This is a genomic window from Rhizobium sp. CCGE 510 (genome assembly GCF_000292525.1).
In the GTDB taxonomy this organism is placed as follows: Bacteria; Pseudomonadota; Alphaproteobacteria; order Rhizobiales; family Rhizobiaceae; genus Rhizobium.
In genome coordinates this window covers 1-54,277 of sequence record NZ_AEYF01000043.1, presented here as the reverse complement: position 1 = coordinate 54,277, position 54,277 = coordinate 1, and the positions used below count along the sequence as shown (strand labels likewise).

Here is a 54,277-nt window from a genome sequence, read left to right as displayed (position 1 = left end):
AATGCCGGGACTAAACACCTAGAGCATGATGCCGAGACATCATGCTCTAACTCTCTAATTTAGAACAGGATTCAGATTCCAGGCAGCCGACCGACCCGGAAATCATCCTTTTCTAAGCAACGGCACAGCAAAAAGCGATGGCACCCCTAGGAGCACCATCGCCTACGCTATACGACCCGCGCGGGTACTTGGACCAAGTGTCCTCGGCCCGAGTCTGTTTGGCCCTGGCTTACTTGGCGGTCGTCGAGCCAGTGGCCGTGGTATCGGTGCCGGTCGCCGCCGGGGCCTTTTCAGCTGACTGCATGGCCAGCGTCTTGAACTCAGGGGCGGCCTTCAGCGATTCGGCGGTTTCATCAGTCGTCAGCTTGACGCTGCCGTCCTGAGTGTTCTGAGCGACGGTGATCTTCTCCATCGGCACGGCGACGTTCTTTTCGCCGATGCCGAGGAAGCCGCCGACGCCGACGATCGCAGCAACGAAACCGCCGTCCTTCTTGAGGATCAGGTCGTTGACGCTGCCGATGCTTTCATTGTTGCCGTTATAGACCGACTGGCCGATATAGGTGTTGGCGCTGACCTGGTCCGGAGACTGCTCCGTGATATAGCCGGCCTGAGCCGTGTCTGCCGTCGGTGCTGCGGCCGGAGCCTGTGCGGCATCGCCTGACGGCTTGGTAACGTCAGGGGTGATCGGCGGCTTCGGGGCCGCCGGATCGGCAGGCGCTGCCTGCGTCGAAGCGGCTGGATCCGCCGGCTGCGGGGCCGCCTGCGAGAATGCCGCCGGTGCGAAAGCCGTGGCAAACAGTGCGCCAGCGGCAACGGTCGTCAAGAGTTTGCGTGTCATTTCGAACCTACCTTCATTTTCCTGGAGTAGTCGCTGACCCGGCAATATCTGTGTCATTGCCGCGCCGGTTCGAAGGGAAAATGACTGGTGCGCCGATTGGTTCCGGTTGAAAATACGGAAAATTTCTCGATTTTCACGGAACATTTTTCAAGAGGCGATGGCCGAAATGCGAAAAGGCGCCCCGGTCGGGAGCGCCTCTGGCAAGTAAATTCAGGTGATCCGATGTTCAGATGACATAGACCGGATCGAACACGCCTTTGACCTCGATGCCGAGTTCCAGCAACGCGCCGGCGCTGGGCTGCGCAGAGCGGGCATCCTCGTCCAACCCTTCCCAGGCGGTCGTCACCGCCAGCCGATCGGCGTTGACGCCGATGAAGGCAGGGCAGGAGGGCTGGACGGCGGGAACCTTGTAGCGCGAGATGCGCAGGCCATCGGGATTGTAACGGTCGACGACGCCGGCGCCCCAGCGCGAATTCCAGATATAACCGTCGGCATCGACCACCGAGCCGTCGATGTCGCCGGGCTCGTTGGCGCTGTCGACCAGCACAATCGGCTCGCCGGAGGGCAGACCGGTCTGCGGATCGACCATGACGCGCATCAGCCGGTTGAGGCGGGAATCCGTATAATAGCCGATCGTGCCGTCAGGCGAGAAGCAGATCGAATTCGGGATGCTGATGCCGTTGAAGATCTTCGTCACCTTGCCGCTGGCGACATGATAGATAGCCCCGGCCTGGTTTTCCGCCCGCTTGCTCATTGTGCCGATCCAGAGCGCGCCGGAAGGATGGGTGCGGCCGTCGTTCGAACGATTTTCCGGCCTGTCGTTTTCGAGCGCGGCGTAAAAAGTGAGGTTGCCGGTGGCCACATCGCGGACGAAAAGCCCTTCTTCCGTCGCGATCAGTTGTCGTCCGGCATCGATACGGGCAAGAACGCTGGCCATGGCGGGCAACGGGTGTACCTTTTTCGCGCTCGTCGAAAGATTGAGCTCGTGCAGTTCCTTGCCGAGGATGTTGAACCACCAGACGGTATTGCTGTCCGGATCATAGGTCGGGCCTTCGCCGAGAACGGAATTGGTGTTGCAAAGGGTCTTGCCCTCGAACTCGTAGATATCGGTCATACGCTCACGCTCCCAATGGCTGCATCATAGGCGTAGATGGTCGCCTTGGCGCGCTCGGCAACCTCTGCCGCGGTCATTCCCGGCTTGTAGAGGCTGGTGCCGAGGCCGAAGGAGAAGATGCCGGCCTTGGTATAATCGCCGAAATTCTTGTCTGATACGCCGCCGACGGCAGCAATCACCAGCTCCGGCGGCAGGATGGCCCGGATCGCCGTAATGCCGGAAGGGCCGAGCACGCTGGCCGGAAAGAATTTGAGACCAGTGGTGCCGGCGCGGGCGGCGGCCAGCGCTTCGGTCGGCGTAAAGACGCCCGGCATCGTCACCATGCCGTATTCGCGGGCCCGGATGATCACCTCGGGCTCGACATTCGGCGTGACCAGCAGCTTGCCGCCGGCTGCATGCAGGCTGTCGACCGCCTCGACCGTCAGCACAGTGCCGGCGCCGATCAGCACCTCGGCTGGTGCCATCTTCGCGGCGATCTCGATGGATTTGAATGGTTCGGGCGAGTTCAGCGGAATCTCGATCGCCGTCAGGCCATTGTCGATCAAGGCGCCGACGATGCTCTCGGTCTCGTCAGGACGGATGCCGCGAAGGATGGCGATCAGCGGGCGTTTCATCTCGGGGAAGGGGATACGGTTCATCGTGTCAGCTTTCTCAATTCGGCCAGATGGTTTCGGCAGCGGCCGAAAGCCCGCGGCGCACGGCGGCGTCCGCATCGATGGCGGTGAAGGCGAGGGAGAGTGTTCTGAACGCCTGTTCGTAGAGCGCCTGCAGGCGTCCCGAAGCGACGAGGGTGATGTCTGGGTTGGCCGCATCCTGCAGCGCGCCGGCGATTTCGAGGCCGATCAGCGTGCCGGAAAGCCGGGCTTGCGCGGCCGCGGCGGACATGCCGTGCAGGAGCTGGCCCGATCGGGCGGTAAACAGCAGGTTGGAGGCAAGTGCTGGACGCTGGAAAGCGGCCGATACTGCCGCCTCGAAGGCCGCCGTGTCCGCCGGCTGCTCTTCCGCACCGGCAACGGCATGCGAAAGGATCGTGTGTTTGCTGATGACATCGAACAGTTCGCCGGTCATGAAGGTCGAAAAGCCGGTGACCTTGCTATCCCTGACATGCACCCATTTCGAATGGGTGCCGGGCATGCAGACCGCCTGGGCGCCCGAGCTTGCGGTGCCGAGCGCGCCGAGAAGCTGGGTTTCCTCGCCGCGCATGACGTCGGGCGTGGCGATGTCCCGCTGGGCAAGGCCCGGCAGGATGCGGATGTCGCGGCTTTCGCCAGGCACGCGGACCGCGGCAGTCAGGATCGAGGTGAGCGGGGCCGGCACGTCGATATAACCGGCCTCGACCCAGCCCTGCCGAGCGCCGGCCATGCCGCAGACGATCACCGGCAGGTTTTCCGGCGCCTCGACGGCAGTGAGATGGCCTGATAGCACTTGGGAAAAGCCGGTCTTTGCTGCGCTCGTCATGCCTTCGCCGCTGCGGCGCTCGGCCAGGATACTGCCGTCCCCGGCGATCAGCCAGAGCCGGAAACTGCTGGTGCCCCAGTCCACCGCGACATAAGCGGGATTTGCCATTACAGAACGCCTCCATCGACAATCAGTGACTGGGCGGTCATTCCAGCCGCGCAGTCGGATGCAAGAAACAGGCAGGGACCGACGATCGCGTCGGCCTGGAGCGGAATTTTCAGGCACTGCTGCTCGACCGAGTGCGCAATGCTCTCCTCCGTCAGCCAGAACTGCATCTGCCGTTCGGTGACGACCATGCCGGGCAGGATGCAATTGACCCGGATGTTCTCCGGCCCGAGCCTGCCAGCCATGCTCTTCGTCAACCCGACGACCGCAGCCTTCGCCGCCGCATAGGAGGGAAAACCGCCCATGTTCAGTTTGAAGGCGATCGACGACATGTTGATGATCGCCCCGCCGCCGGCCGCCCGCATCGACGGCGCCACCGCCTGCGAGGCGAAGAATACATGCCGCAAATTGACCGCCTGGTTGTTGTCCCAATAGGCCTCGGTCACCGCGTCGAAATCATGACGGTCGTCCCACGCGGCATTGTTGACCAATACGCGGATCGGCCCCGAGCTGGCAACGACGGTCTCGACCGTGCGCCGGATCGCCTCGATGTCGCGCAGGTCGGCATGGTGAAAGGAGACCGGATGCGCAGTCGCTTGCGATAGCCGTTCGGCGAGCTCGCCGCCCGCCGCCTCGGCGATATCGATGAATGAGACCTTGGCGCCTTGGCGCGCGAAACCTTCGACGATCGCAGCACCTATGCCCGATCCGCCGCCGGTCACCAGCACGGCTCGGTCTTTAAACTCGGGAAATTGTGCTGCAGGCATCATGGTCACTGTCTCCTCCCAAGTTTGCTGTTATTCCATTATTTGGAACTCAATTTGACTATATGGAATTATCGAATTATGCTGGCCTTTCTGTCAAGGGTGGATGAGGCGATGAATTCGAGCGGCGAGGGCGCAACGCAGGCACGCGAGACCGGCACGCTCGGCAAACTGATGGTTCTGCTCGATCTCGTCACTCATGCGGATGCGCCGCTGCGTTTTACCGATATCCTGGCCCTTGCCGGCCAGCCGCGCGGCACATTGCATCGCCAGCTGAGCCATTTGCTGGAGGAGGGTCTGCTCGAGCTCGATGGCGACGGCCGTTATGCGCCGGGCCTGCGCCTGCTCGATTTCGCCGCGCGCAGCTGGGCGCGCAACGAATTCCGGCTGATTGCCGAACCGCACCTTTCCGATCTGCAGCAGGCGACCGGCGAGACGGTGCATCTCGGTGTTCTCAGGGGTCAGTCGATCATCTATCTCGATAAGGTCGACGGTCGTCAGCCGGTGCGCATGTATTCGCAGATCGGCAATGCCTCGCCCTGTTACTGCACCGGGGTCGGTAAGGCCGCGCTCTCGCTGCTTCCGGCCGAAGGCCTCGTCGATCTTCTCGCCGGCTTGAGCTTCACCAGCTTCACCGCCTCGACCCATGTCTCAGCCGAAACGCTGCTGGCGGAAATCCGCGAGATTGCCGTTGAGGGTTATGCTTTCGACCGTGAGGAACATGAAGCCGGTATCCGTTGTGTCGCCGCACCCGTCTGGTCGCAGGATCGCAGCTTTATCGGTGGCATTTCGATCACCGGCCCTGCCTACCGCTTGTCGATGGAACTTCTGCGACAATGGGCCGTTCCGGTTCAGCTGGCGGCTGGGAGGATCATGGAAGACATGCGCATCCGCCTCGGCCCACGCCGCTAGAACATATGCTGCAAAACTGCGCTGCGGTTTTCGAACGACATCCTGTTGTTACGAAAAAATTGCTCTCCGCCCCTTGCCGAATGCGATCTGAGAGCATGCTTATGATGAGGGCGATATTGAGATTTGCCGGCGAATCACGACAACTGCAAATAGTCCGCGAAATCGATTAATCACTTGCCGGCCGAACGCTGCATGCCGAGGCCGATTCCGTTTGATCCAGCCAGCGATCGTCATTCCCCGATGCAATCGAACCGGCCGCTGTGCCGAAGATGAAGAAATGTGATGGCACCCTTGTCGCAAACATCCCCGGAAGACGACGACTACATCAAGGAAATAGCGGGCCTGAAGACTCAATTCGATATTTTCCGGTTCCTGAAACGCGTGACCGAAGCCTATCGCAGCCGAGCCTTCATGGTTCTCAACCTGCCGCCGATCACCTCTCTGGATATCCAGGGCAGCACCGTCATCACCAGCTGGCCGGCCGAGCTTCTGGCGCTCTACGACCAGGAGGGCCTGCTGGTGAACAGCCCGGTTCTGAGACGCCTCAGAACATCGGCGCGGCCCTTCTCCTATGACATGTCGCGCCAGAACTGGTCGCGGGACGACGGCAAGTCCGTCCTCGTCACCGCGCTGTTCGAACGGTTCAGGATGATGCGCGGCGCCTATTTCCCGACGCATGAGCCATCCGGCCTGCGCGGCGCCATCTCCTTCACCGGCGACCGCGAGCCTTTCAGCCCGGCGGAGATGCGTGACCTCTGCTACATCTCTATCCATGTCTACGACAGGCTCGCCGAGATCCGCAACCTCGATACGCGCCTGACGGACACGCTGACCGACCGGGAAATCGATTGCCTCAACTGGACGGCGGCCGGCAAGACCAGTGCGGAAATCGCCGAGATCCTCACCCTCTCCGAGCACACGGTCAATCACTACCTCAACCGCGCCACCAAGAAGCTCGACACGGTCAACCGCACCCAGGCGGTCGCCAAGGCGCTGCGCATCGGCCTGATCAAATAAGTTGCAAAAAGCACGGCATGGTTTCGCCGCCGCCCAGCACTTGGGCATTTCCTTGCCGTTATCGCCATCCTCAGACCGCTTTTGTGCCATTTCCGCCCGATTTCCGTCTGGCACGCTTTCTGCATCTCTTTTGCCAAAAGGCCCAGAGGGGACTTGGACCAGCGCCAGGAAATGGCGCGGCCGACACACCACCGCCCGACGCCGATGCCGCTTTTCCAAACCCTTCGGTGTCGGCGGCGGTTGTTGCGTTTTGGCACCGCTCGCGTCGCAGCTGTTGGTGATCTGGCCTTTCCCCTTCGTTTTTCGCTGGCCTTTTTGTCGGCTTGCTCTAGTTCGCCCCGGATTGCGCCGGTTCTCGGGGAGACCGTTGCGGCCATCAGGGCGAAAGCCCGGCGGACTTGATGGCCGCAACGGACTGCCGATTTCCCCCGCGCTTTTTTCCTGGCCGGAAAATCGATTTTCCCTGCGATGATTTTGTTTGGCGAAGGCGTCCACCTCCACTATCTCTACTGCATGATTTTAGTCTTGATCGGAATCGATGAAGGCTGAAATCATGCAGCAATTCAGAATACTACAGCGCTCCTTGCGCGTCTTGAAAGACGCGCGGCGCTCTAGTCTGCGAGAAGAAGCAATGAGGGTGGAATGACCGACGTCACCAAGGAACAGGTTCTCGAGACGCTGAAGACCGTGCGTGGACCGGATCTCGAGCGCGATATCGTCGAGCTCGGCATGGTTTCCGACGTCTTCATTTCCGACGGCAAGGTTTATTTCTCCATCACCGTTCCGGCTGATCGCGCCAAGGAGCTGGAGCCGATGCGGCTCGCCGCCGAGCGCGTCATCAAGGCAATGCCTGGTGTCAAGGGCGCGCTCGTCACACTGACCGCAGATAAGAAGGCGGCCGCCGCCGCTCCGGCCGCCCGCCCAGTGCCGAACCCGCCGCACGGCCATGCCGGCCACGATCACCAACATGATCACCAACATGATCACAAGGGCCACGCCCATGCCCCGCAACAGCCCCCGCGAGCCGGCAAGATCGGCGTTCCCGGCATCGGCGCCATTATCGCCGTCGCCTCGGGCAAGGGTGGAGTCGGCAAGTCGACCACTGCCGTCAACCTGGCGCTCGGGCTGCTTGCCAATGGCCTTCGCGTCGGCATTCTCGATGCCGATATCTACGGTCCCTCGATGCCGCGGCTCTTAAAAATATCCGGCCGTCCGACGCAGATCGACGGCCGCATCATCAATCCGATGGAGAATTACGGCCTCAAGGTCATGTCGATGGGTTTCCTCGTCGACGAGGAGACGGCGATGATCTGGCGCGGCCCGATGGTCCAGTCGGCACTGCTGCAGATGCTGCGCGAAGTCGCCTGGGGTGAACTCGACGTGCTCGTCGTCGACATGCCGCCCGGCACCGGCGACGCGCAGCTGACCATGGCCCAGCAGGTACCGCTTGCCGGTGCCGTCATCGTCTCCACGCCGCAGGATCTGGCGCTGATCGATGCCCGCAAGGGCCTCAACATGTTCCGCAAGGTCGAGGTGCCGGTGCTCGGCATCGTCGAAAATATGAGCTATTTCATCGCCCCCGATACCGGCACGCGCTACGATATCTTCGGCCATGGCGGCGCCCGCAAGGAGGCCGAGCGCATCGGCGTGCCCTTTCTCGGCGAAGTGCCGCTGACGATGAACATCCGTGAAACCTCCGATGCCGGCACGCCGCTCGTCGCCTCCGAGCCGAACGGTGTCGTCGCCGGCATCTATCGCGGCATCGCCGCTAAGGTCTGGGAACAGGTCAGTGGCCAGCCGCTGCGTCCTGCTCCGGCGATCGTCTTCGAATAAGCCCTGTCGTCAAAAAGTGTGCAGCAGCTCCAGGCACGCGCAGAACCGAGACTTTCCAACCTCGAATCACCGCGGCGGATATCCGGAATTGTGAGGGAAACGTGGTGAAAAGCCGCGGATCACGGAAGGAGCCTTGATTATTTCATGGCTTTGCTTCATATGCCGCGGCGCCATGATGGCGTTTGCTGCAGATGCTCAATGACGGCCATCTTCGTTTTCGAAGGGTCGCCTCGCCTGCAAGTTCGGAGTTGTCTTGTCGATCGAAGGATTGGTAGCTGCGATGCGGTGGAGCACAATGCGCATGCCGGCCGTTGAGGTTGCATGCAGCCGGAGTTGTATGAACTTTCTTGATCCGCTTTCGCTTCGAGCTACGTACACGAGCGACCATCGCGTTGCCGCGCTGTCGGTCGCATGGAAAGGCTTTCGATGAAAAGCGCAATGGCCGCGAAGCGTCGTGAGCATCGGAGAGGCTGCCGGTGATCACCGCTTACTGTTCCAATTGCACGTCGGTGGAGATCCGCGATCTGTCGCATGCCGCATCCTTTCCTGGGGATGTCGTATGGATCGACATGATTGAGCCGACCCGCGACGAGGAGCTCTATGTCGAGAAGGTTCTTGGCATCGAGGTTCCGACCCGTGACGACCTCAAGGATATCGAGCCTTCCGCCCGTCTCTATGTGGAAAACGACGCCGTCTTCATGACCGGCTCGCTCCTCTGGAAGGCTGATACCGAGGCGCCGACGCTGACCGATGTCGCCTTCATCCTGGCCGGAAACCGGCTGGTCACCATCCGCTACGCCCATCCCAAATCCTTTGCGCTGTTCATCGCCGCCCTTCACCGGCTGCCGGAAAACTGGCGCAGCGGTGCTGCCCTTCTCGCCAAGCTGCTGGAGACGATCGTCGACCGCACCGCCGAAATCCTCGAGGTTTCGATCTCGCGCCTCGACATCTTGTCGATGCACGTCTTCGGCGACCGGGCGAAGAAGACGCGCAAGCCCTCGAATTACCTCGAGGAGAAGTTGCGGGATATCGCCGGCCATCACCGAATGATCAGCAAGGTGCGCGACAGCCTCGGTTCGCTTTCCCGGCTGCTGACCTTCTTTCACACCATCCCGGCGATCCAGCAGGACCGCGAGGCGAAGGAGCTCTGCCGCACCGTCTCGCGCGATATCCAGTCGCTGTCGGAGCATGCCTCCTTCGTCGCAGGCAACATCACCTTCCTGCTCGACGCGTCGCTCGGTCTGATCAACATCGAGCAGAATTCGATCATCAAGATTTTCTCGATCGCCTCGGTGGTGTTCTTGCCGCCGACATTGGTCGCCTCCGTCTATGGTATGAATTTTCAGGTCATGCCGGAGCTGGCCTGGGCTGCGGGTTATCCCTATTCGCTGGCCCTGATGGTGGTCTCCGCCGTCATCCCCTTTTTCTTTTTCCGCTGGAAAGGCTGGCTCTGAGGAGCCTGTTGCAACTTCATGTCCGAAGAGAGCCATCCGAACGAATCCCAGATGACGCCGAAAAAGCTGTTCTATCTGACGCTGGGGTCCGTCGGCGTCGTCTACGGCGATATCGGCACCAGCCCGCTCTACGCGTTTCGCGAAGCGCTGAAGCCCGTCGCTCATGACGGCGTCACCCGCTTCGAGGTCATCAGCCTGATTTCACTGATGATCTGGGCGCTGACGATCATCGTCACCATCAAATATGTGCTTTTCCTGCTGCGCGCCGACAACGAGGGGGAGGGCGGCACGCTGTCGCTGCTTGCTCTTCTGATGAAGACCGCCAATGGCCATACCGCCATACTGATGCTGCTCGGCCTGATGGGTGCTGCCCTCTTCCTCGGCGATGCGATGATCACGCCGGCCCTTTCGGTGCTCTCGGCCGTCGAAGGCCTGAAGCTCGTCACGCCGAGGCTCTCGGAATATATCGTGCCGATCTCGGTGGTAATCCTGGCGCTGCTCTTCGTCGTGCAATCGCGCGGCACCGGCGCCGTCGCCAAGTTCTTCGGCCCGATCACCGCCGTCTGGTTCATCGTCATCGCCGCCGCCGGCATATCGCATATCTCGGACGACTACGGCATCCTTGCCGCCTTTAACCCGTATTATGCCGTCAGCTTCCTGCTGCATGAGGGCTTTTATGGCGTCGTCGTGCTTGGTGCCGTCTTCCTGACGGTGACGGGCGCCGAGGCGCTTTATGCCGATCTCGGCCATTTCGGCCGCCGGCCGATTCAATGGGCCTGGTTTGCGCTGGTGTTTCCGTCGCTGACGCTGAACTATCTCGGGCAGGGCGCTCTCGTGCTCGGCAAGCCGGAGACGATGTCCGATCCCTTCTATCTGATGTTTCCGCAATGGGCGCTGCTGCCGGTCGTCATCCTGGCGACCGCCGCGACGATCATCGCCAGCCAGGCCGTCATCACCGGCGCCTTCTCGCTGGTGCGTCAGGGCATCAACCTCGGCTTCCTGCCGCGGATGGAAATCCTCTTCACCTCGGAAACCAATACCGGCCAGATCTTCGTGCCTTCGGTCAATGCCGTGCTGTTCATCGGCGTCATCTTCCTGGTCCTGAGTTTCAAGACGTCGGACGCGCTGGCGACCGCCTATGGCATCTCCGTCACCGGTGCCATGGTCGTCACCTCGATCATGGCCTTCGAATTCGTTCGCGCCCGCTGGAACTGGTCGCTTCCGGTTGCGGTAATCGCGCTCGCGCCGCTGGTCGTGCTCGAATTGATCTTCCTCGGCGCCAACCTTTTGAAGATCCACGATGGCGGCTATATCCCGATCCTGATCGCCACGGCCTTTACCGTCGTCATGTGGACCTGGCGCCGCGGCACCGCGATCCTGATGGAAAAGACCCGCCACACTGATATTCCGCTCGCCTCCTTTGTCAGTTCGATCGAGCGCAAGAGCGAACATTCGCCGGCCCAGGTTCCGGGCACCGCGATATTCCTGACCAGCGATCCGGAATCGGCCCCCGCCGCCTTGCTGCACAATCTCAAGCACAACCATGTGCTTCACGACCGCAACGTCATCCTGACGATCCGCACCGTCAACAAGCCGCGCGTCCCCAGCCAGGACCGCTACAAGGTCGAGCCGATTTCCGAGCGCTTCTCCCGCGTCGAACTGCTCTTCGGATTCATGGAATCGCAGAACGTCTCGCAGGCCTTGGCGACGCTGCGCAAGACCGGTCTGAAGTTCGACATCATGTCGACCTCCTTCTATCTCGGCCGCCGCAAGCTTGTGCCGGACGCCAAGTCGGGCATGCCTTACTGGCAGGATCGGCTTTACATCGCGCTCGCCAACGCCGCCGCCAACCCCTCGGACTACTTCCGCCTGCCGGCCAACCGCGTGGTGGAACTGGGGTCGCACGTGATTATTTGATGCATGGGGCAAAGACCCCGCCCCAAACCCCTCCCCACAAGGGGGAGGGGCTTAACCTGTTGCTCCGACGCTTCCCACATCATCGGTTCATCCTCAGAAAGGCCAATGTTTGCTGCGGGCGAGCGCCGCAAATTAGTCCCTCCCTCTTGTGGGGAGGGGTTGGGGAGGGGCCTTTCGCTGGCTTCGACACATCTCATCCCAAGCAATTATCAGCCACATTAGAACATCAAAATGTTCTCATGGTCACATTCCGGCACGCCCCGTTAACCGGACGTCAAGGTTAATGCGAGATTTTCGATCCAATGGTCCCGCGTCCCAGGCCCGGAGTTGGTGTTGCGTCGAAAGAGCTCTTCCCGTAGCAAGCTGCGTGTTCTTCCCGAGAACTGGGTATCCCCTGCGATCTTCGGTCTCGCCGGCTGGCTGATATTCCCGAGCGTCGCATCCCATGCCGATCTCGCCGCCATGCTGGCCGGCCTCGATCATGAGGGTGGGAACTGGCGCATGGTGCTGACCAATTCGCCGGCTGGCTCCATCCATCAGGCCGAACTTGCCTTCGCCGACCCGACGGTGACGGGCACGATTTCGTCAGGCGCCGGCATGGTGCTTCCCGATGGCCGCAAGGTTGCTTTCTCCGCCACGGACAAGGGCTCTGCCAATGACAAGGGCACCGCCAAGGACAAGGGCCACGAGGACACACCGGACGAGGATCGTGTCAACCGCGCCACCAAGAAGGGCCGCGTCGTCGCCGTCGAGAAGATGCAGCCGCCGAAGGATTTTTCCGCCGGCTCTATCCTCGAGCGCACCAAGATGCTGTTCACCCCGAGCTTCGATCTCAAGGACAGGTCGGCCTTCGCCAAGCCGAAGATCCAGGGCAAGGAAATCGAGATCGCCACATCTTTCTATAAGAAACAGCCGGTGGTGACCGATGACGGCGTGCCGGCAATGCTTGCAAGCCTCGTCACCAGCGACAAGGCCGATGTGCTTGCCACTGCCTATGGGCCGGCCGCACCCGACTATTCCCGCCAGTCGCCGTTCGATTCCATTCTGACCGAGCAGGGCAGCGGCCGCTTCGTTCCGGAGATCGGCCCGCGCGACCATGCCTGGGCCGCCAGCATATTGGCGCCGAGCGTCTTTTCCGCCCGCGAACAGCAGTGCCTTGCCTCCGGCATCTATTTCGAGGCGCGTGGAGAATCGGTGAAGGGCCAGGCGGCGGTCGCCCAGGTCATCCTCAATCGTGTCCGCAACCCTTCCTATCCGAAAACCATCTGCGGCGTCGTCTACCAGAACGAGGATTGGCGCAACCGCTGCCAGTTTTCCTTCGCCTGCGACAGCATCAAGGACCGGGTGAACTCGGAATACCACTGGCGGATGGCCCGCGATGTAGCGATGGCGGTGACATCAGGCAGGATCTGGCTGCCCCAGGTAGGCTCTGCGACGCATTACCATGCCGTCTATGTCAGGCCGAAATGGGCAAAGACCATGGAAAAGGTCGGCCGTATCGGTCTTCACGTCTTCTATCGCACCTATGGCGGCGGCTGGAGCTGAGATAAATCGCCTGCCCAAGCCGATTTACCGGGCCTAAAAGCGGATTCTTTCCATCGAATTTAAGCGATCGACCAAAAATTGGTTTATCTCTTTGATTCGATGAAATTATTTTCTCGCTGGACAGACGCTGTCTACGCCTTGACTATACTAATCCCTAAAACTATGTTGCGCGCGACTTCAGAACGGGCCGGAAGGGTCTCAACCTTCGCGTCCGGGGTCCGAATGACCGGGGGTAACGGGAGTGCGGGCGACGGGCAGGCGAGGAGAGATCCATGGCGGACGACCGCGAAGAAAGTCTTGAGAAGCGCCGTGCGCAACTGGAAGCGAAACTCGCGACCAAGCGCGTCGAGGTGGGGAAGGACGAGGCTAGGGAAGCCCGTGCCGAGGTAAGCCGCAAAGGTTATGCCCAGGCGATGAAGCTTTCCAGCGAGTTCATTTCCGCCATCGTCGTCGGTGCTGTCCTTGGCTATGTCTTCGACCGTTTTGTTGGCACGGCGCCTTGGGGGATGATTGTTCTTCTGCTTCTCGGATTCTGTGCCGGCGTTCTGAACGTGCTGCGTTCTGCGGGGGTGGTTGCCCATCCCTTGGACGACAAGGACGACAAGAAATAAGGACCGGTTCCGGTCTAGTGCAATGACCCCGCGTCCTGCGGGCCAAAGTAGAGAGAACAAGCGGTGTCTAACGATCCGACTCATCAGTTCCTGATCCATAAGATTGTGCCGATCGAAATCGGCGGAATTGATTTTTCGTTCACCAACGCATCGCTTTTCATGGCCGCCTCGGCTGCCGTTGCCGTCGGCTTCCTTTATTTCGCCACCTCGAACCGCGCCATCGTGCCGGGCCGTTCGCAGTCGGTCGCGGAAATGTCCTATGAATTCATCGCCAACATGCTGAAGGAAGGCGCCGGCAAGCAGGGAATGAAATTCTTCCCGCTGGTGTTCTCGCTGTTCATGTTCGTGCTGACGGCGAACCTGCTCGGTATGTTCCCGTATTTCTTCACGGTGACGAGCCAGATCATCGTGACCTTCGCCCTTGCCCTGCTGGTCATCGGCACTGTCGTCGTCTACGGTTTCTATAAGCACGGTTTCCGCTTCCTCAATCTCTTCGTGCCGCACGGCGTGCCGGGCGCGCTGCTGCCGCTGGTGGTGACGATCGAAATTATCTCCTTCCTGTCGCGTCCGATTTCACTCTCGGTTCGTCTTTTCGCCAACATGCTCGCCGGTCACATCACGCTCAAAGTGTTCGCAGGCTTCGTCGCCTCGCTTGGAACCCTGGGTGCTCTCGGTGTCGGCGGCGCCGTCCTTCCCCTCATCATGACCGTCGCCCTGACCGGTCTCGAGTTCCTCGTCGCCTTCCTTCAGGCTTACGTCTTCGCGGTGCTGACTTGCATGTACCTCAACGACGCAATCCATCCGGGCGGGCACTAAGGATAACGACATCGACGTCTCGAGGGCGTCAGTCATTCGCCGCAACAACCATTTCAAAGGAGTTCAACATGGAAGCGGAAGCAGCAAAGTACATCGGTGCAGGCCTGGCTTGCTTTGGTATGGCCGGTACGGCTCTCGGCCTCGGCAATATTTTCGGCAGCTACCTCTCCGGCGCACTGCGCAATCCGTCTGCCGCTGACAGCCAGTTCGGCCGTCTGGTATTCGGTTTCGCCGTTACGGAAGCTCTGGGCATCTTCTCGCTGCTCATCGCTCTCCTCCTCCTCTTCGCCGTCTGATATCGGCGAATAGATGGATCACGGCCTGCGAACGCAAGCCGTGATCCTTTGCATTTGCAGTCCACCTGGAGGTGAGAATGTTTTTTGTGACCCCGGCTTACGCTGAAGAAGCACCGGCGGCAGCGACGGGTACGGATGCGCATGCCGCTCCGGCCGCAGGCGAGGTCCATACCGAGACAGGTGTTGCCGAAGGCGGACACGCCCGAGGCCCTTTCCCGCCTTTCGATTCGACGACCTTCGCGTCTCAGCTGCTCTGGCTGGTGATTACGTTCGGCGCCTTCTATTTGCTCATGCAAAAGGTCATCGCGCCGCGCATCGGGGCGATCCTCGATCAGCGTCACACGCGCATTTCCCAGGATCTGGAAGAAGCAGGCCGCCTGAAGGCTGAAGCCGACGCTGCCGTCCGGACCTATGAAGGTGAACTGGCCGCTGCCCGCGCCAAATCCAACGCGATCGGTGCAGCCGCACGCGACGCCGCCAAGGCCAAGGCCGAAGAGGATCGCCGCGCTGTCGAGGCGAGCCTGTCGGAAAAGATCAAGGCTGCCGAGCTCCGCATCGGCGAGATCAAGGCCAAGGCCTTTGCCGACGTCGGCACCATCGCCGAAGAAACTGCGGCAGCCGTGGTCGATCAGCTGATCGGCGGCACCGTTGCCAAGGCCGATGTCACTGCCGCCGTCGCGGCAGTCAAGAAGGAGGCTTGATCGATGGAATTTGCTTTTGACGCGACTTTCTTCGCCTTTGTCGGCCTCGTCCTCTTCCTGGCGCTGGTCGTCTACCTGAAGGTTCCGGGCATGATGGCACGGTCGCTCGACGACCGCGCCGACCAGATCCGCAACGAATTGGCCGAAGCCAAGCGTCTGCGCGAGGAGGCCCAGCACCTGCTCGCCGAATACCAGCGCAAGCGCAAGGAAGCGGAAGCCGAAGCGGCCCACATCGTTGCCGCCGCCGAGCGCGAAGCAGAAATGCTGACCACTGAGGCAAAGAAGAAGACGGAAGAATTCGTCGCCAACCGCACGGCGCTTTCCGAGCAGAAGATCAAGCAGGCCGAGGCCGAGGCGATGAAGGCGGTCCGTTCCGCTGCCGTCGATCTCGCAATCGCGGCCGCCGAAACGGTGCTTGCCAAGCGGGCTGATGCCAAGGTCCAGTCCGAACTCTTCGGCAATGCCGTCGGCCAGGTCAAGACACGGCTCAACTGAGCTGTATCGAATGGAATGAGAGCGAAGGCCGGGCATGTCCCGGCCTTTTCTTGTTGATAGACGTTTTACTCATTCCAGACTTATGCTGCTGTCGACCCGTTCGCGCCGACGGCTGCCCCTCACCCTAACCCTCTCCCCGTAAACGGGGCGAGGGGACGCGCCCTGCGAGACGTTGGCGAGGGACGGAGAGGTCGCGGCATATCCCCTTCGCCCCGTTTACGGGGAGAAGGTGCCGGCAGGCGGATGAGGGGCAGGCTCTCGGCAGTCTGGAGCCCAAGATTCTTCTTGCAGCAGACCTATTCCGAAATCAGCTCGTCCATCTCGGGACCGTCGTCGACCTTGCGCAGCGGCCGAAAACTCATCCGGTGCAGGGAGCAGGGGCCGTGTTTCTCGATGCCCGCGCGGTGCTGTGCCGTGCCGTAGCCCACATGTGCGGCAAAGCCGTAGTCAGGATACACTCGATGGACCCGGGCCATCATCCGGTCGCGCGTCACCTTGGCGACGATCGAGGCGGCGGCGATCGAAACCGAACGGGCATCACCTTTGACCACAGCCTGTCCCGGGCAATCGAGACCGGGCGGCACGTCGAGCCCGTCGGTCAGCACGTAGCTTGCCGGGATGGCGAGGCTGCAGATGGCGCGGCGCATGGCATCGAGGCTCGCCTTGCGGATATCGGTCTCGTCGATGCGCGTCGAGCTGGAGGAGGCGATCGCGACGGTGGCGGTCGCCAGGATCTGCACGAACAGCTCCTCACGCCGTTGCGCCGAAAGCTGCTTGGAATCGTTCAGCCCCTCGGGGATGCGCTTCGGATCGAGGATGACGGCGGCTGCGACGACCGGTCCGGCCAGCGGCCCACGGCCCGCCTCGTCGGCGCCGGCGACCGGCCAGTGGCCGGCCTTGCGGGCTTTGAGCTCCAGCCGGAAATCCGGCACCAGCGGAACCGCTTGGAAAAGCAGCGGAGAATCGGGTGGCGTGCGAGGTTTCATGCGGCTGAACCTCGCACGCCAACCCGATTGCCCGCAAGTCCCCGATCAGGGCGGCGGTCGGGGACCGGGTCCGGCGGATGGTGGCGGTCAGGCCCATCCGCGGGAATTGCGCTCGGAACTCGAAAACAGGGCGGTTTTTCGATGGGCCGATACGCAAGCTTCAAGCAATTCCAGGAAAACTGCTTTGCGGTTCCCCGTCCGGAATTGCGTAAAAGATCAAATCAATTCCAGGCAGAGCGCCAAGCGCTTTTGCCAAGAACTGCGTAAAACAAACGGTTACAGCAGCGACAGCTGCACGCCGCTGCCATCCGGCGGCACGAACAGATCGTCGCGCAACGGCATGCCGCGTCGCGTCAAGCCGAAACGTCTTGCCGCCATTTCAAAGCGCCGGGCGATCTGCCAGGCATAGGGACCGGCGCCCTTCATGCGCTTGCCGAATTCGGCATCGTAATCCTTGCCGCCGCGCATCGAGCGCACCAGCGACATCACATGCCGGTAACGATCGGGGTAATGTTGCAGCAGCCAGTCGCGAAACAGTGGGCTAACCTCGAGCGGCAGTCTCAGGATGACATAACTCGCCTCGGCGGCGCCGGCAGCCTTTGCCGATTCGAGGATGCGTTCCAGCTCGTGATCGTTCAACGCCGGGATCAGCGGGGCGGCCATCACAGCCGTCTGGATACCCGCTTCCGACAGCGCATGGATGGTCTCCAGCCGGCGCGGCGGCGTGGCGGCGCGCGGCTCCATCGTCCGGGCAAGCTTGCGGTCGAGCGTGGTCACGGAGATGCCGACGCGTACCAGGTTCTTTGCCGCCATATCCTGCAGAATATCGAGATCCCTCACGATCATCGCCGACTTGGTGACGATCGATACCGGATGGTTCGCCTTGTTCAAGACCTCGAGGATGCCGCGCATGACGCGCCACTCCTTCTCGATCGGCTGATAGGGATCGGTATTGGTACCGATCGCGATCGCCCGCACCTTGTAGCCCGGCTTGGCCAGTTCCCGCTCCAGCAGTTTTGCCGCGTCCGGTTTGGCAAACAGCTTCGTCTCGAAATCGAGCCCCGCCGAAAGCCCCATATAGGCGTGTGTCGGCCGGGCGAAACAATAGATGCAGCCATGCTCGCAGCCGCGATAGGGATTGATCGATCGGTCGAAGGGAATATCCGGCGATTCGTTGCGGGTGATAGCGGTGCGCGGCTTCTCGACCTGCACGTCCGTCTTGAACGGCGGAAGCTCTTCTAGCGTCTGCCAGCCGTCGTCGAAGGTCTCCCGCTGTTGCGCCTCGAACCGTCCGGTCGGGTTCAGTCCTGCCCCACGCCCGCGCCGCCGATCGACCTCGATCCGCAGGCCGGAAGACACGATCATCGCATCGGCAATATCTGCCGTATTGGCAGGCGCGAATGCGGCCTGCCCTGCCAGGGACTGCTCTCTCATCGGATTCTCCCGTGACGGAACGCCAGCGCTCCCGTCCGTTTTGATGATTAAATTCCTATCCGCAATACAAGAACAATGCAAGAACAAAATGCGAAAAACGCCGCTGGCAAAAATTTGTGCGGCGCATTATGAATAGGCGATGTTGACGGTTGTTCTCGAATGTCAGGATCAGGAATCTGAACTGGCGCAAACCCTATCGGTATTGGTGGCAGGCGCGGTGGAGGGGCTCGTCAGCGATGTGATCGTGCTCGATCACGGCTCGCGCGACGGCACCTCGCGGGTCGCCGACGCCGCCGGCTGCCGCTTCCATTCGCAGTGGGATATCAAGGACATCGTCCGCTCCGCCCGCGGCGAATGGCTGCTTTTCGTCGAGCCGGGCGCCAGACCCCAGGCCGGCTGGATCGATGAGATCGCCGAATATGTCGCGCTGAACAAGCTGCCGGCGCGCTTCACCGCTTCGCGCGGCTACCGGCGCCCGTTCCTCCGGCGCCTCGGCCGCGCCGTGCCGCCGCTGGAGCTTGGTTTGCTGATGCCGAAGAGACAGGCGCTCGCCGCTGCCCAAAGCGGCATGCGCCTTGCTGAATTCACCAAGGGCCAGAAGCCGCGCAAGCTTGCCAGCGAACTGATTCCCGCCTGGGTCGCCAGAGCCGCGCGGTAGTATTCGCGGTCCCCACCATCGCGCAAGGATGGCGCCCAATGGGATTTTGCGCTATAATTCGTCCATGGCGCCGCCGAAGCGCCTCGCTTCGCAACGGATGGCCATGGAATGCCGGTGGACGGCAGAACAGGTCAGCGAAAATCTCCTCTTCTGCCGGGGTCCCGGCGAAAGGAGGTGCGTCATGGCACACGGTATGGTCTACGGCCTGCTGGCCGTCATATTGCCGACATTGATGATCGCGCATCCGCATTCGACAGCATCACAGACGATGCTCAGTTGCGCAGGCCGATCCGACGTCGTCAATTTCCTCGACAGAAACTTCGCGGAAAAGCTGAGGGCAGTCGGCCTAGTCAACGAGAACGCCGTTCTCGAGGTCTATGCCGCCGAAAGCGGAACCTGGACACTCGTCGTCACGGATGTTCATGGCATCAGCTGCATCCTTCTATCGGGTGACAGCTGGGAAACGATGCCCGCTTTGCCGGGCCTTGCCACATAGCGAATTCTAAAGTGCGACGCGCTTTAGAGCATGTCTTTCGCCGCGCCGCGTTTCAAATGCTCGTCCAGACGTGGCATGATTTCGACGAAATTGCACGGCGCGCTGCGGTAGTCGAGCTGCCCTTTCAAAATGCCGTCCCAGGCATCCCGGCAGGCGCCGGGCGAACCCGGCAGCGCGAAGATGAAGGTGGCGTTAGCAACGCCTGCCGTGGCGCGCGACTGGATCGTTGCCGTGCCGATCTTCTCATAGGAGATGCGATGGAAGATGGCGGAAAAGCCGTCCATGCGCTTTTCGAACAAGGGTTCCAGCGCCTCAGGCGTCACATCGCGGCCGGTAAAGCCGGTGCCGCCGGTGGTGATGACGACGTCGATCTCGTCGCGTTCGGTCCAGGCCTTCACCCGGGCTGCGATTTTCTCCCGATCGTCAGGCACGATCGCCCGGTCGACCAGCCTGTGGCCCGCCTCGGTGATTCGCTCCGCCAGCGTGTCGCCTGACTTGTCCGTCTCCGGCGTGCGCGTATCCGAAACTGTGAGAATCGCAATGCCGACGGCGATGAAAGGCCGCTTTTCGTTCAGACCCGCCATCACATGCCTCCCGAAATCGTTTCCGTTACCTGGAAATACCAGTCGGGCCGCTCGGCGTGAAGAGCTGCCGCTGCATCTTGCGCGGCCGCCATGGTTGAAAAGATCCCGAAACAGGTGGCGCCGGAACCGGACATGCGAGCCAAAAGCGCGCCGCGCGCCTGCAGCATCGACGAGATCGCCGCGATCTCGGGCACGAGATCGCGCGCCGGCGGCTCCAGATCGTTACGGGCAGCACCGATCGCCGCAAGCCAGTCGGCACGCCCCCCAAGATCCGCAGCCAGGTTCAGAGCCGGATTGTTCTTAGTCGTCAGCCGGCGGAAAACCTCTGGCGTCGAGACACCCTTCAGCGGGTTGGCGAGCAGCATGGCAAAGGCGGGCAGATTCGGCACGGCTTCAATCTGTTCACCGATGCCGCGGGCAATCAGTGGCCGGCTCTCAAGGCACATCGGTACGTCGGCGCCGAGCTGCAGCGCCAGGGCCGCGAGGGTCTCCACGGGCAAGGCCGTGTCCCAGAGCCGCATCAGCCCACGCAGCGTCGCGGCCGCATCGGCCGAGCCACCGCCAATGCCGGAGGCGATCGGCAGGTTCTTTTCCAAGTGGATGTGAACGGGAAAGGCGAGAGGGCCGACTGCCGCGCGCAACAGGTCACGGGCTCGTAGCACCAGATTGGTGTCGCCGTCGCCGGCAAGCGTCTCGCCGAACCGGCCCGACAGGAAGAAGGCGTCGGCCGGCGCTCGTATGAAGCTCAGCCGGTCGCCGCAATCTGCGAAAGTAACCAGCATATCGAGCAGATGATAACCATCTGCCCGTTGGCCCGTCACATGCAGGGCGAAGTTGATCTTCGCGCGAGCTACTTCGGTGACGCTGAAAGCGCCTGATAAGCCCTCGTCAGGCATGCTTCGCCCGTTAGGATTTCTTGTCGACCGGCGGCGGGGTGACCGGTGCCGGATCCGGCTGCTTCTTGTCGGCCGCTTTGGCGTCGTCGTTGGCGGCCGGCAGGCCGTTGGCGACCTTGTCCTTGATCTTCGGGATCTCGGCGGCCTCGGGCTCGGAGGCGAGCGCCCGGTTCCACTGATAGACCGCTTCGAGCTTGCGGCCGACGCGCCAATAGGCATCGCCGAGATGGTCGTTGATCGTCGCGTCGCCAGCCTTGATCTGGGCCGCCCGTTCCAGTTCGTCGACGGCGTCGTCGAAGCGGTTGAGGCGGAAATAGGCCCAGCCGAGCGAATCGATGATGTAGCCATCGTCAGGACGAAGATCGACGGCCTTCTTGATCATGCCGAGACCTTCGTCGAGGTTCCGGTTCATGTCGATCCAGGAGTAGCCGAGATAGTTCAGCACCTGCGGCTGATCGGGATTGAGTTCAAGCGCCTTGCGGAAGTTCGGCTCCGCCTGGTCCCACCTTTTCAGCCGCTCATAGGCGATGCCGCGCTGGAAGAAGACGCTCCAGTTGGAGCGGCTGGGAAGGGGGCCAATCGCGTCGACGGCCTTGTCGTAATTGGCAGCCATCGCCTCGTAATCCTTGGCGTCGGAGAGCACGCTGCCATAGGCGAGGTAGCTGCGGATATCCTTCGGGTCGGAGGTGATCAGCGCCTGCAGGTGCTTGCGCGCCTCGTCCACCTTGCCGCCCTGGGCAAGGGCAAGGCCGAGTTGCAGCTCGGAGATGCGCCGCATCGGCGAATTCTCCGGCACCTTCTTGTAGAGCGCGATGGCGCGGTCCATCTGGTTCTGCTTCTCGGCGATGCCGCCGAGCAGCACCAGCGTATCGGCGCTGTTCGGATCGAGCGCATTGGCCGTCTGCAGGTAAAGCGAGACGATGTCCTCGGCGCCGTCGCGGTTCAGCGCGCCGCCCACCGAAAACAGCACGCCGGCTGCACCCTCTTCGGCCGTCTTGACCTGCTGTTCCTGCTTCTCATCCTTTTCGATACTATCGCGCAGCGCGTTCAGCGGCGCATAGTTCGGCAGCAGATTGTCGCCGACCGAGACGGCGTCGAGCGCCTTCTGCTTATTGCCTTGTGTTGCTTCAAGACGGGCAAGCGCCGTCACTGCGCGCATGAAGGTGTCGGGCGCCGTCGCACCTCCCTCCTTGTCGAGCACGGCATCGTTCAGATGCTTTCGGGCGGATTTCACGTCGCCGGTGGCGATGGCGATCGCGCCTGCATTATAATTCTGGAAGATGCGGACCCAGTCCGGCCCCTTCATTTTCTCGACCATGGCGAGCGCTTCCTTGCCGCGGCCGGCGCCGACGCGGGCCCAAGCGAGCAGCAGGTCATTCATCATCCGGTCGAGATCGTTCGGCCCGTTGTATTTGAGGATGGTCTCGGCGGTCTTGTAGTCATCACGGCGCACGGCATCCATACCGCGCACGATCGTGGTAATGCGCTCGACGGACGGATCGCCCTTCAGGTCGTTGGCATATTTGACGCCGTCCTTGATGTCGCCATTGAGCAGCAGCGAGATCATCAACCGCTGGCGGATCTCGGGATTGCCGGGCTCGATCTGCAACGCCTTTTTGTAGAGTTCGATCGCCGTTTCATAGTCATGGTCGACATCGGCCGTGCGCGCCGCGAGGAAGGCGCCGGAGAAAGTGGTAACGCTATCGGCATCGAAGCTGTCGGTTGTTGCGGCTTCACTCGCCTTGGCCGCATCCTCGGCGTTGACGCCGCCGACACCGCCCAGCGAAAGGACAACGGCAAGCGCTGCGCTCGTAAGAAGACGGATGGCAATTCTCTGCCGCATTAGGAAACCTTTCTTCGACAGCGTCCCGACGATGGTGCCGGTCGCAAACCAGTTGCGCTCACTGATTCATAACAGGATGGCTTTTTTGAAGCGGCGCTGCAAGAAAATCAGCCCGCAATCGAGCATGTGTGATCAGTTGACACGCTCGATACAGAAGTCGATCACTTCCATCAGGGCGGCTTTCCACACGGTATCGGGCAGCGGCGCAAGTGCGTCCCTTGCGATGGTGCCGTAATGGATCGCGCGGCCGATCGTGTCGGTAAGCGTGCCGTATTTGGTGAGCAGCCCGAGCGCTTTTTCGAGGTTGGCGTCGGTGCTGTTGCCGGCTTCGATCGCATCGCGCCAGAAGGCGCGCTCGTCTTCGGTGCCGCGGCGATAGGCGAGGATGACCGGCAGGGTGATCTTGCCCTCGCGGAAATCGTCGCCGACATTCTTGCCGAGATCGGCCGCCTTGCCGCCATAGTCGAGCGCGTCGTCGACGAGCTGGAAGGCAAGCCCCAGATTCATCCCATAGGATTTCAATGCATTGCGGCCGGAGCGACCGGCCTCGGCGACGATCGGCCCGACTTCGGCAGCAGCGGCAAAGAGGGCAGCCGTCTTGGCGCGGATGACGGAGAGATAATCGTCCTCCGTCGTCTCCATGTTCTTGGCGACGGAAAGCTGCAGCACTTCGCCTTCGGCGATCACGCAGGCAGCGGAAGACAAGACGTCGAGCGCATCGAGCGAGCCGACATCGACCATCATCCGGAAGGCCTGGCCGAGCAGGAAGTCGCCGACCAGCACGCTTGCCTGGTTGCCCCAGATCATCCGCGCTGTCGATTTGCCGCGGCGCAGATCGCTTTCGTCGACGACGTCGTCATGCAGCAGCGTCGCCGTGTGCATGAATTCGACCGACGTGGCGAGTTTGACGTGGTTTTCGCCCCTGTAGTCGAACAGCGAGGCGGACGCCAGCGTCAGCATCGGCCGCAATCGCTTGCCGCCGGACGAGATCAGATGGTTCGCCACTTCGGGGATCATCTGCACATCGGAGCCGGCCTTGGACAGAATGAGCTGGTTCACCCGCTCCATGTCCGCCCTGGTGAGATCGACCAATGGCTTGATGGATGCCAGTTTGTTTTTGCTTTCTTCAAGCGGTATGACCACGCCCAACGACCCGGACTCCTGTTCATTCTTTGCATCTGACAATAGAAAGGGGCGATGGACGCGGCAAGGGGTGAATTGTCGCGCAAGGCGAAATTGGAAGGAAAACGACGGCAAATGCATGAACTTATCCGTGCCAACGACCCCGTTCTGCTCTCCTTTGCCGAGAGTTTGATGAAGGATGCCGGAATTCACTGCTTCATCGCCGACCAAGGCATGAGCGTGCTGGAAGGTTCGCTCGGCATGCTGCCGCGCCGCCTGCTGGTGGATGAGGAGATGGCCGATCAGGCGCGCCGCATTCTGACCGACGCCGGCCTCGGCGGCGAATTGCGCGACAGGAAGTGAGGGGGATGACCGGGGAGCCTGCCGAAACCATCGATGCCTTTCATCGCGGCGCCTTCCACGTGGTACAGCCGAAGGGCAGGGGCCATCGCTCCGGCATGGATGCGATGCTGCTTGCCGCCCTCGTCGCCGACGATCGGTCGGTCAGGGTCGCCGATCTCGGCGCCGGCGCCGGTGCGGCCGGCCTTGCCGTCGCTTCGCGCCTTGCCGATGCGGAGGTGGTGCTCTTCGAGCGTTCAGCCGAGATGGCCGATTATGCCCGGCGAAGCATCCTGTTGCCGGGCAATGCCCGTCTTGCCATCCGCGTCAGCGTCGTTGAAGCCGATGTGACGCTGACTGCCAAGGCGCGCAACGATGCCGGTCTCATCGACGAGAGTTTCCACCACGTCATCATGAACCCGCCCTTCAACCACGCCGGCGACCGGCGCGCGCCGGATGCGCTGAAGGCCGAAGCCCATGCGATGACCGACGGCCTGTTCGAAAGCTGGCTCCGCACGGCCGGCGCCATCATGATCCCGGGTGGGCAATTATCGCTGATCGCAAGGCCCGAATCGATCGCCGAGATCGTTATCGCCTGCGGGCGGCGTTTTGGCGGCATCGAAATCACTGCCATTCATCCGCGCCAGGGCGAAAACGCCGTCCGTATCCTGATGACTGGTATCAAGGGATCGCGGGCGCGGCTGTCGCTGCGCGCGCCGCTGATCATGCACCAGGAGGGAAGCCACAAGTTCTCCCCTCTCGTCGACGATTTCAACAATGGCCGGGCGGCCCATGCCAGGCTTTGAAGGCGCGTTGCATCAACGCTGATTCATTGGCGAGGGATCATCTGTGACACTATCCGACCCGCGGAAGCACCTGCTCGATCTTCTGGGCAGCGTCGCCGCCTATAATGATAAGGGGTATCAGTGGATCCCGCATGACGCCGCGCAGGTGGCGCTTTACCGAGATCGGGTCCAACAGGAGATCCTGCAACTGACGACGGAGATCGGCGAGCAAGCCTTCAGCGCCGATCTGCTTGACATGTTGAAATCCGGCATGGCCGCCCGAGACGACAGCGGCGATGCCTATCTTCTGGCCAAATCGGAACTCTGGTGAGCATCGGAAAACCGCAGTCAGAGACCTGATGGATCCAAATCGATCGACGAATGGTAGACAAATCAAAGCGCGGCGCATCAACCAAGGTCGATGCGCCGCGCTTCAGTTTCGATATCCCGGGCCGCCGTTCACATCCGGGCGACGTGCTTTCATTAGCCGGTAACGAAGTCGAAGAGCAGCTTGACGTTCAGGCCGGCGATGACGACGGCGATCAGATAGGCGATGCCGCTCAGCCAGCGCGGGGCGACGAGTTCGCCCATCTTGGCCTTGCTGGCGGTGAACATGACCAGCGGGAAGACGGCGAAGGAAAGCTGCAGGCTGAGCACCACCTGGGTGAGGATCAAAAGCTCGGCCGTGCCCTGGTCGCCATACCAGATGGTGACGATCGCCGCCGGCACGATGGCGATGGCGCGGGTGATCAGCCGGCGCACCCAAGGCTGCAGCCTGATCTTCAGGAAGCCTTCCATGACGATCTGGCCGGCCAGCGTTGCCGTCACCGTCGAATTGAGGCCGCAGCATAAGAGCGCAATGCCGAACAGCGTCGGCGCGATGGCGAGACCGAGCAGCGGTGACAGCAGCGAATAGGCGTCGCCGAGTTCGACGACATCGGTCTTCCCATGCGCATTGAAGGCGGCAGCCGCGAGAATCAGGATCGAAGCGTTGATCAGCAGCGCGAAGCACAGCGCCACCGTCGAGTCGATCGTCGCAAAGGTCAGCGCCTCCTTCTTCTCGGGAACCGTATGGCCGTAGGCCCGCGTCTGGACGATGCCGGAGTGGAGGTAGAGATTGTGCGGCATGACGGTGGCGCCGAGAATGCCGAGCGCCAGATAGAGCATCTCCGGATTGGTGACGATCTCCGTCGTCGGGAAGAAGCCGGTGAGGACGGCGCCCCATTGCGGGTCGGCAAGCAGGATCTGTACGCCGAAGCAGATCGCGATGACCCCAAGCAGCGCAATGATGAAGGCTTCCACCCAGCGGAAACCAAGCTTCTGCAGGAAGAGGATGACGAAGACGTCGAGCGCGGTGATCAGCACGCCGAGTTCGAGCGGGATGCCCATCAGCAGGTTGAGGCCGATCGCCGTGCCGATCACCTCGGCGATATCGGTGGCGATGATGGCGATTTCCGCAAAGGCCCACAGCGGTATCGAGACATATTTCGGAAAGGCGTCGCGGCAGGCCTGCGCGAGGTCACGGCCCGACGCGATCGCCAGACGCGCGCAGAGCGATTGCAGCACGATCGCCATCAGGTTGGAGAGAAGGGCGACGGTGAGCAGCGCATAGCCGAACTTCGAGCCGCCGGCGAGCGAGGTCGCCCAGTTGCCGGGATCCATGTAACCGACCGCGACCATGTAGCCCGGTCCGGCGAAGGCGGCCGCCCGCCGCCATTTTGAGCTATGACGCCCGGTTCCGACGGTGCGGTAGACATCCGATAGCGACGCCTCGCCGCGTTCGTGCCGCCAGCCGCTTCTTGCATTCGGATTCAGGGCGTCCATGCCATTTCCACCTGTTTATCGTGTGCGCACTATGACGGATTAGAATGATAATGCAAGTCATTCGCAACAACAAAATTAATCTGATGTTTTCAGGCCCAATGTTTTCAGGAACGCGGCCATTGCGTTTGTCGTTCCAGCGCATACATGGATGCCGATCGCGGATTGATGATCGTGCGACCCGAAGCGAAGGATGAGAGATGGCTGGATTGTTGAGAAAGCTGCTGCCGAAACGGTTCCGCAAGGACGGCATCACCATCCCGGTCATCCGGCTGCAGGGGACGATCGTCAGCGGCGGCGGCCAGTTCCGGCCGGCCCTCAATCTCGCCAATGTCGCCCCGGTTCTGGAAAAGGCCTTCGCCATGAAGGACGCGCCGGCGGTTGCCATCTCGATCAATTCGCCGGGCGGTTCGCCCGTCCAGTCCCGCCTGATCTTCACCCGTATTCGGGAACTCGCCCGCGAGAAGCAGAAGAAGGTTCTGGTCTTCGTCGAGGACGTCGCCGCGTCCGGTGGTTACATGATCGCCCTGGCCGGCGACGAGATCATTGCCGACGCCACCTCGATCGTCGGCTCGATCGGTGTCGTCTCCGGCGGTTTCGGCTTTCCCGAACTCTTAAAGAAGATCGGCGTCGAACGCCGCGTCTACACCGCCGGCGAAAACAAGGTGATCCTCGATCCTTTCCAGCCGGAAAAGGAGAAGGACATCGAATACCTGAAGAGCCTGCAGCTCGAAATCCACCAGGTCTTCATAGCAATGGTGCGCGAACGCCGTGCCGGCAAGCTGCGCGATGATGCCGCGGTGTTCTCAGGCCTGTTTTGGAGCGGCACCCGCGGCCTCGAACTCGGCCTTATCGATGGTCTCGGCGACATGCGCCAGGAATTGAAGCGGCGCTACGGCCAGAAGACCAAGCTGGAGCTTGTCACCGCCGGCCGCGGCCTGCTCGGCCGCCGTCTTCCCGGCGTGTCGCCGGTGTCGCTTGAAGGGGCGGCGTCCGGATTTGCCACGGGGCTTGTCGAAGCGGCGGAAGAGAGAGCATTGTGGAGCCGTTTCGGGCTTTGAGGGGGGCAAGAGAGGGGCATGCCGCAGCTTATTACCATTCTGATCCTAGTCTTCTCAGCCTGGTGGCTCTATCGCCGCTTCGTCTCCGATGCCCGCAAGCTCGCCGAAAAGTCGCGCCGGGCTGAAAAGGAGCGCCAGACCGGCGCGATCGGCACGCTGGTCAAGGACCCGGCGACGGGGGAATACCGGCTGAAGCGCGAGGAAGAATAGACTGCACTTGCAATGCTCCTTGCGTCTGCCGTCACTGTGCTGCGTATCGGCGGGAGAAGGGCAAGCCGCAACATTTCGATTCCTCTTCTCCCCTCGGGGTCCGAAGGACGGACGAGACCCGTGGCTCGCCCAGGGTGGTGCCCGTAGGGCGGATGAGGGGGCTGCACGGCACGCCATTGATTGCCCTTCGCTTGCGCTCAGTGCATTCGCGGCTTTGCCGCTCACCCCCTCATCTGCCTGCCGGCATCTTCTCCCCGCTGGGGAGAAGGGAATCGTGGCGCCGCTCAGCGAAATGCAGAATGGCTATGGCGGCGGAATTCCTCTCCCATCTCGGCCTGGGCGACCAGCCACCCGCGCAAAACTCTTGACCCCTGCCGCCCTGCATGGCACCTGTCGCGCCGATAATCCCTAAGCAATCGGTGCCGTTTCATGTCAGCTATGCCAGACCATATGAACCCGAAGCGCTCCTTCCAGGCGCTGATCCTGACCCTGCATAACTATTGGGCGGACAAGGGTTGCGCGGTGCTGCAGCCCTACGACATGGAGGTCGGAGCCGGCACCTTCCATCCGGCCACCACGCTGCGCGCCCTCGGCCCCAAGCCGTGGAAGGCAGCCTACGTTCAGCCGTCGCGGCGCCCATCCGACGGCCGCTATGGTGAGAACCCGAACAGGCTGCAGCATTATTACCAGTATCAGGTCATCCTGAAGCCGAACCCGCCGAACTTGCAGGAGCTCTATCTCGGTTCGCTGTCGGCGATCGGTCTCGATCCGCTGCTGCACGATATCCGTTTCGTCGAGGACGACTGGGAAAGCCCGACGCTCGGCGCCTGGGGCCTCGGCTGGGAATGCTGGTGCGACGGCATGGAAGTGTCGCAATTCACCTATTTCCAGCAGGTCTGCGGCATCGAATGCTCGCCGGTCGCTGGCGAACTGACCTATGGTCTCGAACGCCTTGCCATGTATGTCCAGGGCGTCGACAATGTCTACGATCTGAACTTCAACGGCCGCGAGGGCGACGAGAAGATCAGCTACGGCGACGTCTTCCTGCAGGCCGAGCAGGAATATTCGCGTCACAATTTCGAATTCGCCAATACCGAGATGCTGCATCGCCACTTCGTCGATGCCGAAAAGGAATGCCGGGCGCTGCTCGATGCCGGCGCACCTGCCGACAACGCCAACCAGCGCCTGCACAAATGCGTCTTCCCGGCCTATGACCAGTGCATCAAGGCCAGCCACGTCTTCAACCTGCTCGACGCCCGCGGCGTCATCTCGGTCACCGAGCGCCAGAGTTATATCCTGCGGGTACGCACGCTCGCCAAGGCCTGCGGCGAAGCCTTCCTTTTGACCGACGCCGGCGGCGTAAACCTGGCCAAAGAGGCGGCGTGACGCAAAACCCTGTCGGCCGTATCATCCATATCAACGGCTGGCCGGGCACTGGGAAGCTGACCGTCGGCCGTTTGCTGGCGAAACGGCTCGGCGCGCGGCTCATCGACAATCACACGCTGCTCAATCCGGCCGAGGCTCTTTTCGCCCGCGGCAACCCTCTGCATGCATCACTGCGCGAGCAGATTCGGCGAGTGGTCTTCGACCATGCCGTGCGCGCCGATCCGGCTGAAAGCTTCGTCTTTACCGATGCTCTTGCGGATGACGAGCATGATAGTGCGATGTTCTCCTGGTATCTCGATCTGGCTGCCGCCAGAGGCTCGGATCTGGTCGCAGTTCTCCTCGATTGCGCGCCGGAAGAGAATGCCAAGCGCCTCATCTCTCCCGGCCGATCCGAGGCGCTCAAGCTGACGGATACGGCGAGGCTGCAACAGCTCCGGGCAAACTATAAACTCTTGCGCGGACTGGCTGAACACACAGTCGAAATTGATACGACGGACCTTTCGCCGGAGCGGACGGCGTCTCGAATTCTCGCGCATATCGGCGTTTGATGACAGCCCGGAATCCTGCGTAGTCTCGCACAAACATTTACTTCATTGCAGGGGATTCGCGATGGGCCAAAGCCTGCGGCGGAGCCTTCCCGGTGACCGACGCCGGCGGCGTCAACCTTTCGAAAGAGTCGACGTAAAAGCCGCCTCGAAAAAAATCACTGCTTCCGCGACTGCGCTTCTTTTGCGCGGACCGCTCGACCACTATCTTGTCGGTGTTTCGATCAGGTATAGATTCGGTCTGTCTTTTGAAGAGCGGTATTCTTTATTTCAAAATCGCATTTGAAAACTGCGCAGCCAACGTGCCGCGTTTGTTGTCATGGCTGATGTCATGCGCAATTCTCATCCTGCTGACCTCGTGCAGCGATTTCGACAAGGAGTTCGCCGTCCAGTCGGCGAGAACCACGATCGACGTCTCTACCGACGGCACTGCCCTTGTGTCGGAAAGTTTCGATATCCTGGTCAAGAGGGCGGAAAACTACGGCGGCGTTTACGTTGATATCCCTCAACGTTTCAAGGATGCGTCAGGCGGTGTTCACTGGCGGGATTTCAGTCTGTTTTCGGTCCGGCGTGACGGCCTTGACGAACATTACTTCAAGGAAAATAATGTACCGGGCTATTCTATCTATGTCGGAGAAATGCACTGCAAGAATTGCCGTGCGGACCTCCCCGTGGGCGCTCGCAAGATAGACGTCGCCTATCGGCTGGGGCGCCTGGTCCGTCAGGAAGGTGATCGCCAGGTTCTTTTCCTGCCAGCCTACATGGGTCGCATTCATGATCAGACTGCGAAAAAGACAGTAACTGTCATGATCCCGCCAGGTGGAAAACTGCGCCTCTCGCAGCTTGACCCGCCTCCCTACGAGATCATGCAGGACACACTGAACGAGATCACTGTATCTATCGCGGCAGGTAAGGGAGATCGGATCCTGCCGGACATCGAGATCGACTATCCCGGCGGGACCTTTCTAGACGCTACGACCGACAAGCTGGTTCTCTGGTGGCTCGCTGATCATTTTCTCGCTTTTCTAAGCATACTTGGGCCGCTGATCGCCTGTATTTTCGTATCCAAGCGATCGGCGGCCTTATGGCAATCGGGTGGAACTGCGACCGCTGTCGACAGCAAGATGACGGAGAGCATGTCACCGGCTCTGGCAGCCTATCTGTTTTGGAACTGGAAGGCAGGCGCGGCGAAAGCAGCCTTTATGGCATCGGTCTGCCATCTCGCCGTAAAGCGAAAGTTTCGCATTTCCAGCCTTGGCGAGGATGCCGAGGCCTCGGATTTGTCTGGCAAGCAAGCGCGCGCGAAACGCAAGGTGACCGGCGCCAGATGGTACAGCCTTCCCGATGCAACACGCCTGGTATTTGAGCAAATAGAAAAAGAACGGCCTGCCGGTGATCGGTACACGGTTCTATACGCTTGGTATGGCCTCGAAGGTGAACTGCATAAGACAGCTGCTGCAGAATATCACAAGATCAGAGGCAGAGATCGGTGGATTTTGCGAATCATTTTCTCCGTTTTTGCTCTTGGCATCGCTATCGCCTATTTCGCGGGCCTCTTGATTTTTTCGGCCGCCGTCTGCGGCGTATTGCTGATATCTCTGGGTGTCGTCACAGCATTGCTGCACCCTGAGCGGATTTCAGGACCTCCGGACTTCAGAGGAGTGATCGGTGCATATGTCGGCCTTCCATTGGTGATGATTGCATCGCTCTATTACATTGGCACGACTGAGGTGATCAGCGAGCAGCAGCCATATTTGGTGGCGATCTTGCTGAATATCGCCGGCATCATCGTGGTCGGGAGAATGTTGCGTGTGCCAACGTCGAAGCAGCGCCAGATCCGCGAAAATGTCCTGAGTTTGAACCGTTATTTCCGCGGTGAGATCGGCGGCCCGGCAATGTCGGTGGAATGCTACGAACACTATCTGCCCTTCGCCGTCGCCCTTGACGTCGAGCAACGCTGGACCGAGCGCTTCAATCTCTGGCGAGAGAGCCAGAAGATGGATGCCTATGCTCCGGATTGGCTGATAACCCCTTAAACACAAGGGTATTCATTAAAGTCTCGTCGAACCTGCGAAGAATTGTTTCGCCAAGATGACTTTGGCGTACCGAATCACTAACGTGCGATCATCAAATCGGGGGAGCTCATCTGCATGTACGTGATACTCGCTGTTATCGTCGTCATCGCGCTTTACGTCGTCTTCATCTACAACGGCCTGGTGCGCTCCCGGCAGATGGCTGAGGAAGCCTGGTCGGGCATCGACGTGCAGCTCAAGCGCCGCGCCGATCTGATCCCGAACCTGATCGAGACGGTCAAGGGTTATGCCGCCCATGAAAAGACCACGCTCGAAGAGGTGGTTTCGCTTCGCAACAAGGCGCAGGCCGTGCCATCAGGCGATGTCGCCGGCAGGGCGCAGGCGGAAGGGCTGCTCGGCCAGGCGCTCGGCCGGGTCATCGCGCTTGCCGAAGCCTATCCTGATCTCAAGGCCAACCAGAATTTTGCCGAGCTGCAGGCCTCGCTGGAAGCCATGGAAGGCGAGTTGCAGATGGCCCGGCGCTATTACAATGGTGCTGCCCGCGACCTGAACGTCAAGGTCGAAAGCTTCCCCTCCAATCTCGTCGCCGGCCAGTTCGGTTTTGCCAAGCGGGAATATTTCGAAATCACCAATGAGGCCGATCGCGCCGTCCCCAGCGTGAAATTCTGACGATCCGGCATTTTGCCTTTGCAGGAAAGCGATTAAGAGCAAGGGCAGATTTGCGGCCGGCAGTGGTCGCCCCATGGACGGAAGACTTAGTATGACACCCACAGCCAAACTCACGATCATTCCGCCGGACAAGCCGCTTTCGGGCCGCGCCATGCCGCCGGGCTCGAAGTCGATCACCAATCGCGCGCTGCTGCTCGCCGGCCTTGCCAAGGGCACGAGCCGGCTGACCGGTGCGCTGAAGAGCGACGATACGCGCTATATGGCCGATGCGCTGCGCGCCATGGGTGTCGCGATCGACGAGCCCGATGATACCAGCTTCGTCGTTACCGGCAGCGGCAGGCTGATGCCGCCGAAAGCGCCGCTCTTCCTCGGCAATGCCGGCACGGCGACACGCTTCCTGACGGCAGCGGCCGCCCTGGTCGACGGCACCGTCATCGTCGACGGCGACGAACATATGCGCAAGCGCCCGATCGGCCCGCTGGTCGAGGCGATGCGCACGCTCGGCATCGACGCGAGCGCCGATACCGGCTGCCCGCCGGTCACCGTCAAAGGCACCGGTCGCTTCCAGGCCGACCGCATCCGCATCGATGGCGGCCTCTCCAGCCAGTATGTCTCGGCGCTGCTAATGATGGCGGCCGGCGGCGACCGGCCGGTCGATATCGAATTGGTCGGTGAGGATATCGGCGCGCTCGGTTATATCGATCTGACCACGGCGGCGATGAAGGCCTTCGGCGCCAGGGTCGAAAAGACCAGCCCGGTTACCTGGCGCGTCGAGCCGACCGGCTATCGTGCCGCCGACTTCATCGTCGAGCCCGATGCCTCGGCTGCGACCTATCTCTGGGCCGCCGAAGTCCTGACCGGCGGCGCGATCGATCTCGGCATTCCGGCCGACGCCTTTTCGCAGCCGGACGCGCGCGCCTACGACATGATCGCCCGTTTTCCGCAGCTGCCGGCCGAAATCGATGGTTCGCAGATGCAGGATGCCGTCCCGACCCTTGCCGTGCTTGCCGCCTTCAACGAGACGCCGGTTCGCTTCGTCGGCATCGCCAATCTGCGCGTCAAGGAATGCGACCGCATTCGCGCCCTATCGATCGGGCTGAACAACATTCATGAAGGACTTGCGGTTGAAGAAGGTGACGATCTGATCGTCCATTCCGATCCAGCTCTTGCCGGACAGATGCTGCCGGCGGATATCGATACCTTCGCCGATCATCGCATCGCCATGAGCTTTGCGCTTGCCGGGCTGAAGATCGACGGCATCACCATTCTCGATCCCGATTGCGTCGGCAAGACCTTCCCCGCCTATTGGCGGACGCTGGCCGCCCTCGGCGTGACATATCAGGACAAAAATTGAGGCCACGCGCAGCCGAAGCTGCCGGTGGGGAGACAGGGATGGGGCGTCGGTTTTTCGGATTTTGTTTTGCACTGCTGTTGATGATCACCGCTCCGGCGGCCTTTGCCGCCGAAGTGATCGACAGTTTCGCCTCCGACATCGTACTCGAAAAGAGCGGCGCATTGACGGTGACGGAAACGATCACCGTCAATGCCGAGGGCAACCAGATCAATCACGGCATCTTCCGTGATTTCCCGCTCTATTTCACCTATGCCGCAGACCGCCGCCGCAGCGTCGATTTCGATATGGTCTCGGTGCAGCGCGACGGCGCGGATGAGCCCTGGCATACCGAATCGATTTCGGGCGGCATCCGCATCTATGCCGGTTCTGCCGACGTGAGGGTGACGCCGGGCCGCCACCGCTATGTCTTCACCTACAAGACCAACCGCCAGATCCACTATTTCGGCGATCATGCCGAACTCTACTGGAACGTCACCGGCAACGGCTGGATCTTCCCGATCCGCTCGGCCACGGCGACGGTGACGCTGCCGCCGGATGTTACCGCCACCGACACCGTCTTCTTTACCGGCCCTCAGGGCGGAACGGGAAAGAACGCCCGCGTCGAAGAGACCGGCGCCGGCCTGGTCGTTGCCACCACCGCGCCGCTTGCCGCCAATGAGGGCCTGACCTTCGCCATCCGCATGCCGAAGGGGTCGATCGATCCGCCGAGCGCGGATATGGAAAGCACATGGTGGCTGAAGGATAACCGCAATTATTTCATCGGCTTCGGCGGTCTGATCCTGGTTTTCGCCTATTACACCTGGTCCTGGATGAAAGTCGGCCGCGATCCCGCCCGCGGCGTCGTCGTGCCGCGCTGGGACGCACCTGATGGCATCTCGCCGGCGCTGGTCAACTACATCGACAACAAGGGCTTCTCCGGCGAGGGCTGGACCGCGCTGTCGGCCACGGCGCTCAATCTTGCCGTCCGCGGTTATGTCAAGCTCGAAGACCTGAAGAATTCGATCGTCATCCAGGGTACCGGCAAAGCGCCCGGCAAGGAGAAATTCCAGGCCGGTGAAATCGAATTGCTGAAGGTTGCCGGCGGTGCGGGTTCGACCCTGACGATCGACAAGGCCAATGGCGAGCGGGTCAAATCCGTTGGCCAGGCCTTCCGTTCGGCGATCGAGAAGGAGCACCGCGGCAAATATTACAATTCCAACCTCGGTTATACCGCAGGCGGCATCGCGCTCAGCGCCGCCGCCCTGCTGCTGCTGTTCGTCTATGGTTCGCTGGAGCCGGAGACCATCGCGCTGATGCTGATCCCGACCGGCATCGCTGTTTTTGTTGCCGTGTTCGCTGCCGGCCTCGTCAGGTCGCTGCATCGCGGCACGTCGCTGTTCGGCAAGATCATCGCCATCATCGCCACGGCAGTCGGCGTTTTCGTCGGCATCAGCATTCTTGCGGTCGTCGTCATGGCGCTCGCCTCGTCGCTGGTGGAACTGCATGAAACGCCGATGCTCTTTGCCGTCGGCGGCATCGTGCTTTTGAACATCCTCTATTTCTTCATCATGAGCGCGCCGACCCCGCTCGGCGCCAAGATGATGGACGGCATCGACGGCCTGCGGCAATATCTGACGCTGGCCGAGAAAGATCGGATGAACACAGCCGGCGCCCCGCAAATGTCGCCGCGGCATTTCGAGACGCTGCTGCCCTATGCCGTGGCGCTCGGCGTCGAAAAACCCTGGTCTCGCACCTTCGAGACCTGGCTTGCGGCAGCCGCGGCCGGTGCGGCTGCCGCCTATGCGCCCGCCTGGTATTCCGGCAATTTCAACAGCGGCAGTTTTTCCGATCGCATCGGCGGCTTCTCCTCGTCGATGGCCTCGACCATCGCCTCGACGATCCCTTCGCCGCCGCCGTCGAGCTCGTCCTCGGGTTTTTCCGGCGGCGGTTCGTCCGGCGGTGGCGGCGGAGGCGGGGGAGGCGGGGGCTGGTAAGCTTTCCCGCTTGACCTTTCGGCCCTTGGCCCTTAACCGCCAGAGGCAAAAGGAAAGGGTGGCGCATGAAGGTTCTGTTGATCGGATCGGGCGGACGCGAGCATGCGCTTGCCTGGAAGCTGGCGCAATCGCCGTTGATGACGGAATTCTACGCTGCCCCCGGCAATCCCGGCATTGGCGAACACGCCGTCCTCGTGCCTATCAATACCGAGGATCATGAAGCGGTCGCCGCTTTCTGCAAGGACAAGGCGATCGATTTCGTCGTCGTCGGCCCCGAGGCGCCGCTGGTCGCCGGCCTCGCCGACCGGCTGCGAGCCGATGGCCTGACGGTCTTCGGCCCTTCCGCCGCTGCCGCCCAGCTCGAAGGCTCGAAGGGCTTCACCAAGGATATCTGCGCCCGCTACGGCATTCCGACAGGCGCTTATCAGCGCTTCAACAATGCGCCGAAAGCCAAAGCCTATATCCGCGATCAGGGCGCGCCGATCGTCGTCAAGGCTGACGGCCTTGCCGCCGGCAAGGGCGTGACGGTGGCAATGACGCTGGACGAAGCCTTGGCCGCTGTCGACGACTGCTTCGAGGGCGCCTTTGGCGAGGCCGGCGCCGAAGTCGTCGTCGAAGCCTATCTCGACGGCGAGGAGGCGAGCTTTTTCTGCCTCTGCGACGGCAAGAACGCGCTGCCGCTCGCAACCGCCCAGGATCACAAACGGGTGGGCGAGGGCGATACCGGCGTCAATACCGGCGGTATGGGCGCCTATTCGCCGGCGCCTGTCATGACTGCCGAAATGGTCGAGCGCACCATGAAGGAGATCATCGAGCCGACGATGCGTGGCATGGCCGAGAGTGGTCACCCCTTCTCCGGCGTGTTTTTCGCCGGGCTGATGATCACCAACAAGGGGCCGGAGCTCATCGAATACAATGTCCGCTTCGGCGATCCGGAATGCCAGGTGCTGATGATGCGGCTGGAGAGCGATCTGCTGCCGCTGCTGCTCGCCACCGCCAACGGCACGCTCGATCAGGTGAAGGCGGAATGGAACGACGATCCGGCGTTGACCGTGGTCATGGCCTCGAAAGGTTATCCTGCCGCTTATGAAAAGAACACGCCGATCCTGTCCGTGCCTGAGGCAGGCGAGGGCGCGAAGGTGTTTCATGCCGGCACGGCGCTGGAGAACGGCGCACTGGTTGCGACCGGCGGCCGCGTGTTGAACGTCACCGCCTTGGGCGGCACGGTCGCGGAGGCCAAGGACCGCGCCTATGCGCTGCTCGACAGGGTGAAGTGGGAAAACGGCTTCTGCCGGCACGACATCGGCTGGCGGGCGATCGAGCGTGAAACGGGCTCGGACACTGCATAATTTCTTAAATCGGAATCGATTTAAGGACAGCGTCCTTTGCGCGTCTGAAAAGACGCGCGGTGCTGTAGAGTATAAACCGTCGCATTCTATAAATTTTTACCCTTTCCCCTGACGGGATGGAAACAAAGCTGCGCTATACCGCTCCCATAGTGAGACGGAGATGCGTTGATGCGTCAGATTTTCCTCGGTGCGACAATCCTGCTGATGGCCGGTTCGGCGATGGCATCCTCCATCGAGGTGATCGGCAACACCGCGCCGCACGCTGACGGCAGCATCATTACCGAAACCTGTACCGCTTGCCCGCCGCTGCGGGCCGAACTGACCAAGAAGGACTATACGGTGCCGGAGCTCAAGCCCGGCATCCTCCAGGCCAGCGAAGTCCGCGATGTCGGCGGCGAAAAGAAGATCTATCGCACTGAAGGCTGGATGGGCGGCTCGCCGGTCGTCTTCGTCAGCAAGGCGAGCCCGGAAGCGATGATTGCCGCCGCGCCTTCTGCCCAGCCTGCCGATGGCATCGATATGAGCGCGACGACCGCAGCCGTCATCGGCGGCGACGCCAAACCTGTTGTCGCCGGCATGGCGGAACAACCGGCGACGCTAAACGTTTCAGAATTCAAGATGCGTTTCTAAAGCAATTTCGGCTTTAACGTCCGGAATTGCGGCAAATCAAAAGTTCCCTGCCCCTGCCTGATCAAGGTTTCGATCGTTTGGGGTTCCACCACCGGTGGACCGAATGCACCCTCGATGAGCAGCGAGGGTGCATTCCTGTTTTGGAACATGATGCCGAAAGTGGGCGCGGTCATGCTTTGTCAGTGTCCCCCAGATTTTTAGGGATTTCGCGTCGCGAACAGTAAAATTAAAGCTTTCTTATCGGATGAGCCGCAATTGTTGGGCACCGGTCGCAGCATGTTGTTTTAGCAGCGGTAGACGCGTCGTCTTTTTCGGCGCGCTCGCACAAGCGGTAGAAGACCGCACCGGAATGCACCACCATTCCCGTTGCGAGGATTCATGAAAAATCTAAAAATATCGAAGCAGCTCATATTGCTGGTCATCGGCCTGATGATCGCCTTTGCGATCGCCACCTCCCTGCAGATCCGCTCCTCGGTCGATGCGATCTACAAGGAGCGCTATGACATGCTCCGTTCCGAAGTTCAGTCGGCGGTCTCCGTTCTCAAGCTTTACCAAGCCAAGGTCACCGCGGGCGAAATGACGCTCGAGGACGCGCAGAAGCAGGCTTACGCCACCGTCAATGCGATGAAATACGATCCCGATGGTTATTTCTTCGGCTACAGCTACGACATCCAGATGATGTTCCACTTCGATGCCTCGAAAATCGGGCAGATCAACAAGGGCCAGCCGGACAGCAAAGGCAAGCTCTATCGCGAAGAGCTGGTGAAGCTCGGCCAGCAGGGCGGCGGTCTCGTCGAGTATTATTCGACAGCCAAACCGGGTCAGCCGGCTGGCGATTTTCGTAAGACGGCCTATGCACAGGCCTTCGACCCTTGGAAGGTCGTCGTCGTCACCGGCGTCTACATGGAGGATCTCGATGCTCAGATCAACCGCACGATCCTGACCGCGCTCTCCGGCAGCATCATCCTGTTCTTCCTTGCTATTGTGGCCGCCTACTTCGTTATCCGCGGCATCACGGGCCCTCTCAACAACGTCCATGCCGCCCTGAAGGCGGTGGCCGAGGAGGACGTTTCCATCGCCATCCCGCATACCGGCATGAACAATGAGGTCGGCATGATGGCCAAGGCGACCCAGTCGCTGCAGGAAAAAATCCGGGAACGCCATGCGATGTCGGATCGCGAGGCGGCTCAGCAGTTGGCGCTGGAAAACGAGCGCGAGAACAACCTGCGTCAGCAGCAGGACGAAACGACGCTCCAGGCCAAGGTGGTGACCACCATCGGCCAGGCGCTGGAGATGATTGCGCGAGGCGATCTCACCGTCCGCTGCGCCGAGCTCGGCCAGAAATATGCCGCCCTTCGCGACAACTTCAACGATGCGCTGTCGCATCTCGAAGCCGCCATGGCCAAGGTCAGCGCCAAGGGCACCGATATCGGCACCAGCAAGGAAGAGATCCGCCGCGCCTCCAACGAACTGTCGCAGCGCACCGAGCGCCAGGCCGCAAGCCTGGAGGAAACGTCGGCAGCACTCGATGAGCTCACCGTCGCCGTCCGCCAGACGGCGGATGGCGCCCATGAGGCGAGCAAACGTGTCCATTCGGTCAGCACCGAGGCGACCCATAGCGATGCGATCGTCACCCAGGCGATCGAAGCGATGAGCGGCATCGAGAAATCGTCCTCGGAGATTACCAAGATCATCGGCGTCATCGACGAGATTGCCTTCCAGACCAACCTCCTGGCGCTGAATGCCGGCGTCGAAGCGGCGCGTGCCGGCGAATCCGGCAAGGGGTTTGCGGTCGTCGCCCAGGAGGTCCGCGAGCTTGCCCAGCGTTCCGCCGCTGCGGCCAAGGAGATCAAGGACCAGATCGCCCGCTCCTCCAGCCAGGTGGACCACGGCGTCCGGCTGGTCGGCGAGGCCGGCGAGGCGCTGAAGCGGATCTCCGACCAGATCAAGGCTGCCAACGAGATCGTCGCCAAGATCGCCCACAGCGCCTCCGAACAGGACACGACGCTGCGCTCGATCTCATCGTCGATGAACCAGCTCGATGCCGCCACCCAGCAGAACGCCGCCATGGCCGAGGAAACCACGGCATCGGCCGAGACGCTAGCCACCGACACCGACGAGCTCATCGACCTCATCCGCGGCTTCCGCGTCAGTACTGCCGGCGCTGCTTCCGTTATGCATCAAGGTCGTCGCGCCGCTTAAACGGCGCGGGGACGACACGCGTTCTTATCGCCAAACAACACGGCCGTCGGTTCTCCGGCGGCCGTGTTGTTTTGAAACAAGTACTGCATTGGTGTTCGAACTGACAAGGGTGACGGCAGCGTAACAAATTCAAGCGAAATGCTTGCGGCGTGGATACTCGGGTCAAGCCCGAGTATGACGGAGAGTGGGGAGGCACGGTGGGCAAGAGGCGAGACGTCGGGAGGAATTCCAGCAAAGTGCGCGAACGGTTTTGACTGGGAATTACGCAAACAACAACAGAAATTCCTACAAAATCACGACGCCCTTACGATCCTTGCCGCATAGGCTCCCCCCACCCTCCGTCGTCCTCGGGCTTGACCCGAGGACCCACGGCCGCAAGCACTGCGTCACCCTAAAGCACCCAACCGAAAACCGGCTCTCACCCCGAAATCTTCGAGAAATCCGCGACCGTTCCCGTCGCCTCGCGGATCAACCGGAGCAAGGCGAGGCGGTTGGCGCGGATGGCGGCGTCCTCGTCGTTGACGAGCACCTCTTCGAAGAAGCGGTCGACCGGGCCGCGCAGCTTGGAAAGGGCTGCCATTGCCGAGCGGAAATCTTCGCCGGCGACGGCATCAGCCGCTTCTTTTGATGCACCTGATATTGCCGCAAACAGCTCCTTTTCGGCGTCGAGCTTCAGCAGTGCTGCCGAAACGCCATCGGCGATCACGGTGCCCTTCTTTTCCTCGGCGGCGAGCAGCTGCGTCGCCCGCTTGCTGCCGGCAAGCAGGTTCTTGCCGTCTTCCGAGGTGATGAAGGCGGTCAGCGCTTCGACGCGGCGGGCCACCATCAACAGATCGTCGGCATCGGCTGTCAGCACGGCGTCGATGAGGTCGTGGCGGGCACCCTGGTCGCGCAGATAGACCTTGAGACGGTCGTGGAAGAAGGAGAGCAGGTCGGCGTCCTTGGTCGTCGCCAGCAGCGGCAGGCGGACCCTGCGCTCCAGCAGGATCCGGACGACACCGAGTGCCGCACGCCGCAGCGCGAATGGATCTTTCGAGCCGGTCGGCTTTTCATCGATCGCCCAGAAGCCGGTCAGCGTGTCGAGCTTGTCGGCAAGCGCGATGGTGATCGCCACCTTGTCCTCCGGCACGCGGTCTGATGGACCCTGCGGCTTGTAATGGTCCTCGATCGCCGCGGCAACGGAGGCATCCTCACCCTGTAGCACCGCATATTTGCGGCCCATCAAGCCCTGCAATTCCGGGAATTCACCGACGGCTTCGGTGCGAAGATCGGCCTTGGCGAGCACGGCGGCGCGATCGGCGAGCACCGCATCCGCGCCGATGATCTTGGCCAATTCCTTGGCCAGCGCCCGGATGCGGCCGACGCGCGCTCCTTGCGTGCCGAGCTTGGCATGGAAGGTCACATCGAGCGCATCGAGCTTGGCCATGCGCTGGTCGAGCGGCTTCTTCAGGTCGAGGCCGAACTTTGCCGCCGAAGCGTCAAGCGTCTCCAGATCCGGCAGGTCGCCCTGATCGCGCTTCCAGAAATGCAGCGCATCCGAAAGCCGGGCCCGCACCACCTTGCCGTTGCCGTGGACGATTTCCTTGCCGCCGTCGTTCGCCTGGATATTGGCAACCAGGATGAACTTGTTCGACAGCGTTTCCTCGACCTGTTTGCGGGTCACGAAGCACTTCTGGTTGGTCTTGATCGTCAGCCGGATGATTTCGGAGGGGATGTAGAGATAATCCTCCTCGAAGCTGCCCATCAGCACCTGCGGCCATTCGACGAGGCCGGAGACTTCCTCCAGCAGGCCTTCGTCATCCACCAGCTCCAGCCCATTGGCGAAGGCGATGTCGCGGGCGTCGTGCAGGATGATGTCCTTGCGCCGCTCGGCGTCGAGGATGACCTTCGCCTTCTCCAGGTTCGCAGCATAGTCGTCGAAGCGCCGGACGGTGATCGGCTCGGGTGCGTGGAAGCGATGGCCGTAGGTGATGTTGGAAGCGGTGATACCGTCGATCTCGAAGGGGATGACGGTGGTCTCTTCATGCTCCGGGCCGAAGGTGCAGACGATCGACTGCAGCGGCCGCACCCAGCGCAGCGCGCCTGGTCTCGTGGAAGCCTTGCCCCAGCGCATCGACTTCGGCCAGGGAAAATCGCGGATGATGCCGGGCATCACTTCGGCAACGATCTCTTCGGCCGAACGGCCCGGCCTGGAGATGACCGCGACGTAGAAATCACCTTTCTTCGGATCGCTCACCACCTGCGCCTCGGAAACCGACGAAAGGCCGGCGCCGCGCAGAAAGCCCTCGATCGCCTTCTCGTTGGCATCGGTGCGCGGGCCCTTGCGCTCCTCGCGCACATCGCCGGAGCGCGCCGTCAAGCCGTGGATGTCGAGCGCAAGCCGCCGCGGCGTCCAGTACTCACGCGCGCCCTCATAGGACAGGCCCGCTTCGACAAGCGCATCGGTGACCAGCTTCTTCAGGTCGCCGGCAGCCTTGCGCTGCATGCGGGCCGGAATCTCTTCGGAGCGGAGTTCGAGAAGAAGGTTTGGCATGTCAATCTTTTCCTTGCGCCCGCGGGCAGGGCGATCCAAAAACGTTGCTTCTGCTATCAAAGAATGCCGCATCTGCACAACCGCAAAAACGGAAGAGAGCGATGGGGTAGGGCGACCCGGCAGGCGTGTTGCCGGGTGGCCCCCTCATCTGCCTGCCTGCATCTTCTCCCCGAGGGGAGAAGGGATATGTCGCACTGCTTTCCTCCATCACGGACGGCGGCGAAGAATGGGCCGCTGCCGCACGTCCCCTTCTACCCATCGGGGAGAAGGTGCCCGGCAGGGCGGATGGGGGCCACGCGGCAACACGCCTGCCGATCCCCCAAATCACTCAACTTCCGCTGTGGAAACCACAGTCGGGCATTGCCTTGCCGCTTTTCGCCGTTATGGTCCCGCAACTTTCGTCGACATAGGAAATCCCATGGCCGCAGACCTCCGTTTTCTCGCAGCCCGCATCTCGGCCGAAATCAACGCCCGTCCCGAACAGGCCAAAGCCGCCATCGAGTTGCTCGACGAGGGTGCCACCGTGCCCTTCATTGCGCGCTATCGCAAGGAAGTGACCGGCGGGCTTGACGATACGCAGCTGCGCAATCTCGCCGAACGCCTGGTCTATCTGCGCGAACTCGAAGCCCGTCGCGACGCGATCGTCGAATCGATCACCGGCCAGGGCAAGATGACGGACGAGCTGAAGGTGAAGGTTTCTGGTGCCGAGACCAAGGCCGAGCTCGAGGATCTCTATCTGCCCTACAAGCCGAAGCGCCGCACCCGCGCCGAAATCGCGCGCGAACGCGGCCTCGGCCCGCTTGCCGAGGCGATCCTTGCCGACCGCGGCCGGGAGCCGGCGGGGCTCGCCGAAGGCTTCATCACTGCTGAGGTGCCCGATGTGAAGACGGCGCTCGAAGGCGCCCGCGATATCGTCGCCGAAGGCATTGCCGAAAATGCCGACCTGCTCGGCAGATTGCGCGCTCATCTGCGTCAGGCTTCGCTGCTGAAGGCCAAGGTCGTCGATGGCAAGCAGGCGACGGGCGAGAAGTTCTCCGATTATTTCGACCATTCCGAACGCTGGTCGACTGCTCCCGGCCACCGTGCGCTCGCCATGCTGCGCGGCTGGAACGAGGAGGTGCTGACGCTGACGATCGAAGCCGACGCCGAGACCGCCTCTCCGAACAAGCCGGTCGAACGCATGATTGCTTCAGCCTATGAGATCGGCGCGAGCCGCCCCGCCGACCGCTGGCTGATGGAGGTTGCAAGCTGGGCCTGGCGCGTCAAACTTTCCATGTCGCTCTCGCTCGACCTGATGCGCGAACTGCGCGAAAGGGCCGAAGAGGAGGCGATCCATGTCTTCGCCCGCAATCTCAAGGATCTGCTGCTCGCAGCACCTGCCGGCTCGCGCGCGACGATGGGTCTCGATCCCGGCATCCGCACCGGCGTCAAGGTCGCCGTCGTCGACGGCACCGGCAAGGTGATTGCGACCTCGACCGTCTATCCCTTCCAGCCGAGGAACGACGTGCGCGGCGCCCAGGTCGAACTCGCATCGCTAATCCGCAAGCACAATGTCGAGCTGATCTCGATCGGCAACGGCACCGGCAGCCGCGAAACCGAAAAGCTGGTGGCCGACATGCTGGCCGAGTTGCCGGCGCCGAAGCCGACCAAGGTCATCGTTTCGGAAGCGGGCGCCTCGGTCTATTCCGCCTCGGCAACCGCGGCGGCGGAGTTTCCCGATCTCGACGTGTCGCTGCGCGGCGCCGTCTCCATCGCCCGTCGCCTGCAGGATCCCTTGGCCGAACTCGTCAAGATCGAGCCGAAGTCGATCGGCGTCGGCCAGTATCAGCACGACGTCGACCAGCAGAAGCTGTCGCGCTCGCTCGATGCCGTGGTCGAAGACGCCGTCAACGCCGTCGGCGTCGATCTCAACACCGCCTCTGCGCCGCTGCTGTCCCGCGTCTCCGGCCTTGGGCCCTCGATCGCCGATGCCATCGTCCGCCACCGCGACAGCGAGGGCCGTTTCGAGACCCGGCGGGACCTCATGAAGGTCGCCAGGCTCGGCGGCCGCACCTTTGAGCAATGCGCCGGCTTCCTGCGCATCCCGAACGGCAAGGAGCCGCTCGATGCCTCGTCGGTGCATCCGGAGGCCTACGGCGTCGCCAAGAAGATCGTCGCCGCCTGCGGCCGTGATCTGCGCGCGCTGATGGGTGATAGCGCCGTGCTGAAATCGGTCGATCCGCGCCAGTTCATCGACGAGAAATTCGGTCTGCCGACGGTCAGGGACATCATCTCGGAGCTGGAAAAGCCGGGTCGCGACCCGCGTCCGAGCTTCAAGACCGCGACCTTCGCCGAGGGCGTCAACGAAATTTCCGACCTCAAGCCCGGCATGGTGCTTGAGGGAACGGTGACCAATGTCGCCGCCTTCGGCGCTTTCGTCGATATCGGCGTGCACCAGGATGGGCTGGTGCATGTGTCCCAGCTTGCCGACCGCTTCGTCAAGGATCCCCACGAGGTTGTCAAGGCGGGCGATGTCGTCAAGGTGCGGGTCGTCGAGGTCGATGCCAAGCGCAAACGCATCGCGCTCTCGATGAAGCGCGATGACGGTTCTTCGGCATCTGCGCCGCGGGGTGATTCTCGCGGAAACCAAAACTCCAAGCTGCAGAACGAGCGCCGGCCTGCCGCCCCAAAACCGGAAAGCCAGGGTGCTTTTGGCGCCGCACTCGCCGAAGCGATGAAGCGAAAATAAGGGTTTAGTCGGTGTTTCGGCAAAAATGCAACAGTTTGGCAACGTTCTGAGCGCAGTGCGAAATCCGGCGCTTGTAAGGCGAAAGAGAGTGACTAAGTTGATGTGACCATCCTGTCACATTTGCGAGGCGTCCATGGCGTCGGCTTTCCTCTCGATCGTCCAGCAAATCATCCGCAAGGGTTCGTTGAAACTTACCCTTGCCAATGGCGAGACCCATATGATCGGCGACGGCACCGGTGAAACCGTTGCCGCCCGCCTTGCCGATCAGGAGGCCGAGGACGCCATCCGGCGCGACCCGACGATGAAGCTCGGCGAAATGTATATGCAAGGCCGGTTCATCCTCGAACAGGGCAACATTTACGATTTCCTGTCGCTGGTGAAGCAGAACACCACCAACGAGATCTTCGATTTCAAGATGGCAATGTTGCTCGTTGGCCGCATTGCCTGGCAGCAGGTGAAGAGCCGCATGCCTGGCAATCGCAACAAGCACAACGTCGCCCATCACTACGACCTGTCGGCCAAGCTCTTCGATCTGTTCCTCGACGAGGACTGGCAATATTCCTGCGCCTATTTCGAACCGCCAGGTATCGGTCTCGACGAGGCGCAGCTCGCCAAGAAACGCCATATCGCCGCCAAGCTTCTGCTCGAGCCGAACCAGCGCATCCTGGAGATCGGCTCCGGCTGGGGCGGTATGGGCATGTATCTGACGGAGGCGACCGAAGGCGCCGATTTCACCGGCATCACGCTGAGCGAGGAACAGCTCAAGGTCTCGCGCGACCGGGCGGAAAAGCGCGGCCTGTCCGAGCGTGTGCGTTTCGAGCTGCAGGACTACCGCACCATGACCGGCAGGAAGTTCGACCGCATCGTCTCGGTCGGCATGTTCGAACATGTCGGCATCGGCAACTACCCCAATTTCTTCCGCAAGGTATCGGACCTGCTCGACGATAACGGCGTCATGGTGCTGCATTCGATCGGCCGTCCGAAGCCGAGCTTCGGCACCAATGCCTTCATCGAGCGTTACATCTTCCCCGGCGGCTATATCCCCTCCGTCGGCGAAGTCGTGCCGCCGCTCGAAAAGGCCGGGCTGCTGGTCAAGGATGTGGAAATCCTGCCGATGCATTATGCCTATACGCTGCGCCACTGGCGCGAGCGTTTCGTGGCGCGCAAGGCCGAAGCGGTGGCGCTTTACGACGAGCAGTTCTTCCGCATGTGGGAATTCTATCTGGCCGGTTCCGAAATCGGTTTCCGCTGGGACGAACTCTTCATCCTGCAGATCCAGATCGCCAAGAACCCGTTCGCCGTTCCCGACAACCGCAATTACATCGCGCGGAACGAGGCCAGGCTGAAGGAATTCGAGGCAAGGCGCGCACCGCTGGAAAAGGTGACGTTCTGATCGGCAGCACGTGGGCCGGCCATAATGAAAAGGTAGGGCGAATGAGCAGTGCGTTTCCCGAAATCTATCTCGTCCGCCATGGCGAAACCGAATGGAGCCTGTCCGGCCGCCATACCGGACGCAGCGATATTCCCCTGACGGAGAACGGTGAGGAAGCCGCCCGCAAGCTTGCCGAACGGCTGGCGGGTCACGCCTTCTCCGCCGTCTGGTCGAGCCCGTCCGTGCGAGCCCGCAAGACCTGCGCGCTCGCCGGTTTCGCATCGGGCGCAGTGATCAAGGAGGATCTCGCCGAATGGGACTACGGTGCTTATGAAGGCGTCACCACCAAGGCGATCCTGACGGAGCGGCCAGGGTGGCAGCTCTTTCGCGACGGCTGCCCGAATGGAGAGTTCGCCGCCGATGTCGGCGCCCGCGCCGATGCCGTCATCCACGCCCTTCGCCAGGCGACGGGCACCATCCTGATCTTCTCCAGCTCGCATTTCCTGCGTGTGCTCGCCGCCCGCTGGCTCGGCCTGCCGCCGGAAGGCGGCGCCCATTTCGTGCTCGACACGGCTTCTATCAGCGTGCTCGGCTACGAACACGATTTGACGGAACCGGTCATTCGCCGGTGGAACCAGAGATAGGGATGCTGCGGGGTGGGTTTGCGGAATTCGAAGCAGATGCCACCAGCCGTGTGGCCCCCTCATTCGACCCTTCGGGCCACCTTCTCCCCGAGGGGAGAAGAGGGAGCGAGGCGCGCCGACACTGGCTAAACGAACCCTATTTCTCAAGGCACTCCAACGGGGTCGCTGACGAGGCGACACTCTCCCGCTTCTCCCCAGCGGGGAGAAGGTGGCCCGCAGGGTCGGATGAGGGGGCGGCACGGCACATCTTTCAATAGCGCCCTTTGTCCCCCGTGGTTAACACTGGGGTAACGACATCCGGATAAATGTAGCGGACGCCGCCCTCCGCGGCTTTGTTTTTGCGTTTTCTGGAGTGTGGACGTGTCTCATCGGTCAGTCGTATCGATCTCTTTGGCTATTGCCCTTTCATCCTTTGGTTCGGCGGCGGCGCAGGAAAGCGGCCAGCATTTCTGGTCGGGCGACTGGTATCTGAACGTCGGCGTCGCCGGCTTCTCCGCCCCGAAATTCGAGGGCTCGTCGCATAATGAATTCAAGTTCAGCCCGCTGATCTCGGTCGGCCGCCAAGGTGCCGGCCCGCGTTTTTCCTCGCGCAACGACAATCCGTCCTTCGCCCTCATCGACAAGGGTGCCTTCAGCGCCGGTATCGTCGGCAAGTTCGTGCCGTCGCGCGATGACGGCGACGGCCATGAGCTGAAGGGCTTGCGGAAGGTCAAGTGGGGCGCGGAAGCCGGCGCTTTCGTCGAAGTCTACCCGACCGATTTCCTCCGCGCCCGTGCCGAAGTCCGCCAGGGCATCCGCTCCCATGACGGCGTGGTCGCCGATCTTGCCGTCGATGCCTTCACCGATATCGCGCCCGATCTGCAGCTGTCAGCCGGCCCGCGCGCGACATTTGCGACAAGCGGCTATTACGACGCCTATTACGGCGTCAGTGCCAAGCATGCCGCAGCAAGCGGCCTTGATCCCTACAAGCCATCGTCGGGCATCCAGTCCTATGGCGCGGGTGCCGCCCTGACATGGAAGGCGACCGAAAACCTCTCAGCAAGCTCCTTCCTCGAATATAAGCGGCTGGCCGGCCCGGCTGCCGACAGCAGCCTGGTGCGCGACCGCGGTTCGAAGAACCAGGTCCTGATCGGCGTTTCGGCGACCTACAAGTTCAATTTCTCCCTGCAGTGATCCAATGCATGTCGCCCGGAAGTGTGCAGCGGTTCCGGGATAACGACATGCATAAACATCCAATGCATGTCGCCCGGAAGTGTGCAGCGGTTCCGGGATAACGACATGCATAAACATCCAATGCATGTCGCCCGGAAGTGTGCAGCGGTTCCGGGATAGCGGCATGCATCAAACATCCAATGCATGTCGCCCGGAAGTGTGCAGCGGTTCCGGGATAACGACATGCATAAGACAAAGAGATCGCTTCTTGACCGGATCGCCGGCCGGTCGCTAGATGGCGGCATGCAAGATACCGGCGACTTCAACGATCGCGTTTCCGACGCACCTTCCGATAACTGGGTCTACCGGATCCTACCGTCATGGCTCTGGCCGTATGCGCAGCTTGCGCGATGGGATCGCCCGATCGGCTGGCAGCTGCTGATGTGGCCGTGTTTCTGGTCGGCGACCCTTGCCGCCAATGCGGCGATCGGCGAGGGGCTCTATTCCGGCAGTCTGCTGGTATCTCACCTTTTGCTCTATTTCATCGGCGCGGTCGCCATGCGCGGCGCCGGCTGCACCTATAACGATCTCGTCGACCACGAAATCGACATGGAAGTGGCGCGCACCCGCTCGCGTCCGCTCCCCTCCGGCCGCGTTACGCGCGCCCACGCGAAGATCTTCATCGGCTTGCAGGCGCTGGTCGGCCTCTTCGTGCTCTTGCAGTTCAACTGGCTGACCGTTTTTCTCGGTGTGCTTTCGCTCGGGATCGTGGCGTTTTATCCCTTCGCCAAACGGTTCACCGACTGGCCGCAATTCTACCTGGGGCTCGCCTTTTCCTGGGGCGCGCTGATGGGCTGGGCCGGCATTTTGGGCGGCCTCTCCTTTGCCGCCATCCTGCTCTACGCCGCCTCCGTCGCCTGGACGATCGGTTACGACACGATTTATGCCCATCAGGACAAGGAGGACGATGAACTGATCGGCGTCCGCTCCACCGCGCGGCTGTTCGGCGACAGGACGAGGCAATGGCTGATCGGCCTTTATGGACTGACGCTGGTGCTGATGTTTATCGCTTTCGTTCTCGCCGGCGCCAATATCATCGCGTTCCTGGCGTTGCTCGGGGCCGCCGGCATGTTCGCCTGGCAGATCCTCCGGCTCGATATCGATGATGCCGCCCAATGCCTGGCGCTCTTCAAGTCGAACAATCGCGTCGGCCTGATCATCTTCTTCGGCCTCTTCATCTCGCTGCTCTTTGCCATTCCCTGAATGGAGCGATGACGTAAACGGTGCATGAAACGACAAACCCGGCGCGGGCGCCGGGTTTCAAAATGGTTGCGAAAAGGCAGCGTCGCTATTTCGCTCAGGTGCGGGCGATGATTTCCTTGCCTTCGATCTTCATGGCGACACCCAGCCGGCCGGTGGTGCGGCGCACGAGGAAGCGCGGGCGCCGGTTGGCGAAGTAGGAATGACGGCGGCGCGGCTTGAGATCGCTGGTGCGCAGGCCGCCAATATGGTCTTCGAGCGGACGGGCGACGCCGTCGGCCTCGACCATCAGCATCGGGATGCGGAAGGCTTCCGACCAGCTGCGCCAGTCGGCGGCGATATCGCTGAGGTCATGGGCGACAAGCAGCGGAATGCAAAGTTCCGGATCGGCGTGGTGAAGCTCGAGAGTGACGGTAACCTCGCCGTCGCCATGGTCGATGGCGCGGGCAGCGACGCCCTTGAAGACGCGCTTCGGCAGGGCAATCGAGAGCGGCAGGCCGCTGGAAGGGAGGATCTTGCGCAACACTGCGCCGCGTTCGTCTATGGTGATGTTGACGTCATCCGAACAATCATGGATGGCGTAGCTGACCTGCTGGGGAAAGCGGGCCGGATCGAGGCGTAACGTCGTGGAAGCCCAGGCGGGCTTCATTGCGGGATTGTTCATGTCATTCTACCCTTGTCTTACCTGAGAGCCGATTTCCGGTCTTCTCCTTGGGACTTTTCGTCCTCTATGGCTGACAATAGGGGCCCGCCGTTCCGTACAGCTTAAAAATTGCGGTTAAGAAAACTTTGCCTCCTCTGATGGTTATCAAAACCGAATCCGGCAGGGTTTCCGGAAGGTGAACGGTGTGGTGTGCTGAAATGATGCATCCTGAGGTAAGCCTCAGGTAAGCTTTCCGTGGCAAAATATGCTTACCAGCAGTTCGTTCTTTTAGAGAGTTTGCCGAAAAGGGCGCTTTTGATGATCACGGCTTCCCTCGCTTACACGATCCTGTCGAAGGATATGACGTCGAGCCTCAGCAAGGTTGCGTCGCAGGCGACGGTCAAAAAGGACGCTCAGTACTACGCCGACCATATCAACAAGGTCACATCGGTCGACGACTTTCTCGGCGACTACAAGCTTTATAGCTATGCGATGAAGGCCTATGGTCTGGAGGATATGACCTACGCCAAGGCTTTCATGAAGAAGGTGCTCGAAAGCGATCTGACCGACGCCAACAGCTACGCCAACAAGCTTTCCGATACGCGTTATCGCGAGTTCGCCTCCGCCTTCAATTTCAATGCGCCGGCCAAGGACGTGCAGACGGATGCGCAGGAGGACGATCTCATCGGCCTCTACAAGCAATCCTTCATCGATGCCGACAAGGCGGCGAGCACCGAGAGCACTTACTACGGCAACAATATCGATAGCGTGCAGACCGTCGACGACCTGGTCAACAACACCCGGCTGCGCACCTATGTACTGACGACTTTCAAAATCGATCCGACCTATGCGTCGAAGGATTTTCTGCGCCAGGTGCTGACGAGCGATCTCAGCGATCCCAACAGCGTCGTCAACACGCAAGGTGGCGACAAGTACAAGGCACTAGCCGCCCAGTTCGGCTTCAATGCCGATGGCACCGTCAACGGCACGGCGCAGACGGCGACGCAGAAGGCTTCGGTCATCGAGAGCTACACGCTGAATTCCCAATCGGTGATCATCGACAATTCGGTCGGTTCCGATGTCTACTATGTCGGCGCAACGGCGGCCGACTACAACAAGGCCTATTATACCGCCAAGATCGGCACGATCACCAATGTCGACGATCTGGTCTCCGACAAACGCCTGACCGCCTATATCACGACGGCCTACAGCATGGGCGCCGATTTTACCGCGGCAGCGCTGCGCACGGTGTTGACCGATCCTGGCTATGCCCAGCTGATGGGCTTCACCAATGTCTACAACGCCTTCAACTTCAAGGCTGACGGGTCGACCTCGAACACGGCGCGCGTCCGGACGCTCGACCAGGCGAACAAGCTGTCCTCGGCTGCGTCGCAGACCGCCAACTACTATAAGGTGACCTCGCAATCGAGCGGCATCACCAATGTCGACGACCTGCTCGCCGACGGAAACATGGCGCGCTACATCAAGGATGCCTACGGTCTCGGCACGGATTTCAGCAATGCCGATCTGAAGAACATCCTGACCGACCCGGCCTATGCCTCCGCGCAGGGCCATGCGGATATCAATGCCGACTTCAACTTCCAGGCGGATGGCTCGATCAACGGGTCGGTGATCCAGACGGAGGCGCAGCGCAAGTCGACCACCGACAAATCGGCGGCCAACGCTGCCCACTTCAACGCCATGATCGACAATGTCACCAACGTCGACGGCATCATGTCCGATCCCGTTGCGGTCAGCTATCTCAGAACCAGCATGCAGATCGCCGACAGCGTCTCCGATGCGACGCTGAGAACCTTCCTCGTCGATCCCGCCGCGGCCAGCGCGCAGGGCTATAGCGACGTCCACGATCTCTTCAATTTCAAGACCGATGGATCGGTCGCCACCCTTTACGCCTCGCAGACGGCGGCGCAAAGCGCCAGCACCGCCAGCAAGGCCGACAATGCGGCCCTCTATTACCAGGCGACGATCGCCGGCATCTCGAACGTCGATCAGTTGCTGACGGACCAGAAGCTGAATAATTTCGTGCGCAACGCCTACGGCATCCCGTCCACCGTCACCGACGTCAACCTTCGCGCTATCCTGACCGATCAGAGCGGCACCGGCACCTATGCCGACGTTGCCGCCGCTTTCAACTTCAAGGCGGACGGCACGCTCGAAGACGGCATGCAGGCGCAGACGGCGGCACAGATCACCAACACGAAAATTGCTGCCGGAGCCCGCACCGACGATTATTCCGCCCGTATGGCGACAATCGGCAATGTCGATGATCTCATCGCCGATCCCGCCATCACCAATTTCCTGAAAAGCACCTACAATCTGCCGTCCGATATCGCGGATGCCGATCTGAAGAGCATTTTGACTGATGCGACGGCCGCAGCCGCAGCCGGCCACGCCGATCTCAATGCCGACTTCAACTTCGCCGCCGACGGATCGCTCCCGGTCGTCAGTTCGGTCCAGACGGCCGATCAGGCGCAGACCACCAATGACAATTACATGGCGCGCTACGACGACGAGCGCGATGAGGCGATCGACGAGGTGGCGTCCAACTACAAAAACATGTTGGCGCCCAGCAACAGCCTGCTGAACTTTTCCGATATCAAGACCGTCAATGATTTCCTGCGCACTAATGCGACGGCCGATTTTACCAAGAGCAACGACAAACTGCCGGATCCCTTTCACGTGGCTCTGCAGGCCTTCGGCCTCACCGACCAGGACGTTTCGCGCTCGATGATGCGCAAGATCCTGACGAGCGACGCCTATGACCCGAAAGGTTATGTCGCCTCCCTCAAGGACGAACGTATCACCAACCTTGCCCGCGCCTTCAACTTCGGCCCCGACGGCAAGGCGGCGTCACCCTTCCAGGCGCTTCCCGACGCGACCTTGGCCAAATACGCCACCGACTATAAAGCGCATGTCACCATGCTGTTGAAGGCCGGCCCGGTAAAGGACAAGGCATCGAAGGACGCGACGACCGAGGTGGATTACTTCGCCAAGGGCATGGCGAAGGTGAAGTCGCTCGACGATTTCCTCGACGACAGCCGCCTGACGGGTCTGGTGTTGAAGGCGAACAACCTCGACCCGAAAGATTACGACAAGGCAACGTTGAAGAAGATCTTCACCTCCGACCCCGACGACAAGAAGAGTTATCTGAACACCAAGGCCGATGCACGCTTCAAGGATATCGTTGCCGCCTTCAACTTCGACAAGGACGGCAATCTCACCCGCGCCAAGATAGGCACCATCCAGAACAAGGCTGCCGAGGACCACACCCAGAAGCTTTTCGTCCAGCAGACGATGGAAGCCCAGCAGGGCGAAAGCAATGACGGCGTCCGCCTGGCGCTCTATTTCAGCCGCAAGGCCCCGAGCATCACCTCGATCTATTCGATCCTCGGCGACAAGGCCCTCTATCAGGTCATCACCACCGCCTTCAGCCTGCCGTCGCAGATCTCGGGCATGGATGTCGCCAAGCAGGCCGACCTCATCAACCGCTTCGTCAAGCTCGAGGATCTCCAGGATCCGAAAAAGGTCGACAAGCTGCTGCGGCGCTTTACCGCCATGTACGACGTCAAGAACAGCACCCAGCAGTCGCCGGCGCTGCAGATCCTCACCGGCGGCGGCACGCAGTAGTCTTAATTGCTCTCCAGTTTCATTGTGAACGACCGGGTTGATAGT

At 61.4% G+C, this 54,277-nt stretch carries 48 protein-coding genes; 33 read left to right on the top strand and 15 right to left on the bottom strand.

Annotated elements, in window-relative coordinates; genetic code table 11:
* Positions 1-229 precede the first annotated feature (229 nt).
* From RCCGE510_RS20135 to RCCGE510_RS20115, 5 genes are all read right to left on the bottom strand, one after another.
* Entirely contained in the window at positions 230-838 is a 609-nt protein-coding gene (locus RCCGE510_RS20135; RefSeq protein WP_007632994.1) for a PRC-barrel domain-containing protein, read from the bottom strand.
* A 226-nt stretch (positions 839-1,064) separates the two neighbouring features.
* A complete protein-coding gene (locus RCCGE510_RS20130; protein ID WP_007632991.1) occupies positions 1,065-1,952 on the bottom strand; it encodes an SMP-30/gluconolactonase/LRE family protein in 888 nt (295 codons plus the stop codon).
* A complete protein-coding gene (locus tag RCCGE510_RS20125) occupies positions 1,949-2,590 on the bottom strand; it encodes a 2-dehydro-3-deoxy-6-phosphogalactonate aldolase (protein WP_007632989.1) in 642 nt (213 codons plus the stop codon). Before RCCGE510_RS20125 ends, RCCGE510_RS20130 begins: the two co-directional genes overlap by 4 nt.
* A 13-nt stretch (positions 2,591-2,603) precedes the next feature.
* Positions 2,604-3,518 (bottom strand): 2-dehydro-3-deoxygalactonokinase, encoded by a 915-nt coding sequence (locus RCCGE510_RS20120; RefSeq protein WP_007632988.1) that lies wholly within the window; start codon positions 3,516-3,518, stop codon positions 2,604-2,606.
* Positions 3,518-4,285, bottom strand: a complete 768-nt coding sequence (locus tag RCCGE510_RS20115; protein WP_007632978.1) for an SDR family oxidoreductase — start codon at positions 4,283-4,285, stop codon at positions 3,518-3,520. The genes RCCGE510_RS20120 and RCCGE510_RS20115 overlap by 1 nt, the downstream gene beginning before the upstream one ends.
* A gap of 108 nt (positions 4,286-4,393) precedes the next feature.
* On the opposite strand from RCCGE510_RS20115, the gene RCCGE510_RS20110 reads away from it, so the two are divergent.
* The 11 genes from RCCGE510_RS20110 (at position 4,394) to RCCGE510_RS20055 (ending at position 15,876) form a co-directional block, all read left to right on the top strand.
* Complete coding sequence (locus RCCGE510_RS20110) at positions 4,394-5,191, top strand: IclR family transcriptional regulator (RefSeq protein WP_037079305.1); 798 nt, start codon at positions 4,394-4,396, stop codon at positions 5,189-5,191.
* A 282-nt stretch (positions 5,192-5,473) separates the two neighbouring features.
* A complete protein-coding gene (locus tag RCCGE510_RS20105) occupies positions 5,474-6,208 on the top strand; it encodes a LuxR family transcriptional regulator (RefSeq protein ID WP_007632976.1) in 735 nt (244 codons plus the stop codon).
* 642 nt (positions 6,209-6,850) lie between these two features.
* Positions 6,851-8,041 carry an Mrp/NBP35 family ATP-binding protein gene (locus RCCGE510_RS20100; protein ID WP_007632975.1) on the top strand — a complete coding sequence of 397 codons (1,191 nt, stop codon included), beginning with the start codon at positions 6,851-6,853 and terminating at the stop codon, positions 8,039-8,041.
* Positions 8,042-8,517: 476 nt separating this feature from the next.
* Positions 8,518-9,495 (top strand): magnesium transporter CorA family protein, encoded by a 978-nt coding sequence (locus RCCGE510_RS20090; RefSeq protein WP_007632972.1) that lies wholly within the window; start codon positions 8,518-8,520, stop codon positions 9,493-9,495.
* A gap of 18 nt (positions 9,496-9,513) precedes the next feature.
* A complete protein-coding gene (locus RCCGE510_RS20085; protein WP_007632971.1) occupies positions 9,514-11,412 on the top strand; it encodes a potassium transporter Kup in 1,899 nt (632 codons plus the stop codon).
* 297 nt (positions 11,413-11,709) lie between these two features.
* Complete coding sequence (locus tag RCCGE510_RS20080; protein WP_192815331.1) at positions 11,710-12,957, top strand: cell wall hydrolase; 1,248 nt, start codon at positions 11,710-11,712, stop codon at positions 12,955-12,957.
* Positions 12,958-13,229: 272 nt separating this feature from the next.
* Positions 13,230-13,568, top strand: coding sequence for a F0F1 ATP synthase assembly protein (locus tag RCCGE510_RS20075; RefSeq protein WP_007632969.1), 339 nt, complete (start codon positions 13,230-13,232; stop codon positions 13,566-13,568).
* A 63-nt stretch (positions 13,569-13,631) separates the two neighbouring features.
* Complete coding sequence (locus RCCGE510_RS20070) at positions 13,632-14,384, top strand: F0F1 ATP synthase subunit A (protein WP_007632968.1); 753 nt, start codon at positions 13,632-13,634, stop codon at positions 14,382-14,384.
* A 68-nt stretch (positions 14,385-14,452) separates the two neighbouring features.
* Positions 14,453-14,680, top strand: a complete 228-nt coding sequence (locus RCCGE510_RS20065) for a F0F1 ATP synthase subunit C (protein WP_007632966.1) — start codon at positions 14,453-14,455, stop codon at positions 14,678-14,680.
* A 77-nt stretch (positions 14,681-14,757) separates the two neighbouring features.
* Positions 14,758-15,381, top strand: a complete 624-nt coding sequence (locus RCCGE510_RS20060) for a F0F1 ATP synthase subunit B (protein WP_007632965.1) — start codon at positions 14,758-14,760, stop codon at positions 15,379-15,381.
* Positions 15,382-15,384: 3 nt separating this feature from the next.
* A complete protein-coding gene (locus RCCGE510_RS20055) occupies positions 15,385-15,876 on the top strand; it encodes a F0F1 ATP synthase subunit B (protein WP_007632964.1) in 492 nt (163 codons plus the stop codon).
* A gap of 296 nt (positions 15,877-16,172) precedes the next feature.
* On the opposite strand, the gene RCCGE510_RS20050 is transcribed toward RCCGE510_RS20055, so the two are convergent.
* Positions 16,173-16,862, bottom strand: a complete 690-nt coding sequence (locus tag RCCGE510_RS20050; RefSeq protein ID WP_007632963.1) for a ribonuclease HII — start codon at positions 16,860-16,862, stop codon at positions 16,173-16,175.
* Between the two features lie 276 nt (positions 16,863-17,138).
* Positions 17,139-18,296: a PA0069 family radical SAM protein gene (locus RCCGE510_RS20045; protein ID WP_007632962.1), complete on the bottom strand. Its 1,158-nt coding sequence runs from the start codon at positions 18,294-18,296 to the stop codon at positions 17,139-17,141.
* A gap of 139 nt (positions 18,297-18,435) precedes the next feature.
* Between RCCGE510_RS20045 and RCCGE510_RS20040 the strand changes: the two genes are divergently transcribed.
* Together RCCGE510_RS20040 and RCCGE510_RS20035 are read left to right on the top strand one after the other, a co-directional pair.
* A complete protein-coding gene (locus RCCGE510_RS20040; RefSeq protein WP_007632961.1) occupies positions 18,436-18,954 on the top strand; it encodes a glycosyltransferase family A protein in 519 nt (172 codons plus the stop codon).
* Between the two features lie 181 nt (positions 18,955-19,135).
* Complete coding sequence (locus RCCGE510_RS20035) at positions 19,136-19,450, top strand: hypothetical protein (RefSeq protein WP_037079303.1); 315 nt, start codon at positions 19,136-19,138, stop codon at positions 19,448-19,450.
* Positions 19,451-19,473: 23 nt separating this feature from the next.
* Here the strand turns inward: RCCGE510_RS20035 and moaB are convergent, their stop codons facing one another.
* From moaB to RCCGE510_RS20015, 4 genes are all read right to left on the bottom strand, one after another.
* Entirely contained in the window at positions 19,474-20,034 is a 561-nt protein-coding gene (gene moaB / locus RCCGE510_RS20030; RefSeq protein WP_007632959.1) for a molybdenum cofactor biosynthesis protein B, read from the bottom strand.
* Positions 20,034-20,930, bottom strand: a complete 897-nt coding sequence (locus RCCGE510_RS20025; RefSeq protein WP_007632958.1) for a 4-(cytidine 5'-diphospho)-2-C-methyl-D-erythritol kinase — start codon at positions 20,928-20,930, stop codon at positions 20,034-20,036. Before RCCGE510_RS20025 ends, moaB begins: the two co-directional genes overlap by 1 nt.
* 10 nt (positions 20,931-20,940) lie before the next feature.
* Positions 20,941-22,773: a tetratricopeptide repeat protein gene (locus RCCGE510_RS20020; RefSeq protein ID WP_007632957.1), complete on the bottom strand. Its 1,833-nt coding sequence runs from the start codon at positions 22,771-22,773 to the stop codon at positions 20,941-20,943.
* 132 nt (positions 22,774-22,905) lie between these two features.
* Positions 22,906-23,922 (bottom strand): polyprenyl synthetase family protein, encoded by a 1,017-nt coding sequence (locus tag RCCGE510_RS20015; RefSeq protein ID WP_007632956.1) that lies wholly within the window; start codon positions 23,920-23,922, stop codon positions 22,906-22,908.
* 108 nt (positions 23,923-24,030) lie between these two features.
* Here RCCGE510_RS20015 and RCCGE510_RS20010 point away from each other — a divergent pair, with 108 nt between their 5' ends.
* The 3 genes from RCCGE510_RS20010 to RCCGE510_RS20000 are packed head-to-tail and all read left to right on the top strand — an operon-like array spanning position 24,031 to position 25,350.
* The gene (locus RCCGE510_RS20010) at positions 24,031-24,258 is read left to right on the top strand and encodes a DUF2007 domain-containing protein (RefSeq protein ID WP_007632954.1); all 228 of its coding nucleotides are present in this window, start codon (positions 24,031-24,033) and stop codon (positions 24,256-24,258) included.
* A gap of 5 nt (positions 24,259-24,263) precedes the next feature.
* Positions 24,264-25,040, top strand: coding sequence for a methyltransferase (locus tag RCCGE510_RS20005; RefSeq protein WP_007632953.1), 777 nt, complete (start codon positions 24,264-24,266; stop codon positions 25,038-25,040).
* 43 nt (positions 25,041-25,083) lie between these two features.
* Entirely contained in the window at positions 25,084-25,350 is a 267-nt protein-coding gene (locus RCCGE510_RS20000; RefSeq protein ID WP_007632952.1) for a hypothetical protein, read from the top strand.
* A 152-nt stretch (positions 25,351-25,502) separates the two neighbouring features.
* Here RCCGE510_RS20000 and RCCGE510_RS19995 read toward each other — a convergent pair whose 3' ends face one another.
* Positions 25,503-26,843, bottom strand: a complete 1,341-nt coding sequence (locus tag RCCGE510_RS19995; protein ID WP_007632951.1) for an Nramp family divalent metal transporter — start codon at positions 26,841-26,843, stop codon at positions 25,503-25,505.
* Positions 26,844-27,040: 197 nt separating this feature from the next.
* On the opposite strand from RCCGE510_RS19995, the gene RCCGE510_RS19990 reads away from it, so the two are divergent.
* The 10 genes from RCCGE510_RS19990 to RCCGE510_RS19945 all read left to right on the top strand — a co-directional run bounded on the left by RCCGE510_RS19990 (position 27,041) and on the right by RCCGE510_RS19945 (position 38,050).
* Positions 27,041-27,901, top strand: coding sequence for a S49 family peptidase (locus RCCGE510_RS19990; RefSeq protein WP_007632950.1), 861 nt, complete (start codon positions 27,041-27,043; stop codon positions 27,899-27,901).
* Positions 27,902-27,919: 18 nt separating this feature from the next.
* Complete coding sequence (locus RCCGE510_RS19985; protein ID WP_007632949.1) at positions 27,920-28,111, top strand: hypothetical protein; 192 nt, start codon at positions 27,920-27,922, stop codon at positions 28,109-28,111.
* 429 nt (positions 28,112-28,540) lie between these two features.
* Positions 28,541-29,497: a glycine--tRNA ligase subunit alpha gene (locus RCCGE510_RS19980; RefSeq protein ID WP_037079297.1), complete on the top strand. Its 957-nt coding sequence runs from the start codon at positions 28,541-28,543 to the stop codon at positions 29,495-29,497.
* Positions 29,494-30,045 (top strand): AAA family ATPase, encoded by a 552-nt coding sequence (locus tag RCCGE510_RS19975; protein WP_007632947.1) that lies wholly within the window; start codon positions 29,494-29,496, stop codon positions 30,043-30,045. The genes RCCGE510_RS19980 and RCCGE510_RS19975 overlap by 4 nt, the downstream gene beginning before the upstream one ends.
* 323 nt (positions 30,046-30,368) lie before the next feature.
* Entirely contained in the window at positions 30,369-32,078 is a 1,710-nt protein-coding gene (locus RCCGE510_RS19970; RefSeq protein ID WP_240539672.1) for a DUF2207 domain-containing protein, read from the top strand.
* 114 nt (positions 32,079-32,192) lie between these two features.
* On the top strand, positions 32,193-32,744 hold the full coding sequence (locus RCCGE510_RS19965) for a LemA family protein (protein WP_007632939.1): 552 nt from the start codon (positions 32,193-32,195) through the stop codon (positions 32,742-32,744).
* A gap of 91 nt (positions 32,745-32,835) precedes the next feature.
* Positions 32,836-34,098, top strand: coding sequence for a 3-phosphoshikimate 1-carboxyvinyltransferase (locus RCCGE510_RS19960; protein WP_007632938.1), 1,263 nt, complete (start codon positions 32,836-32,838; stop codon positions 34,096-34,098).
* A gap of 38 nt (positions 34,099-34,136) precedes the next feature.
* Positions 34,137-36,071, top strand: coding sequence for a DUF2207 domain-containing protein (locus RCCGE510_RS19955; protein ID WP_007632936.1), 1,935 nt, complete (start codon positions 34,137-34,139; stop codon positions 36,069-36,071).
* Between the two features lie 65 nt (positions 36,072-36,136).
* A complete protein-coding gene (gene purD, locus RCCGE510_RS19950; RefSeq protein WP_007632934.1) occupies positions 36,137-37,420 on the top strand; it encodes a phosphoribosylamine--glycine ligase in 1,284 nt (427 codons plus the stop codon).
* 168 nt (positions 37,421-37,588) lie between these two features.
* A complete protein-coding gene (locus RCCGE510_RS19945) occupies positions 37,589-38,050 on the top strand; it encodes a plant virulence effector HPE1-like domain-containing protein (RefSeq protein ID WP_007632932.1) in 462 nt (153 codons plus the stop codon).
* On the opposite strand, the gene RCCGE510_RS34820 is transcribed toward RCCGE510_RS19945, so the two are convergent.
* Complete coding sequence (locus RCCGE510_RS34820) at positions 38,047-38,223, bottom strand: hypothetical protein (RefSeq protein ID WP_157179921.1); 177 nt, start codon at positions 38,221-38,223, stop codon at positions 38,047-38,049. The genes RCCGE510_RS19945 and RCCGE510_RS34820 overlap by 4 nt on opposite strands.
* Positions 38,224-38,428: 205 nt before the next feature.
* Here RCCGE510_RS34820 and RCCGE510_RS19940 point away from each other — a divergent pair, with 205 nt between their 5' ends.
* Positions 38,429-40,252, top strand: coding sequence for a methyl-accepting chemotaxis protein (locus RCCGE510_RS19940; RefSeq protein WP_007632930.1), 1,824 nt, complete (start codon positions 38,429-38,431; stop codon positions 40,250-40,252).
* A gap of 418 nt (positions 40,253-40,670) precedes the next feature.
* Here RCCGE510_RS19940 and glyS read toward each other — a convergent pair whose 3' ends face one another.
* Positions 40,671-42,785, bottom strand: coding sequence for a glycine--tRNA ligase subunit beta (glyS, locus tag RCCGE510_RS19935; protein ID WP_007632929.1), 2,115 nt, complete (start codon positions 42,783-42,785; stop codon positions 40,671-40,673).
* A 418-nt stretch (positions 42,786-43,203) separates the two neighbouring features.
* Between glyS and RCCGE510_RS19930 the strand changes: the two genes are divergently transcribed.
* The 5 genes from RCCGE510_RS19930 (at position 43,204) to ubiA (ending at position 49,944) form a co-directional block, all read left to right on the top strand.
* Positions 43,204-45,513 (top strand): Tex family protein, encoded by a 2,310-nt coding sequence (locus RCCGE510_RS19930; RefSeq protein WP_007632928.1) that lies wholly within the window; start codon positions 43,204-43,206, stop codon positions 45,511-45,513.
* 133 nt (positions 45,514-45,646) lie between these two features.
* Positions 45,647-46,906: a cyclopropane-fatty-acyl-phospholipid synthase family protein gene (locus tag RCCGE510_RS19925; RefSeq protein WP_007632927.1), complete on the top strand. Its 1,260-nt coding sequence runs from the start codon at positions 45,647-45,649 to the stop codon at positions 46,904-46,906.
* A gap of 41 nt (positions 46,907-46,947) precedes the next feature.
* Positions 46,948-47,529 carry a histidine phosphatase family protein gene (locus RCCGE510_RS19920; RefSeq protein WP_007632926.1) on the top strand — a complete coding sequence of 194 codons (582 nt, stop codon included), beginning with the start codon at positions 46,948-46,950 and terminating at the stop codon, positions 47,527-47,529.
* A gap of 360 nt (positions 47,530-47,889) precedes the next feature.
* Positions 47,890-48,702 (top strand): MipA/OmpV family protein, encoded by an 813-nt coding sequence (locus RCCGE510_RS19915; protein ID WP_037079293.1) that lies wholly within the window; start codon positions 47,890-47,892, stop codon positions 48,700-48,702.
* A gap of 282 nt (positions 48,703-48,984) precedes the next feature.
* On the top strand, positions 48,985-49,944 hold the full coding sequence (gene ubiA, locus RCCGE510_RS19910; RefSeq protein WP_007632923.1) for a 4-hydroxybenzoate octaprenyltransferase: 960 nt from the start codon (positions 48,985-48,987) through the stop codon (positions 49,942-49,944).
* 94 nt (positions 49,945-50,038) lie between these two features.
* On the opposite strand, the gene RCCGE510_RS19905 is transcribed toward ubiA, so the two are convergent.
* Entirely contained in the window at positions 50,039-50,605 is a 567-nt protein-coding gene (locus RCCGE510_RS19905; protein ID WP_007632922.1) for a DUF6101 family protein, read from the bottom strand.
* Positions 50,606-50,902: 297 nt separating this feature from the next.
* On the opposite strand from RCCGE510_RS19905, the gene RCCGE510_RS19900 reads away from it, so the two are divergent.
* The gene (locus RCCGE510_RS19900) at positions 50,903-54,232 is read left to right on the top strand and encodes a DUF1217 domain-containing protein (protein WP_007632921.1); all 3,330 of its coding nucleotides are present in this window, start codon (positions 50,903-50,905) and stop codon (positions 54,230-54,232) included.
* The last annotated feature ends 45 nt before the right edge of the window (positions 54,233-54,277 follow it).

Coding starts and splice junctions, on each gene's coding strand:
- RCCGE510_RS19995 (WP_007632951.1), bottom strand. CDS start 26,843: ATGGACGCCCTGAATCCGAATGCAAGAAGCGGCTGGCGGCACGAACGC.
- RCCGE510_RS20100 (WP_007632975.1), top strand. CDS start 6,851: ATGACCGACGTCACCAAGGAACAGGTTCTCGAGACGCTGAAGACCGTG.
- moaB (WP_007632959.1), bottom strand. CDS start 20,034: ATGGCGGGTCTGAACGAAAAGCGGCCTTTCATCGCCGTCGGCATTGCG.
- RCCGE510_RS19940 (WP_007632930.1), top strand. CDS start 38,429: ATGAAAAATCTAAAAATATCGAAGCAGCTCATATTGCTGGTCATCGGC.
- RCCGE510_RS19900 (WP_007632921.1), top strand. CDS start 50,903: ATGATCACGGCTTCCCTCGCTTACACGATCCTGTCGAAGGATATGACG.
- RCCGE510_RS20020 (WP_007632957.1), bottom strand. CDS start 22,773: ATGCGGCAGAGAATTGCCATCCGTCTTCTTACGAGCGCAGCGCTTGCC.
- ubiA (WP_007632923.1), top strand. CDS start 48,985: ATGCAAGATACCGGCGACTTCAACGATCGCGTTTCCGACGCACCTTCC.
- RCCGE510_RS20135 (WP_007632994.1), bottom strand. CDS start 838: ATGACACGCAAACTCTTGACGACCGTTGCCGCTGGCGCACTGTTTGCC.
- RCCGE510_RS20120 (WP_007632988.1), bottom strand. CDS start 3,518: ATGGCAAATCCCGCTTATGTCGCGGTGGACTGGGGCACCAGCAGTTTC.
- RCCGE510_RS19955 (WP_007632936.1), top strand. CDS start 34,137: ATGGGGCGTCGGTTTTTCGGATTTTGTTTTGCACTGCTGTTGATGATC.
- RCCGE510_RS20115 (WP_007632978.1), bottom strand. CDS start 4,285: ATGATGCCTGCAGCACAATTTCCCGAGTTTAAAGACCGAGCCGTGCTG.
- RCCGE510_RS34820 (WP_157179921.1), bottom strand. CDS start 38,223: ATGACCGCGCCCACTTTCGGCATCATGTTCCAAAACAGGAATGCACCC.
- RCCGE510_RS19920 (WP_007632926.1), top strand. CDS start 46,948: ATGAGCAGTGCGTTTCCCGAAATCTATCTCGTCCGCCATGGCGAAACC.
- RCCGE510_RS19925 (WP_007632927.1), top strand. CDS start 45,647: ATGGCGTCGGCTTTCCTCTCGATCGTCCAGCAAATCATCCGCAAGGGT.
- RCCGE510_RS19945 (WP_007632932.1), top strand. CDS start 37,589: ATGCGTCAGATTTTCCTCGGTGCGACAATCCTGCTGATGGCCGGTTCG.
- glyS (WP_007632929.1), bottom strand. CDS start 42,785: ATGCCAAACCTTCTTCTCGAACTCCGCTCCGAAGAGATTCCGGCCCGC.
- RCCGE510_RS19960 (WP_007632938.1), top strand. CDS start 32,836: ATGACACCCACAGCCAAACTCACGATCATTCCGCCGGACAAGCCGCTT.
- RCCGE510_RS19970 (WP_240539672.1), top strand. CDS start 30,369: ATGTCATGCGCAATTCTCATCCTGCTGACCTCGTGCAGCGATTTCGAC.
- RCCGE510_RS20125 (WP_007632989.1), bottom strand. CDS start 2,590: ATGAACCGTATCCCCTTCCCCGAGATGAAACGCCCGCTGATCGCCATC.
- RCCGE510_RS19985 (WP_007632949.1), top strand. CDS start 27,920: ATGCCGCAGCTTATTACCATTCTGATCCTAGTCTTCTCAGCCTGGTGG.
- RCCGE510_RS20005 (WP_007632953.1), top strand. CDS start 24,264: ATGACCGGGGAGCCTGCCGAAACCATCGATGCCTTTCATCGCGGCGCC.
- RCCGE510_RS20130 (WP_007632991.1), bottom strand. CDS start 1,952: ATGACCGATATCTACGAGTTCGAGGGCAAGACCCTTTGCAACACCAAT.
- RCCGE510_RS20055 (WP_007632964.1), top strand. CDS start 15,385: ATGGAATTTGCTTTTGACGCGACTTTCTTCGCCTTTGTCGGCCTCGTC.
- RCCGE510_RS20050 (WP_007632963.1), bottom strand. CDS start 16,862: ATGAAACCTCGCACGCCACCCGATTCTCCGCTGCTTTTCCAAGCGGTT.
- RCCGE510_RS20010 (WP_007632954.1), top strand. CDS start 24,031: ATGCATGAACTTATCCGTGCCAACGACCCCGTTCTGCTCTCCTTTGCC.
- RCCGE510_RS19930 (WP_007632928.1), top strand. CDS start 43,204: ATGGCCGCAGACCTCCGTTTTCTCGCAGCCCGCATCTCGGCCGAAATC.
- purD (WP_007632934.1), top strand. CDS start 36,137: ATGAAGGTTCTGTTGATCGGATCGGGCGGACGCGAGCATGCGCTTGCC.
- RCCGE510_RS19980 (WP_037079297.1), top strand. CDS start 28,541: ATGTCAGCTATGCCAGACCATATGAACCCGAAGCGCTCCTTCCAGGCG.
- RCCGE510_RS19965 (WP_007632939.1), top strand. CDS start 32,193: ATGTACGTGATACTCGCTGTTATCGTCGTCATCGCGCTTTACGTCGTC.
- RCCGE510_RS20025 (WP_007632958.1), bottom strand. CDS start 20,930: ATGCCTGACGAGGGCTTATCAGGCGCTTTCAGCGTCACCGAAGTAGCT.
- RCCGE510_RS20045 (WP_007632962.1), bottom strand. CDS start 18,296: ATGAGAGAGCAGTCCCTGGCAGGGCAGGCCGCATTCGCGCCTGCCAAT.
- RCCGE510_RS20035 (WP_037079303.1), top strand. CDS start 19,136: ATGGCACACGGTATGGTCTACGGCCTGCTGGCCGTCATATTGCCGACA.
- RCCGE510_RS20060 (WP_007632965.1), top strand. CDS start 14,758: ATGTTTTTTGTGACCCCGGCTTACGCTGAAGAAGCACCGGCGGCAGCG.
- RCCGE510_RS20065 (WP_007632966.1), top strand. CDS start 14,453: ATGGAAGCGGAAGCAGCAAAGTACATCGGTGCAGGCCTGGCTTGCTTT.
- RCCGE510_RS20085 (WP_007632971.1), top strand. CDS start 9,514: ATGTCCGAAGAGAGCCATCCGAACGAATCCCAGATGACGCCGAAAAAG.
- RCCGE510_RS20040 (WP_007632961.1), top strand. CDS start 18,436: ATGTTGACGGTTGTTCTCGAATGTCAGGATCAGGAATCTGAACTGGCG.
- RCCGE510_RS20105 (WP_007632976.1), top strand. CDS start 5,474: ATGGCACCCTTGTCGCAAACATCCCCGGAAGACGACGACTACATCAAG.
- RCCGE510_RS20075 (WP_007632969.1), top strand. CDS start 13,230: ATGGCGGACGACCGCGAAGAAAGTCTTGAGAAGCGCCGTGCGCAACTG.
- RCCGE510_RS19990 (WP_007632950.1), top strand. CDS start 27,041: ATGGCTGGATTGTTGAGAAAGCTGCTGCCGAAACGGTTCCGCAAGGAC.
- RCCGE510_RS20110 (WP_037079305.1), top strand. CDS start 4,394: ATGAATTCGAGCGGCGAGGGCGCAACGCAGGCACGCGAGACCGGCACG.
- RCCGE510_RS19905 (WP_007632922.1), bottom strand. CDS start 50,605: ATGAACAATCCCGCAATGAAGCCCGCCTGGGCTTCCACGACGTTACGC.